Below are 57,671 nucleotides of genomic sequence, written 5' to 3'. Positions count from 1 at the left end.
ATTCTTTCTCCGCTGTTCCCTGATAAAAATCATCTTGGTCAATAGTACGGTAAAGAAGCTCAGCTTTTTGGTTGTTCAGCTTCTGGAAGTAAGGAATTCCACCTTTTTCTTCCACCCACTGTAAAACCAGATTTACCATATATACTGCAAAAGATGGCGGAGTATTGAAAATACGTTCGCTATGGGAATGGTAATTCAGGAAAGTGGGGATGTCCTTCTTTGTATTTGTTTTAAGAAAGTCTTTTCTCACGATAACTACGGTTACTCCCGATGGCCCCAGGTTTTTTTGGGCCCCGGCGTAAATCAACCCATAACGATCTACGTCAATTGGGCGGGAAATAAAATCCGAAGAAGCATCACAGATCAGCGGAGCGCCATTTGAGTCTGGCTCGCTTTGAAACTGAGTACCATAAATAGTGTTATTTGAAGTATAGTGAACATAACGAGGATTTTCAGACAGTTTCAGCTCCTTATTAGTAGGAACACGGGTAAAATCCTGTTCTTCACTGCTGAAGGGTACATGAACATTTCCGAATAGTTTTGCTTCCTTAATAGCTTTTTGGGACCAAACCCCGGTATTTATATAATCTGCCGTTTCATCTTTATGGAGAAAATTGAAAGGAATCTGCATGAATTGGGCTGTTGCTCCACCCTGCAAAAACATGATATGAAAGTCATCACCAAGTCCTAAAATTCGGTTAAGTCGTTCTTTCGCTTCCGAATCTATCTTAGTGTATTCCTTTCCACGGTGACTTTTCTCCATGATTGAAGTCCCGGTTCCGTGATAATCAAGCAGCTCATCCTGTACAATTTCTAAAACTTCCAGGGGAAGAGCCGCAGGTCCGGCGCTAAAATTGTGAACGCGTTTCATGTTTTACTTTAAATTTTTTAGTGAGTTAGAGGTCTAAAATGTATGTATAAGTAGCCCTGAACGAAGTTTGGGCTCAAACCAGGTAGATTTTGGAGGCATAAGCTGGCCAGCATCAGAGACGTCCAGCAATTCTTCAATACTAGTTGGATACAGGCTTATTCCGAGAGAAGCCTCGCCATTATCTACCAGACTCTCCAGTTCATCGGTGCCCCGGATACCTCCCACGAAATCAATATTTGGATCTGTTCGCTGGTCTTTGATGTCAAGGATAGGCGTAAGGATCTGGTTTTGTAACAAAGAAATATCAAGTTGTGAAGCAGGGTCGGTATGCTCCGAAGGTTTAAGAGTAATCCCGTACCAGTTATCATTCACATAAAAAGAAACCATTCCTTTCTTGGGCGGAACAGGTTTAGCCTTTTTCTGCACCGTGAACTTATTTTCCAGTTGCTTGAGGAAATTATCCGGAATCGAAAATACAATTCTGTTATAAGCCAAAATTTCCATTTGATCCATCGGGAAAAGCACGGCCGGAAAAAAGTTATATTCTTCGCTTCCATTATGCTCAGGATTCTGCGAAGCATATTCCTTAGCGGCTCTGGCAGCACTGGCACAACGGTGATGGCCATCAGCTACATAAAGCTTGGGGATTTTTTGAAACTCAGAAACCAGGGTCTCCGATGATTCTACCTTCCAAATGGTATGCTGAATTCCATCTTCGGTTATAAGATCATATACCGGCTCATTTTGATCTATATGATTGTTCATGAAGCTGGTGACAGAACCCGCGTCACGGAATGTAAGCATGACGGGCTCGGCATGGGCTTCCTGAGTGATGATATGTTTAGTTCGGTCGTCCTCTTTGTCGGGCCGGGTAAGTTCGTGCTTAAGGATAACATCAGTGTTGTAGTCGTCCACACTTACACATCCAAAGATTCCTGTTTGCGAGCGGCCCTTCATGATGAGCCTATAGATGTATAATGCGTCACTTTCTTCCTGCAAAAAAGCATCCGAGTTTAAAAGGGTGTGCAGATTCTCCCGTCCTTTTTCGTAGACTCTGGCATCATAGACAGAAGTTTTTTCGGGGAGATCGATTTCAGGACGGATTACATGTAAAAAGCTATTTTGCTTTCCCTTTGCAAGGTCTTTGGCTTCCTTGGTATTAATTACATCGTAAGGTACACATGCTACTTCGGGGGCGAAATCCGGCTGGGGTCTCCATGCCTTAAAAGGCTTAACAACGGCCATAAAAAAGTTTTTGATTTTGGTTATCCTTAGGGGCACTTAATGTACACAAAAATGAACTTTATTTAACTGGAAAGCCCTTAAATTTAGGGAATGAAACAACTAATTATAAAAGAGAAGGAATATGAGCGAGAATGGGAATAAACTGAATGAAGAACAACAGGAACAGCTATTATTTATGATGCTGGTTCAACAACATCAGCAAATTGCGATGATGGGTCTTGGTAAAATTCAGCACCCGGAAACGGGGGAGACGGAGATGGATCTTTCTTCAGCTAAATATGCAATCGATACGCTGGGTATGCTAAAGAAATTCACGAAGGGTAATCTTTCCAAAGAATCAGCAAGTTACCTTGAGCAAGCCCTTACTAACTTAAGATTGAATTACGCTGAAGAGTCAAAGAAAAAGAAAGACACAAACTCTGGAGAAGCTTCTGGAAAAGATGAGTGACTATAAACCAGAGCCCATTAAAGCAGCCGGTGGTGTTGTGTTAAGATTCATTGCCGATTCAATCATACCCGAAGTGCTGATGATTTATAGGAATGGGTATTGGGATTTGCCCAAAGGCAAACTAGAAGAAGGTGAGTCTATTGAAATGTGTGCTGTTCGTGAAGTAGCCGAAGAAGTAGGAAGCAGTTTGCCTGCCATTGTTTCAACTATCGGAACCAGCTACCATGAGTATCCTGAAAAAGGAAAAACAATGGGTAAAACAACCTGGTGGTACTCTATGATTTTTACCAGGCCAGAAACATTCATTCCTCAAGAAAAGGAAGGAATAGAACAGGTAGAATGGGTGTTATTACCTGAAGCCATAGAGAAGGCCGGCTTCGAAAACCTTAAAGAAATACTCAGAAGTTTAACTCAATAAAAAAAGGTGTGATCAAAAATCACACCTTTACGTTTAATCTAAATATACTGTTGACTAATTTTGTAACCGGAAATTAATAGAGAGAGCATACTGCACCCGAACAGGACGTCCTCTTTGCATGCCAGGTTCAAAGCTCGCTTCTTTAACTGCTCTCAGAGCCTCTTCATCACAGCCCCCTCCAATACCACGAACAACCTGGGCATTTTCTACATTACCCTGTTCATTCACAATAAATTGTACAGTTACACGCCCTTCGATACCTGCTTTTCTAGCCATTTCGGGGTACGTAACACTTCCCTGAAGCTTAGCCATGCCCCCTTTAAGTTTTGGCATTTGTTCAACTACCACAAAAAAGTCCTCTTCTTCCTCTTCTTCAGGCGGAGGTGGTGGCAGGTCCATAGGTGCATCCATATCAAGTTCAGCATCCATGTTAATCATTTCGTCCTCAATAATTTCATCATTGGGAACCTCAACCGGTACTGGTGGCCGCGGTGGTGGAGGTGGGGTTTCGATTTGTTTGGTTTGGATTACCTCTTCCATTTCCACGACTTCCTGTTCATCAAGAGCGATCTCCTTGGGCGGTTCGGTCTCAATATTTACTTTTACCAAGGCTATCATAAACAGAAGGGCAAAAATTGTTCCCACCTCTAATATGATGGTATATGACTTTCTTAAATTGGCTTTTGGTGATTTTCTCTCGTTTCGCATTTTTTCTCCCAGCTTTAACTAATACTTCTTACAGTATTTAAGTTTTCTATAAGTATTAAGCCTAACAAAACAACGACTTAAATCGTTTTATTAACTAACTAACAAACATTTTATTGGATTGCAAACCTGAAAAAACGAGTAGAGTCAAAAGCGGTTTTAAAATAGAAGGGGTAAATATCATTTCATAAAAAAAGGTGTGACCTGTTGATCACACCTTTTAAATGATTCAAAAATTGTATTAGAATTAATTTTCCAAGCGGAAGTTGATGGAGAGAGCATACTGTACACGTACCGGGCGACCGCGCTGCATTCCCGGAGTAAAGTTAGCCGCTTGAACAGCTTTCAGGGCTTCTTCATCGCAACCACCGCCAATTCCACGAACGACTTTTGCGTTTTCAACTTTGCCTTGTTCGTTTACAATAAACTGAACAGTAACACGCCCTTCAATACCAGCTCTTCGGGCCATTTCAGGATATCTAACACTTCCCTGAAGTTTAGCCATTCCTCCTTCCAGTTTAGGCATCTGCTCTACTACCACAAAGAAATCTTCTTCTTCCTCTTCAGCAGGAGGAGGTGGAGGCAGATCCATCGGTGCGTCCATATCAAGCTCGGCATCAAGATCGATCATTTCGTCCTCAATAATTTCATCATTGGGAACTTCAACCGGTACCGGTGGACGCGGTGGTGGTGGGGGAGTTTCAATTTGTTTGGTTTGGATTACCTCTTCCATTTCCACGACTTCCTGCTCATCAAGAGCTATTGCCTGTGGAGGTTCAGTTTCGATCGTAACCTTAACGGCAGTGATCATGAAAAGCAGTGCAATGATCAGACCTGCCTCAAGATAGACAGTGTAGGATCGTTTCAGATCTGCTTTCGGTGATTTTCTTTCATTTCTCATAATTCAAATACAATATTATCTGTTGTAACGATAAGTTGAAAAGAACGGGATTTTATACATACTCTGCAAGTAGCAGAATATTAATTTAACTCTTTAAACAAATTTTTAGTGTAGTTATTTTTTTCAGGTATCAAGAAGAATGAATTGAACGGTTTCTTTAATTCGGAAAGAGGCGACTTTACCTGCTTTTTTGCCAGGGATGTATCGTTGAATTTTGATTGCCTTTAACACGGCATCATCGCATCCACCACCAATACCGCGGAGTATTATAGGATTGAGAACCCGCCCATTTGTATTTACTTCAAATTCAACTTCTACAATGCCTTGTATTCCGAACCGACGCGCATGCTTGGGGTAGTCAATACTTTTGCGAAAGGCATCTTCTCCTCCAATCATAACAGGAAGTTGCTCAATATCTTTAAATAATTCATAGTTAACATCTGTGAAAATTTGCTGCGGTAACGGAGGAACCATAAGTCTGTCGATGATATTGAACTCGTCCATTTCGACGGGAAAAAGCTCGATGGGCTCATCGTTGGGTATTTTAACAGGAACTGTTGGAATAGGAGGAGGTTTCAAAGCAGGCTTCGTCTCAGAAACGGAAGGTGGAAGTATCAAAGCCGTTTCCTCACTTCTTACAAAAGCTATTCGCTCCTGATTTTGTTCCGGGAACCGTACATTTGTTGCTGCAATCATGATCAGCAACGCAAGGATTATCCCACCCTCAAGAATGAGAGGGTAGGTCAGTCTCAAATCAGCTGCCGGAACTTTTCGAAACATTACACTTATTCTAAATGGCATTGAAAAACAACACCTGTTAAAATAGTAAAAATGGCAAGAAAAGCTTCTCTATCGTTCTTTAGCTAGTTACTCAGTCTGAAATGTACAACCTGTTTCATTCTTACTTTTACAAGGATCCCATTTTGAATCCCGGGGGTATAATTTTGCTTTTTTATAGCCTTGAGTACTTCTTCATCACAACCACCGCCAATGCTGCGAATAATTTCAGGATTTTCAACTTCTCCTTTCTCATTTACAATAAACCTGACTTCAACTATACCTTCAATACCATTTCTCTTCGCCATTTCCGGGTAAGTGATATCTGCATATAAAGCTTTAACTCCGCCTTTCATTTTGGGCATGAATTCAACCTGATCCAGAATTTCTTGTTCTTCATCCTTGGGTTCTTCTGGCGGAAGCGCAAGTGCTGAACCGAGATCACTGAATTCAGGAAACTCGATGGCAGGTGCCTCTATAGGTTTATCATTAGGAACTTCTGCAGGAACAAGGGGAATGGGTGGAGCTGCCGGAGGTTTTTCCTGTTTTGTAATAGGCGAAAGTACGATAGGAGGCTCATCCTCTATAACAGAAAAAGATCCGTTAGACTCAGAAACCGGGAGGTGGAACTTGAAAGCTATAATGAAAATCAAAAGCGCAATAATGAGGCCTGCTTCACATAGAAGAGTATAGTTTTTGCGAAGATCGAACTTAGGTTTTGAAGAGCTCATGAAATGTGGATTAATTAAGAGTTAAATCAATTAACTAATCCGGCAAAGCAATTTTAATCACATCATGATGTGGGGTCAGCCTTGAAGTCCGGGACCTTTTTTGTGAGTAAGTAGAGCACTAAAATGGCGAGTCCGGTTCCAGAAATATCAGCTATAAAATCAAGGATTTCAGGGCTTCGGCCTGTTGGCAGCAAGTACTGAAGAACTTCCACAATCAGCCCAAATAAAGTACCAACCAGGAAAATAGGGGTTAGCTTGAATTTATCTTTCAGAAAACGAACAAGGCCATAAAAGAACGTCCAGGCTCCAAACATAATAAAGTGGACAAGCTTATCCATCCCCAAAAGCGATTTTGGAACATCATAATTGACGGGGAAAAGGGTTCCGTACAGAATAGCGCCTGTGGAAATAACCAAGAGAGTAAGATAAAGTTTGACCGATCGGGTCAGGGTTTTGCTCGGTTTTGTCATTCTTTAAATAATATCTATAGGTGCTAAAGAACCGGAATTCTCGACAAAATATTGTTGGGCTTTTTCAAAGCCGTCTAATAATCCGTGAAAGCATGCCAGCTCTGTAGATGAATACGTAAGCCAATAAGCCCCTATTTTTCCCGCTAAAACATCGCCAAATCCGGCTCGGGAAAAAATACGGGTTTCGTATCCTGTTAAATACGCATCTCCTGATTCTGTTCCAATAACCGATGGCATTCCTTTAGATAGTATAGTGATTTTTTCTTCTACTGCCTTTTTTATGGTAAGCCTGAGCCGGTCAAAGTCGTCATTTATGTCCTGATTCAACAGCGTTTTCAACTCTCCGGGATGTGGAGTAATAATCCAGTTTGAGTTGTTGGGCTTATTCCAATCATTCATTTTTGAAAGTGCAAATAAAGCATCAGCATCAACGACCAGGTCCCCTTCAAAATTTTTCAACACTTTTTGGGTGAACCGAATGGTTTCTTCTTCTCTTCCCAAACCCGGACCTATCAGTACCTTTCCCGGTTTCTCCCGGATGATATCCATAACCCGATCAAAGTGGGATTCTTTGAAATAAACATCATCGCGATCACCAACAGGTTTCTTGATGATCTGCGCCAGCTGCTTCTCATAAATTTCGAGTAATCCTTTTGGGGTAATTAAGACAACTGCACCAAGTCCAGCCGACCAGGCACTTTTTGCAGCAAGAATTCCGGCCCCGGTTAATCCCTCCGAGCCGGCAATGATATACAGTACTCCACCGTCATATTTGTGTTTTTTCCCTTTTGGCGTTGGAGAATTGGCTTCAACCCAGCTCCTGTCGATGAGTTTAGCAGTGGGTTTTTTGTATTTATTAGGAAAGGAAAGTTCGCATAAAATGATTTCCCCAGCCGTATCAAATCCCTGATTAAGGTAAAAACCGGTTTTTAAGGCGCCGAAGCTCAAGCTATAATCGGCCTGAACAGCGGTTCCCAGTATGTGTCCTGAATCAGCATGTAATCCGGTAGGGATATCTAATGCAAATACCGGAATTTCCTGTTTATTGATCCATGAGATGGCATCGGAGTAGGGGGAACGGATGTCTGAATTCAGTCCCGTTCCCAGCATGCCATCTACGATAAAATCGTAGGTGGTTGGGTTGAAATCTTCCCAATTCAGAATTTCAATTTCTTCACCTAGCTTTTGAAGCAGCTCGAAATTCTTTTGGGTGTCAGAACTTAACTCATCAGTTCCGGACAAAAAGCATATTGTGATTTGGTATCCCTGTTGAGAAAGAAGTCGTGCGATGACAAGTGCATCACCAGCATTATTGCCTTTTCCACAAAAGAAAATAACATGAGAGCCAGAAGGAATTTCAGATTGAATGAAATCAGCAGCTCTGGTTCCGGCAATTTCCATCAGCGTAAAACCATCAATCCCGAAATCAGAGATGGTTTTCTCATCCATAAACCGGGATTGCTCAGCTGAGCATAAATAATATGGATGTGGGATTTTTAGCATGTATATAATGATCCATTGTTACCAATGTTGTCATCCCGAGTGGTTAATTAAATGAATGGGGATATGGTGTATAACACGAGGGATCTCAAATCAAAAAAACAGCAAGTAATATATTTTGAGATCCTTCGCGGAAGACATTTGAATCCTAATCTATCAAATGTGCGCTCAGGATGACAACGAATATTGTGAATCTAAGTTGAAAAAATAATTAATACGAACGGGCAAACAATACCTTCTGCTTCGATGGCTTTCCGGTTACCATACATTTTCCTTCTTCGCCATCTTCCAGGGGAATCAGTCGAATGGTGGCCTTAGTATCATCTTTAATTTTTTCTTCCGTTTCCGGCGTTCCGTCCCAATGAGCCCAAACAAATCCACCTTTGTCTTCGATCACTTTCTGAAACTCCTCATAAGAATCCACTTCAGAAGTATTGTCTTCACGCCGTTTCTTAGCCTTGGCATAGAGTTCATCCTGAATGTCAGCCAGTAGCTTTTCAATACGTTCACTTAATCCCTCGCGAGATTCAATGTTTTTCTCTTTAGTATCGCGGCGGGCCAGTTCCACATTATTGTTTTCCAGATCACGGGGACCCACAGCAATTCTTAGTGGAATTCCGGCAGCTTCATGCTCGGCAAACTTGTAGCCGGGATTTTGATTGTCCCGGTCATCCACTTTAATGCGAACGCCCAGTTCCTTCAGTTCATTATAGATGGAGTTAGCATATTCGAGGACTGCTTCCCGCTGCTCATCACTCCGGTAAATAGGCACAATTACCACCTGTGTAGGAGCAAGTTTTGGAGGAAGTACCAATCCCTGATCATCAGAATGTGTCATAATCAGACCACCAATCAATCGGGTAGACACGCCCCAGCTGGTAGCCCAAACCAATTTATGTTCGCCATCTTTATCCTGAAATTTCACATCAAAAGCCTTGGCAAAATTTTGTCCCAGGAAATGAGAAGTTCCGGCTTGTAAAGCTTTTCCATCCTGCATTAGTGCTTCAATACAATAGGTTTCAACGGCACCGGCAAAACGTTCACTAGCCGTTTTCACACCTTTGATAACAGGCATAGCCATAAACTCTTCCGCAAAAGTGGCATATACGTCCAGCATCTGTCGTGTTTCTACCTCTGCTTCTTCTTTTGTAGCATGAGCCGTGTGGCCTTCCTGCCACAGGAACTCCATGGTTCGGAGGAATAAGCGGGTGCGCATTTCCCAACGTACTACATTCGCCCACTGATTTACGAGTATAGGCAGATCCCGGTAAGATTGAATCCACCCGCGGTAAGTATCCCATATAATGGTCTCTGAAGTGGGGCGCACAATCAGTTCTTCTTCAAGCTTGGATTCGGGATCCACTTCCACGCCACCGTTTACGCTTTTAAGACGGCTGTGAGTCACAACCGCACATTCTTTGGCAAAACCTTCCACGTGCTGAGCTTCTTTAGAAAGGAATGATTTGGGAATAAAAAGCGGGAAATAGGCATTTTCATGGCCGGTATCTTTAAACATCTGGTCGAGAGCGTCACGCATATTTTCCCAGAGCGCCATTCCGTTCGGGCGAATTACCATGCTTCCGCGTACGGGCGAATGTTCCGCCAGTTTAGCTTCCCGGATTACATCCAGATACCATTGTGAATAATCTTTTTCCTGTGAAGTTATTTTTTGTGCCATGAACCTTTTTAGTGTGATTTTTTACTCAGAAGCAGAAGTTAAGAAACTTAGCGTAGAGATTAAGGGGAGATAGGTGAAAAAATGTTTTACCCTTTGTTTTAGAATGCCGTATATTTGATGCCCTTTTGGATTTTCTGCCACTAAAACCCAAAAGCACTAATTTTTATTCTTTGTGTTTTAGAGATTTTGTGGCAGTCATTCATGCCGTGGTAGCTCAGATGGTTAGAGCGCACGACTCATAATCGTGAGGTCGACGGTTCAATTCCGTCCCACGGTACAAAATAATTTAAGCCTGATTCGAACAGAGTCAGGCTTTTTTTTGATGCTACACTATCTCTAAAAATAATACCGAAACCCAAACCCACCGTTTCCGGCAAAGCCAATATCCGGGGTTAAATCAAGTATAGGGGCAATTTCAACAAAAAGGTCAAAGGGAATGTTGGGAAAGAGGTAGGCAAGTCCGAGTGGAGCCCGAATACCAAATTTGGCGTCATTTGCAAAAAGTACCCGAGCACCAACACCGTGGTAAAAGTAAAGGTTTGGGTTTTTGGTGATGCCATCCTGAAAGAGCAAATTGGTATGCAGATGCAACGCTTCGTTTTGATCAGCCAGCGACCATGCAGCTCCAATATCGAAAGCACCACGGGTATTCAGATATTTCTTAACGGATACCCCGGTAGGCTCACCGATAATAACACCCACGCCAAATGAAGGGCGCTCGGCCTGGGCAAATACATCACCCGAAAAAATACAGGTTATTATAAATATGAAAATTCCCGGGAAACAAAGGCTTTTAAACATAGAATAGATGTAAGTAGAAAATTTAATTCAGAGAAGATAAATTTTGATGGCACAAAATCCATGTAATTAATTAAGCTGTAATCTATTTGACAGTTTTACCGTATGGGGATTCGATTGATGAAAAATTATTTGTTTATTTAGAGCTATAAATCAAAAAGGCGGGAATGAAAAAGTCGGAACAATATGAAATGGCACTGCTGGCTGAGAAAGCCTTGGGGAAAGCGGAGTCAAAGTATGCAGAGCTAATAGAAGAGCTGAAGCAGGAAGAGGATTTTAAACCGGGTAACCTGGCTGTTTCTGTTTACGATTCGATCCGTAACCTGTCCCGGAAAGTGGAAGCTTATCTTAAAGATCAGATTTCCATGGATAAACTTATTGATGAGTTCGTATTTGAGCATGATATTATCGAAGGGGAGATGGAAATCGAAAAAGAAGCTTCTCCAAAAATTAAGCGACTTGCCAAAAGGCTGCTTTCCAGTTATGAGGATTTTATTGTGAAGGTAGGTGGCAAAAGAAAGCTCAGAAAACTTGAAAAAGCCGAAATGCTTACTTACCCCAAAAAATCAAAGGGGAAAGCTTATCTGTTCTGGTTAGTTGGATTTTTTGGCATCCTGGGATTTCATCGCTTTTACCTGGGCCGTACAGGAACGGGTATTGGGTGGTTGCTTACGGGCGGACTTATGGGGTTTGGTGCGCTATATGATTTGTTTGCCTTGTCTAAAATGGTGGAAGAGCAAAATATGTATAATGAACTCCGGGCTGCTAAATTGAAACAGTTGGCTGGAGATTAAACAGGTTTAAGGAAGTTTTTTGACAAAAAAAAGCTGACGCCAAATCAATGGTCGTCAGCTAATATCATCTACAGACGGCTATTACCCCATTTGCACTATAAACATACATTTATGCCAGAAACCCGTCAATGGAGGGATTTACGTAATTTTTATACGTGAAAATACGTAGAGCCTGTTATTTGTCTTTGACATATTTGTCGAACCAACCAACAAATCGCTCCAAACGGTCTTTTTGGAATGTGGGCTTTCGGATGCCATGGTGCTCACCCGGGTAAACTACAAGTTGTGTTTCAAGGCCCAGCCTCTTCATTGCCTGATACATCTGTTCTGATCCCAAAATGGGTACGTTCCAGTCTTCAGCGCCACCAATCCAAAGTGTTGGTGTAGTTACCTTATCTACATCATTAAAGGGTGAAATACGTTCCCATTTTTCAGGTGTTTCCCAGGGGAGTCCAAGTTCTTTTTCCCAGGTTAATTGATAATGATCATGCCCATAGTTTGAGCGATATAATGTTTCACTGGCTCCTGAAATAGCTCCATGGAATCGATCGGATTTTGTGATTACGTAATTGGTGAGAATGCCTCCATAAGACCAGCCCCCAACACCTAATTGATTTGGATCTGCGATACCCATGTCGATAGCATAATCAACACCAGCCATTACGTCTTCAAAATCTTTATTTCCCCAGTCGGCAAATAGCACTTCCGAAAAAGCTTGGCCATAGCCAGAAGAACCTCGCGGGTTGATGAGCAGTACGGCATAACCATTAGCTGCATAAAGCTGAGGAATAAAGCTAAAACTGTGATCATATTGTGCAACAGGACCACCATGAAGCCAAAGTATAGTGGGTACCCGTGTTCCACTTTCATAATTAACCGGCTTAACTAAAAACCCTTCAACTTGTGTTCCATCAGCACTTTTGAATTGAATTTCCTGTGTTTCTGCCAGTTCTTTCTTATCGAGGAGTTCTTTGTTGAAAAAGGTCAATTGGTTGTTTTTACCTTTATTGAAAACATAAATTTCATCTGGCTGATTTAGTGTGCCCTGTAAAGTTGCAACCAAACCGTTTTTTTGATGGAAACTGCTAACGGTAAGATCACCGGAAATTACCCGTTGCAGATTTTGGCCATTAGGTTTGATGCTAGCCAATTGAGTTTCCCCACGGTCTTCCAGTAAAAATGAAATCACATTTCCATTGTCGGAATATGCCGGAGAGGAGATATTTCGATCGAGCTCTTTAGTGAGAACTTGCATGTTTCCGGATTCTCCGGCTTTTGAAACGGCTAAGTGATTGGTCGCATACCAAATAGCGCTGGTGTCAATAATAGAGATATGGGCAAGATGTTTTCCATCGGGGCTCCACGCCGGCGAGTAATCACTTCCGGGGTTACTTGTTACCCGAATGGGTTTTTCATCCTCAGAAGGATTATCTGCATCAATAATCCAGATGTCATCATTTGAGTTGCCGTCAGGGTTGTCAGTCCGATTACTTACAAAAGCGATATGCTGTCCATCGGGGCTCCACGTTGCCTGGGAATCGTCATAATCACCAAAGGTGAGTTGAACGGCAGCAGTATCTCCCGGGGTAAAGGTGTAAATGTGGTTTCTGCGCCGGTCTAAATAGCCTGCATAATCTCTTTTAAATTGAAGTCGGTCAATCACGTAAGGTTCAGGTCTTTCCGATTCTTCTTTAGCATCTTTGATAATCAATAATAATCGGCTTGCATCCGGAGACCATTCATAACCTGAGACTCCCTGCTTAATGTCTGTTAGCTGAATAGCTTCGCCTCCCAAGCGGTTGAGTGTCCAAACCTGTGTTTTTTCTTCATCACCTCTTGAGGCTAAGAAAGATAGATATTTCCCATCGGGACTCCATTTCGGACTACTTGCAGAATATCCTTCAGCGGTCATAGGGAGAGGGTCACCTCCCTTAACAGGGCTCATCCAAATTCTGGTTTCTCTTTCATCTTCCTCGTAATCTGTTTCGGTTACGGTATATGCAATCCATTTGCCATCAGGGCTGATTACAGGAGATCCAACAGATTTTAATTTGAAGTAATCTTCAATGGCGATATGCTCTGAATTAGTTTCATCCTGAGCAATTGCTGTGAAAACTCCAAGGGTAACCATCGGAAGGATTAGAAAAAGGCGGAAAATATATTTTGAAATCATAATGTCAATTTCTGATGCTGTGTTAGTAGGTAATGATGTAGTAAAGTGAACGTAGTATTTGTAAAAATAGGCTTCGGCCGAACATCACCGATAAAGTATAGGAAGAAAGGATATTAAAAAAGGGCTTGTTCATTTTCCATGGCGAAACGAACGAGAGCAGCGGTGTTCTTTAGCTTCAGTTTTTTCAGGAGATTGGTGCGGTGCTTTTCAACCGTACGGGGACTGATGTAGAGTTTAGAGGCAATTTCAGTACTGGTAAGCCCTTCGGTTAAAAGCCCCAGTATTTCACGCTCGCGGTTTGTGATGGATTTCACCGGATCCGGGCGTTTCTTCTTCTTGGCCAGCCGGATGTATTCTTCCGTCATCATTCGTGAAAATTGTTTACCAAGAAAACGCTCACCTTCAGAAACTTTTTCAGCTGCATCTATTAATTCCAAATGATGGGCTGATTTATGAATCAAACCAAAGGCACCTGAGTCTAAAAATTCGTTTAGGGTCTTTTGGTCCGTATTATCGGCGAGCAGCAGAATATTAGCGTCGGGATTTTTAGAGATTATCTTTTTTGCAATGATAATACCTTCCATTTCTGGCATGGAAAAAGACAGGATACATAGTTTTGGCTGTACACTTTCAAAAGCAGTGAGCACGAGAGCGCCATTGTCAACCTCACTGCAGATATTAAATGCACCGTGATCTCGCAAAATGGAACTGAGTCCATATCTGAAAATTTCGTTGCCGTCCGCAACAATTGTATCAATTTTAGACATTTTACCTCCCCAGGTAGAAATGGTTTTTTCTCCGACCCACACGGAGAAAGGACAAATAATGTAGGTAAAAATAGGGGAAGTTCGCCAATTTAAATTTCGAGCCGGATTCTAAAGGCGAATTTACCCGTCATTGCGAGGAGTCCAAAATGAAGAATTTAGGTTTGGGATGTGTAACGACGAAGCAATCTCCTGATAGCACTATACCAAGTTGCATAGGGACGTTTAATCTAGATTTCTTGCACTGTTTTATACTCTAATTCAAATGATTCTTCAATCAGTTCTGACTGTTTTAGAGTGTACTTATCTTTACAAATTTGCTTAAGCTTTTTCATGTCTTTGTCAGAAATATTAACTCCAGCAATGACTTCTCTAATACATTTAGGGGATACATATATCTTTCTTTCGATTGTTGGATAAGAGACTACTCTATATTCATTTTCAAATTCCCAAACAGGTGATTTATAGCTATATAATTTTTTAAAATAGTATCCCAGATAAAGAGGGCTTTTTTTCTGAATTGGTTTTATACCCTTTGGGTAGCCTGAATAATCAGCATTTCCATAAAATAAACCTGTAGGAAGTTTTTCTTTTTGGAATTGTAAATGTAAGGACTCAAATAGGTTTTTAAAGTTAAAAACTACAAGTAATCCTTTATGGCTATTTCCGTAGTGTCCCCATAGGGCATTACTTTTTGCATTTTTTGAAAATGAAAGGACTCCAACACTCTTATCAATTCCAGAATATCTTTTCTCAAAATGCTCTTTTCTAAAATTCTCTTCTTCCCAATCTTCCCAAAATTGTTTAAGAAGTTTTTTCTTCTCAAGATGTTGGTCAACAATAGAGAGGTTTTTAAGTCTTTCAGACTGCATTAAACCGATGTAGGTAAGCATCTCTCTGTCTGTAGCATCTGAATAATTTGGGGAAACCCGACAATCAAACGGATCATTTAATTCTGAAGGGGCAGGAAAGTAAATCTCTCCGTTTTCTAATAGCCTTTCCTTATTACTGTCTAGTTGACAATATTTATAAAGTAGATCGGGATCTGAAGAACTTGGTTTGTTACCAATCCAGTTTTCTTGCTTTGATGACATTAAAAAGTATTTAAGTTTCTAGAAGAATCCACAGAATAAAGAAATTAATAATGGATTTAAAAGTCCATAACACGGTACGTATCCAATTGGTGGACACCAGCTTCCTGATAGCCTCTTTGTCTTTAGCTTTCTCAAGTTTGGAATGAGCCGGAACAGAAAACAGGCCGGTAGCAACCCAGATTCCTATTACAAGATAAAATCCAACGGCATTCAGTGAAAACCAGCCGTCTATCCATGCCAATCCGAAGGAAGAGGTAATCTCAGTTACCATTAAAGGGATCACAATTTTGTCAATGCTCTTTACGTGATGCTGCTGAAAGGCTTCGAAGTTATCAGTTCCTACGAAATGAAAAGAAGGATAATGCACCAGTTGAACTATCCAGATTAATCCCGTCATAAAGAAGGAAGAAAAGGTGTTTAACAAAAAAATCAGTTCATATGACATTGGAGTAAGCGATTCGTTTACATTATGTGTATTTTCAGCGCCTCATTAACCAAAAGTTTATCACTTACGATTCATCGAAACGAATGACCCTTAAAAGAACACATACCTGCGGAGAACTTACCGCAAAAAATATTGGCGACGAAGTAATTTTAAATGGCTGGGTTGGTCCGCGCCGCGACTTGGGCGGTGTGATTTTTATTGATTTAAGAGACCGCTACGGAGTTACCCAGGTTGTTTTCACAGAAGAAGATGACCAGCTTCATGAAAAAGCAGAACAATTACGTGCAGAATATGTGATTGGAATCAAGGGTAAAGTTATTACCCGGGGTGAGGATAATATCAACCCGAAATTGCCTACAGGTGAAATTGAGATTGAAGCGACAGAATTAGTTTTCTATTCGGAAGCAGATACTCCTCCCTTTGAGATTAAGGATGACATCAAGACCAATGAAGATGTTCGCTTGAAGTATCGCTATCTGGACTTACGCAGACCTGAGGTGCAGCAAAAGTTGATGTTGCGCTCAAAGTTCTATCAGTCGGTGCGTTCTTTTTACCATGAATTGAATTTTGCAGAGGTAGAAACGCCGGTTTTGATGCGCAGTACACCAGAAGGCGCCCGCGATTACCTGGTTCCAAGCCGTGTAAATCCTGGTAAGTTTTTTGCACTTCCTCAAAGTCCGCAAACCTACAAACAGCTTTTAATGGTGTCGGGCTACGACCGCTATTTCCAGATTGTGAAGTGTTTCCGGGATGAAGATCTTCGTGCTGACCGACAGCCTGAATTCACCCAAATAGATGTGGAGATGAGTTTCGTGGATGAAGAAGTGATCTACGAAACACATGAGGCTCTTTGGAAGAAAGTTTTTAAGGATACGATTGGATATGAAGTAGAAACCCCATTTCCGCGGATGACCTACGAAGAGGCCATGAACACCTACGGCTCCGATAAACCGGACACGCGTTTTGGTCTTGAGTTCAAGGATTTTTCTGAGATTGTAAAAGACGCGGAATTCAAGGTGTTTTCCGGAACGGTTAAAGATGGGGGTGGCGTGGTTGGAATTACCGTGCCGGGACAAGGAGATATGGGGCGAGGTGCCATCGACCGGCTCACCGATCGCGTAAAAGAAGAAACCGGTGCGGGTGGATTAATCTACATCAAGATGCAGGAAGACGGTCCGCTTTGCAGCGTAGCAAAATTCCTGACGGATGAAATTGTGGAGCAGATGGTGGAGAAATCCGAAGCGAAGGAAGGAGACTTGGTGCTCATCCTTGCCGGACCAAAACCGGATGTTCTAAAACAACTTGGACAACTGCGCCTGATGATGGGCAAAGAGTTTGAACTGATTGATGAGTCGAAGTATAATTTCCTGTGGGTAACGGAATTTCCGCTTTTAGAGTGGGATGAGGAAACTCGTCGTTACCATGCCATGCACCATCCGTTTACTTCACCAAGACAAGAAGATGTGGAACTGATGGATTCTGATCCTGCAAAAGTTAAAGCCCGCGCTTATGACCTGGTCCTGAACGGAAATGAGCTGGGTGGTGGTTCTATTCGTATCCATAATCAAAAAATGCAGCGCAGAGTATTTGAGCTTTTGGGCATTTCGGAAAAAGAAGCGGAAGAGAAATTTGGTTTCTTGCTAGATGCCTTCAAATATGGAGCACCTCCACACGGCGGAATTGCTTTTGGGGTTGATCGTGCAGTGATGTTACTAACCGGAGCGAAAAGTCTTCGTGACGTAATCGCCTTCCCGAAAAACCAAAAAGCGCAAAGCATGATGGATAATTCACCTGGTGTAGTGGATGAAGATCAGCTTGACGAACTGCATATTTCAATTAAGAAAAATATTAAAGAACAAATATCGTGAAAACCGCTGGACTAGACGGCTGTAAAGCAGGCTGGATTCTCATTACGTTTGATGAGGGCGAAGAAAAATATGAAGTGCTCAGAGACCGTGAGACACTTAAAGAAGCTTTTGAAAACTATGACCGGATTTTTATCGACATGCCCATCGGTCTTGAAGATGAAGAATATACCCGGAAAGCTGACGAGCTCCTTCGTAAGAAACTGGGGGGTGAATATGCTTCCAGCGTATTCAGTCCGCCAATCCGCCCGGCACTAACTGCGCCGTCTTATGTGGAAGCGAATATGATCAGCCATGAATACACCGAGAAAAAGCTGACCTTGCAATCCTGGAACATCACTCCGAAAATTCAGATGGTGGATGAGTTACTGCGAGCCGACAAAGAATTGATCGATAAAGTGCTGGAAGCTCACCCTGAGCTGCTGTTTCAGAAGCTGAATGGAGGGATGATTTATCAAAAGAAAAACCTGAAGAAAGGAATTAAGCATCGCTTAAAGCTTATCGAAGATCGTGAACCCATTGCAGAGGATTTTTTCCGGGATATCAAGGAAGATTTCAGGCGGAATGAAGTGGAAGAAGACGATATTGTGGATGCAATGGTGCTCGCCTATTGTGCTAAAATTTCCGAAGAAGAAGGAATTAAAACCTTGCCTGAAGAATTAGAATACGATTCTGAAGGTATGCGAAAAGCCATACACTACGTGTAAACTATCCAATATCGAATGATCAACACGGAATGATCAGGGCATTTCGGAATTAGATACTTCGTGTTGGAAATTGATTATTCTTTATTCTTAAGGATTTTCTTGTACTTAACGCCGGCTTTATACACTCGGTTGATACCATTGAAAGCGGCAATTCGGTAAGCTTCACTGTAGGTTGGATAGTTCAATACGTGGTTTATAAAATACCGGATATCTCCTCCTAACGACATAACGGCTTGCCCGAGATGAATCAGGTCACTGGCGCGCTCGCCTAGAATATGGATGCCTACCAGTTTCAGTGATTCCGTTTCAAAAACCAGTTTCAGAAGTCCATCTTGCTGGTTACTGATATCGCCTTGTGTGATGTTTTTGTAATAGGCTCTTCCAACGGTTACATCCAGCCCATTGGCTTTTGCTTCTTTTTCAGTCATACCAATACTGGAGATTTCAGGAATAGAGTAAATCGCGTGTGGTATTTCGGGAGGTACATCCAGTGCCTCAATGCCAAACATCCGGCAGGAAGCGATACGCCCTTCAGAGAAAGCAGAAGATGCCATTGCCGGGAATCCTTTTACATCTCCGCCAGAGTAGATATTAGGAATAGATGATTGATTGTTATCATTGACGATTATGTATCCTTCATCGTCCACTTCCACCCCGACTTCTTCAAGTCCGATGTTATCGGTATTCGGAACTTTACCCCCAAGATAGAGCACGTGCTCGGTTTCAATTACCCGGTCGCGCTTATTTTCGTTGTCATTTCTGAGGTTGTATTTAACTTCCGTGGTATTTCTCAGAGCATTTTGCTTGATTTCAATGTTTTCGGCGTCCGAAAAGACTTCAATCTTTTGTTTATCGAGAATCTGCTGAAGCTGTTCAGAAATCTCATTATCCAGAAAGGGAAGGAACGTGTCGTTTTCATTTAAGATAGAAACACGGCTGCCCAGGTTAGAAAATGTAGTTGCATATTCGAGTGCCCGAACCCCTTCTCCAATTACAACCAAGCGGCGGGGAATATGGGTAAGACTAAGAATAGAGGTGTAGTCAAAGACCTTGTCATGGTCCAGATCGAATCCTTTTGGTTTAACGGGTTTACTTCCTGTTGAAACTAAAATGTATTCGCCCGAATACGTTTTTTTGGTTCCATCTGAAGCTTTAACTTCTACTTCATGGTCACTTTTTAGCTTGCCAAATCCACGTACTGTATCAATTTCATTCTTATCGAAATCGGCTTTAACCTTGGTGTTTTTGCTTTCCAGAATCTGATTTTTGTACATCAGAAGATCAGCCATCTGGTGATGCTGATAAGCTTTTTCTTTAGCCAGGTCTTTAAACTGGTTTTGAAAGCGTTGTATAATTCGAGCTGTTTCCCGAAGGGCTTTACTGGGGATGGTACCCGAGTTGATCCATGTTCCTCCAAAAGAATCTTCGTTGGCTTCAATGACCAACACTTTTTTATCAAATTTAGAGCTTTGCATGGCGCAGGAAAATCCCGCAGGCCCGCTTCCAATAACAATAACGTCGTAATCGTACTTCATAAATAGGCTGAGTGAGAGTGTGAGCTCAAAGATACTTCAATTTTAAGAGGATTTCAGAGTTACATTCACTCATAGTGTTAACATATCTAAAAGATAGATTGTTTAGATGGGTGCAGGAACGAATTTTAGCGGGGTATTGCTTATGTTTGGGAACGATAAATTAAAGGCGCACAACTTGTAAGCGTCCATTTAACCAGAATTTAATTTGGAGGTAAAAATGGCTTATTCTCTACCCGATCTTCCTTACGACTACGATGCATTAGAACCACACTTCGATGCTCGTACCATGGAGATCCATCACACAAAACATCACCAAGGTTATACAAATAAGGTGAATGCAGCTCTTGAAGGTCACAAATTTGCTGACCTTGATATTGAAGAAGTATTACGCAGAATTGATGAAGTACCTGCAGATAAGAAACAGGCTGTAATTAATAATGGCGGTGGGTATGCAAACCATAAACTTTTCTGGACTATCCTTTCTCCAAATGGCGGAGGAAAGCCGGAAGGTGATTTAGCTGATGCCATCAATGATACTTATGGCAGCTTAGATAAATTCAAAGAAGAGTTTTCCAATGCTGCAGGTTCGCAGTTCGGATCCGGATGGGCATGGTTGTCTGTTGACAGCAGCGGAGACCTTCACGTTCACTCAACGGCAAACCAAGACAGTCCCTTAATGAAAGGATTTACTCCTATTCTTGGACTCGATGTTTGGGAACATGCCTATTATTTGAACTATCAAAATCGTCGTCCCGACTATATTTCTGCATTTTGGAATGTAGTAAACTGGGATCAGGTAGCCGAGAATTACGAAGCTGCTAAATAAACACGATGTTTGATTAGTGATTTTTGGCGGTGAACATTCTTGTTCACCGTCATTTTTTATTTTATGGGATCACTGTTTTTGATGAGAACTATCAGAATTAGCAATTGAGCAGCTGGTAAAAATTAATGCGAGAGTTTGTATATTTAAACGAATTAAAAATCGACAAGAGGTAATGTTATGCAATTTGGATTTGGTGTAGGCCCTGATACTTCCTGGATGCGTGAAGAACTCACTCAGTTTGGAGTAGAAGAACTAAAAACGACGGAAGATGTAGACCGTGCAATGAAAGAATACAAAGGTACCATGCTTTTGGCTATCAATTCTGTTTGTGGATGCGCGGCAGGTAATGCACGTCCCGGACTTGGAATTGCACTGGAGCAATCTGATGTGAAACCAGATCATATGGTCACGGTTTTTGCGGGGCAGGATAAAGAAGCAACAGCTCATGCACGTGATTACTTTTCAGAATATCCTCCATCTTCTCCTGCTTTTGCATATTTCGTGGATGGAGAGATCAAAGCTATGATTCCCCGTCACCGGATTGAAGGCCGTACTAAAGATGAAGTTGCGGCAGATCTTAAGATGGTTTTTGAAGCTTTCTCTAAAGAGAACAGAGAGAAAGCTGAGAAAGAATAGAAAACCATTCTTATCATAAGTGTTATTTGAAAGCCGGCTTTAAAGTCGGCTTTTTTTATGTATCGACAATCTGATTACCTCAATCTTGCCGGTAAGAGGAAACAAAAACAAGGAGTTTGGCAGGTAGTAGTCTTTTTGAGAAGTATATAGTACATTTTGGAAACAAATCTACCGGCTATGAATGGCGAAATTTCCAAGAAAGCTATTATTGTAGAAGATAATCTCATTCTTTCGCTTTTATATGAGAACTATCTCAAAGAAATGGTTTTTAAAACCGTTGGGGAGATTAAAAGTGGAGAAAAGGCTGTTGAGCTTGTAAAAAAATACACGCCTGATGTAGTCATTATGGATATCATGCTGGATGGGAAAATGGATGGTGTGGAAGCTGCCACGGAAATCCGAAAGTTTTCGATGGCACCTATAGTGTTTATCACAGCCAATACAGATCCTGCTCACCTGAAAAGAGCAGAGCAGATTGAAAACTCTAAGTTTTTACGAAAGCCTATCTCTGAAGATAAACTCAAGAAAGCAGTCAATTATCTGTTGTCTAAGCCCAAGGTTTAGCCTTTATTTATTGGCTCCGAAATCGATTTCTTTCCCATCTTTAAAAATTCGGGTGCCTTCAGCACTTTTCTTTTCGCCTTCCGGTCCAAATCCATAAATAGTTGAGGCCAGTTCTTCTTCAGACCGATCTTCACCAACTTTTCTGGGCTCGTCTTTATAAAAACTATCCATATGTAAGGTTTGGGTTGGGAATGCAAATTCGACTCCTGTTTCTTTGGCGAGCTTAAGTACCTCGAGGAAGAAATTATGTCGTTGCTGTAGTTCAGTGCTCCAATCGGAGACATCAAAAAAGACGTATACCAAAACGTCCAGAGAATGAGCCCCAAAGGAGTTAAAGTGCACTTCATACATATCCTGCCGAAAATGTTTGTTGGCTTTCACAATGGCTTTAATGCCTTCAACAAAGGCCTCCATTTGTTCGGGTGTGGTGGAATAGGTCAGGTTCAAAACCGTTTTTAGTCTTCGGTATTTTCGCAAACCCAGGTTGTCGATATCGGTGTTGGCAAGGTTTGAATTGGGTACGCTCACCAATGAATTATAGAAGGTTCGAACTCGGGTAGAGCGGAAGCCTACTTCCTCCACCGTTCCTTCCACATCCCCAACTTTAATCCAATCGCCCATTTTAAAAGGACGGTCGAGCAGGATGGTGACGGATCCAAAGAAATTGGCCAGCGTTTCCCGGGCGGCTAATGCTACGGCTAAACCACCAATTCCAAGACCAGCTATCAGAGAAGCAACGTTGTACCCATTGTTCTGAAGGATAGCGATGACACCCATCACAATCACAAAAAAGCGCAGGGTTTTACGGATGAGAGGTACAAGCTGATCGTCAAGCTGAGTTTCGGTTTTCGAGGTAAGTACACTCAGGTATTGCGAAAATACATCAGCCAGATTATAAAGCAGCCAAACCACACCGACCGAAACCACGATTTCCAGGATGGCGGAAAGATAATAACTGATATTCACCGAGAACTGCAGATTGGAATAAGTAAGCAGGAAAAAGATCATCAGAAAAATAAAAGCAGCCGGTTTTTCTACACTGTCAATCAGGTCATCATCCCAGGTGAATTTCGTTTTTTGAGCTAATCGCTTCACATAATTATCGAGTATAAAGCCGAAGATTTTCATCAGAATGAGCCCCGTCAACAGCCAAATAAATACTGCGATATACTGCCAGATTTCAATACCCAGCCATTCATTGTGTGCCCATTCGGGGAGATTATCAGTAATCAGAGTTACATATCCCGAAAAAGTATCATCGTATAATTCCGGAATGCGATTGATGGTAGCTTCTGAGAATACCCACTGGTTTTGATCTGATTTAATCAGGTACACTTCGGGTAAAGATGGGAACAAAATATACTGCTGAAGTCCGGACAGGCTGTCGGTGTAGTTGGGATTGGAGGGAATCTGATTATAATCGATGAGCAGACCACGGGCATCCAGTACTTTTAAAAGTTCGCTGGCCAGTTCCAGTTTTTGTGCTTCTCCGGAATCAGAAAGCTTCATGGTTTTAATAACAAAATCCGGACTTTTATGGCCGCTCTGCTGCCAGTGCAAAAAGGTGTGAACGGCTCTTCTTGGGTTAGCCAGAAGGTCTTCGTCTCTTGGCTGTGGCTGATTCTGAAATGCAGAAAGGTCAGGGATTATGAACAGTAGAGCTGTAAGCACTAAAAAGCCGGATTTCATTCGGGCAGACATAACTCGGTTTTTTTGATTTGGAATAAGTCTCCAAATCTAAGAAATGTGGAGCTTGTTCTGAAAAGAGATAAGCAGAAATAAAAAGGCTCCGACGCAAAGCGTCAGAGCCAGGTTGTATTTTGGCGTAATAGCCAGTGAATCAGGTTCGATTAATCAGTTATGATTCATCATTTTTGTTGTTCCCTGACTTACCCCGGTCGGCCATTGTTTTGAAGGCTTCGAGGAAATCCATTGGCAGTGGGAGGAAGGCAAAAGTGGCGTTCTCCTCACTGATTTCATTCATGGTCTGTAGGAACCGCAACTGTAAGGCGGCTGGTGCAGTTTCGATCATCTTGGCAGCATCCACCAGTCGTTCTGCGGCCTGAAACTCACCTTCAGCATTAATGACTTTCGCTCGTCGGTCACGTTCGGTTTCAGCCTGCCGTGCCATGGCACGTTTCATGTTTTCCGGAAGTACCACATCACGAACCTCAACAGAAACCACTTTTATTCCCCAGGGATCGGTTTGGGTATCGATATTCTGCTGAATTTGTTTGTTAATTTTTTCCCGATTAGCGAGCAGTTCATCCAGTTCAACCTGACCAATAATACTTCGCAGCGTTGTTTGCGCCAGCATAGATGTAGCATGTATATAGCGCTCAACCTGAATAACAGCTGCTTCAGCATCCACAACCCGGAAGAAGGTGATCGCATCCACATTAACAGTTACGTTATCTTTGGTGATTACTTCCTGACGGTCTACATTGATAGTTAAAACGCGCAGGTCAACGCGCTCAACTTTATCAATGAACGGAATCAGCACGATCAGGCCCGGACCTTTTACGCTTTGGAATTTACCAAGCCTGAAGACAACGGCTCGTTCATACTCACGCAGAATTTTGAAAATCTGTGGGGCTAATAACACAAGAAAAACAACGATAGTTATTAGCCATGTGATATAGCCAGAAAAAATCTCAGTTGACTCCATGTTCAATCTCCTTATTTGGGGTGTATGATTTTACGGTAACGGTGAGTCCTTCAAAACGGACAATCTCGCACCATTCGTTAGATTCAATTTCTTCTCCTTCGGTAACAGCATTCCAATATTCACCTGAAATGAGCACCCGGCCACCTTTTTCATTTACATCATCAATCACTTTTGCTTTTTTACCAATCAGTGATTCCAATCCGGTTCGGTGTCGGGTGAATTGGGCTTTAATACCAGATGTGGCAATCCATCCAAAAAAGATAACAGTCATAATGGTAGCCGGAACCAGCCAGTACCAATCGAGCTGCATGTTTTTGGGAAATTCCTGGAAGAGCATGAGGGCACCAAGAAAAAAGGAGACGGCGCCTCCTGTCATCAGTATTCCAAAAGTGGGGGTGAACGCTTCAATCAAAAACAAAACGATAGCTAATCCGATCAATACAAAACCAGCCACGTTGATGGGCATGGTAGCAGATCCATAAAGCAGTAAAATCAGCGCAATTACTCCGGCTACACCCGGCACAATAGCTCCGGGATTGGTTACCTCGCCTACAATACCATAAATGGCGACCATGGTTAAAATCAGCATAATTTCAGGGCGCATGATGAAACTGAAAAATTGCTCTGCAAAAGTTTCACCTTCCCGGGTAATACTGGCTTTGGATGTTTGGAGAGTATCGCCTTCGATAACTAACCCATCCATTTGAATAAGCAGTTCATTTAAGTCCTGAGATACAAAATCAATTACATTCAGCTCAAGAGCTTCAGTTTCGGTGATGGCAGCGCCATCCCTAACAGCTGATTTTGCCCATTCTGCATTCCGGTCACGCTCTTTCGCGATGTTTTCGATGAAGCTTTCTGAATAGTTAAAAATCTTTTTCTGCATCACGGAGTCCTGTTGCTGTCCGCCCATAGAAACAGGTGAAGCCGCACCAATAGTGGTTATAGGTGCCATAGCTGCAACATGAGCTGCCAGCGTGATGAAAGTGCCGGCGCTTCCCGCATTGCCTCCTGATGGGGTAACATAAACAGCAATGGGCATTTCAGAGGCCAGCATTTCCTGAACAATATCTTGTGTTGAGGTAAGTAGTCCGCCAGGAGTATCAAGTTCAATGATAAGTATTTCATCACCTCGTTCACGAGCAATTTCTAATCCTCTTCGGATATAATTGGTGGTAGTTGGTCCTATAGCTCCCTGAATGGTAATGACAGTAACTGATGGCTGAGCAGTTGAATCAGACTGTGCATAGGAAGACGGAGCAAATACAGAGGTAAGAAAAACCCCCAGAATAAACAGTGATATTTTTTTGATCATGCCCATATAAACCTAATGCTAACCGTATTCTTAAGGTTCCATTTATTGTAAGCAATCGATGGAAATAAACAAAGCTTATTCGCTGCGAATGGCGTTAACCGGATTGATTAGAGCTGCTTTTATAGAATGGTAGCCTACAGTACCCAGAGCAATGATCAAAATCAAAAGACCTGACCCTAAGAATAAAAGAGGGAGCGAGCTGATGAAATCGAAGCGGTAAGAGAAATTCTCAAGCCATTTTGAGCCCAGATAGTAAGTTACTGGCCAGGCGATGATATTTGCAATGCCCACAAGAATGAGGAAATCTTTGGAAAGTAAGCCAACAATATTGATAACGGAGGCACCAAGACTTTTTCGAATTCCTATTTCTTTTTTTCTAAGCTGAGCCGAATAAGATGCAAGCCCCAGAAGGCCCAGGCATGCAATTAGAATACACAATATAGAAAAGGAATTAGAAAGAGAGCTCATGGTCGTTTCGGCTTTATAGATCTCATCTAATCGGTCATCAAGAAAGCGATACTCAAAAGGATCAATAGGATTAACTTCTTTCCATGTTTTTTCAAGGTGTTCCAAGGCCCCGGTTACATCACCTGGAGCAATTTCTACAGCAGTATGTTCTATTGAGCCCAGAATAGGTCGAGTTCCTTCTACCAGGCGAAGAATGAGGGGTTCAATTTCTTTTTTGAGGGAAGTGTAGTTGAAGTCTTCCAGCACACCGATAACACTAAAAGGCTGCCGCTCTCCACTGGGCGGGTAGTAATAAAAAATTTCCCCCAAAGCCTCCTCAGGTGTTTCAGCGTCAAGTTTTGAAAGCATTTTTCTGTTGATCATTACGGCATTTTCCGCGTCTGTGGAGAAATCTCTGGAGAAAGAACGGCCGGCTAAAATTTCCAGATCAAAAGTCTCAATTACGTCATGCGTAACGTGAAGAACCAGGTTCATTCCATCTTGGTCCTCTCCGGTACCGGCAGGCATATATCGATAATATTCTTGTTTTTCGGAACCGGGGATTTTGCCAAGCCCTGTAACTGACTCAATTTGTGCATGGGTCAGGCTCTGCTCTTTAAAAGTCTCAAATTCCCAGGCAATCAGGTTTTGTTTGGTTGGCAGCATCACTACAAAGTTTTTGTCGAAGCCCAAGTTCTTATCCTGAATATATTCGAGCTGCAGATAAATGATTGAAGTTCCAATAATCAGAATTACTGATAGGGTGAATTGGAATGTTACCAGTACTTTTCGGAATAAGGATCCACCTTTTCTTGTTGCATTTCCTTTTAGCACGGCAACAGGTTCAAAAGAAGACAGGTATAATGCAGGGTAGAGTCCGGAAATTAACCCAACAAAAGCAGTAAGTAATAAGATACCCGGGATAGTATAAATGTTATCAAAGGGGCTGAAGGTGATAGACTTAGAAGTCAGCTCATTGAAAAATGGCAAGGCAACAATCAGAATAATGATTCCAAGAGTAATAGCGAACAGGGTAACCAGGAATGATTCCCCGATAAATTGATAGAATAGTTGTTGTTTATGACCACCCAATACTTTTCTCATCCCAACTTCACGGCTGCGTTCCATCGACCGTGCGGTAGAAAGATTCATAAAGTTAATACAGGCAATTATTAGTATAAACGCAGCAACAACAAGCAAAATGTAGATATAGGCTATGGAACTGTTTACTTCCATTTCCTGCTCGCGGTTCGAGTTCAGGTAAATATCTGTGATTGGCTGGAGTTCAGGCTTTACGGACTCATCCATCGGCCATCCGGAATAGGCGCGGTAGTATTTATCTTCCAGAGTAACCAGTTGGCTATTCAATGATTCAGAGCGGATATCATTTTTCAACAGTACATAGGTCCAGATCGGATTCCATAGCCAGCTCTGGTTATACTCCGGGCTGCTTGCATAAATTTCATTCAAGCTGGTGAATGAAGCTACCAGGTCAATTTTCATATGAGACTGTTCAGGCCATGGTTCCATAACACCGGTGACGGTCATTTCTCGTATGCCTTTGTAGCTGAGTGTTTGGCCGATTGGGTTTTCATCCCCAAAATACTTTTCGGAAAGTTCTTCACTAATTACCAGGGAAAGAGGGTTTTTGAGAGCTTCGGAAGGATTTCCCTGCACAAGTTCAGCTGAAAAGACATTAAAAAAAGTAGAGTCTACGAAATAGAAATTACTCTCCCGGAACGAGACTTGATCTTCGCGGTTGAGGAAGGTGTGATTCTCTTCCTGCATATCAAAAAAGCGCACGGTTTTCTCAACAAAGTCAGGGAACTCGGCGTCTAACACCGGGCCTAATGGGAAAGGGGTTGTAGCTTGTTCTTCCGTTCGGTCTTCCGAAGTCATGGTTTGAACCACGCGGAAAATACGATCAGAGTTTTGGTGAAATTTATCGTAGCTCCATTCATTAAGCACATAAAGCACGATTAACATGCTGGTGGCTAAGCCAATAGCCAAACCCAAAATATTAATGAGAGAGTATCCTTTATTTTTAATAAGATTTCTTATCGAAACCTTAAGATAATTTTTAAACATCAGCGATTCCTATCACTTTGCCAACAGACCAAAACATCCAACTAAAGTCCCATATTTATTTTGCGAGTCAGAAGTGAAGTGAGAGTAGTCTGACTCAACGTATCATATAACTAGAGTGCCGAGGTTACAGATTGTTACAAAAAAAAGAAGGGATAAAATAACAGCCAATTTAAAAAAGCATAATATGAAGCAAAGAAATAAAGGCTTATTGGTTTTGAGTAAACCCATATAAATGTTGCAATGGAATTTAATCAAAGGGAATGTTTTAGGAAGCCCGTTTCTCAAGAAAGGGGATAATGTTATTCTCCAGAAGGTTAAATATGGGCTCTTTATAAGTCCTGCGCTGTGTAGCACCATTTAATGAGTTAGTAATAACGGCAACGCTGTTTAGCTCAGGGATCATAAATATATACTGTCCGCCAAATCCCCAGGCAAAAAATACCTTATAGCCAGCTACGGGTCGGTTCCACCACATGTATCCATAATCATAGGGATTATAATTACTCCGGGTGTAGGTTTTGAAAGAGTCTCGCACCCACTCTTTGGACACAATACGCTGGCCATTATAAGTGCCGCCATTCAGCATAAGCTGACCTATTTTCAATAAATCATCAGGCGTCATAGCCATATTGTTTCCGCCCATATAGAAACCGTTTGGGTCACGATCCCACCCTCCGATGTTGATATCCAATGGGTCAAATAAATACTCTTCTGCGAAGGCCTTTGTACTCATGCCGGTTGCCTTGGCTATGATAACTGAAAGAAGGTGAGAGGTGCCTGTGCTGTAGACCATAGTGTCTCCTGGTTCTTCCACAAAAGGCTGATCAAGTTGAAATTCGACCCAGTTATCGCTTATCACCCAGGCACCATAATTATAAAAACTAGTAGTCTCTAACCCGGATTGCATGGAAAGCAGGTTCCGGAGGGTGATACGTGCTTTTTTAGGGTTTGGGTTTTCTTCAAAGTATTCCGGAAAATAATCTCCCAGAGTTTCATCCAGTGCAATATCACCTTTATCTACAGCGATACCAGTCAGAAGAGAAATAATGCTTTTTGAGGCTGACTTTATGTTGTAGGGATAATCAGGAGAAGCATTGCGAAAAAACTCTGCACCCAGTAATTCCCCATTTTGTTGAATGAGTACGCTTCGCAGTGTATTTATTGATTCAGCTTCATCAAAAAGGTTATCTATTGAGTTCTTTTCAATAGGCTGTGCAAACAGAAAAGCATTACACAGCAAAAAATAAGATGTAAGCAAAATGACTCGCAAGGGAGATATATTCATTCTAGATTTTTAAATCGAAAGGTTACCGGAATTTTATCATCAAACGGTGAGCCGATGTGATAGAGTTCCCATTCAGAGTCATAATTCATGATTCGATCCCTAAGGATAGTGATTAAATCCTCAGAACTTCCATTTTCTGAATGCCAGTCAAAGGTTTCGACACGGAACTTCAGGTTTCGCTTTTCGCCATTAACATGAACATCGAGGTTAACAACGCTTTCTACATTTGGGACGGTAAATTGAACACGTACATTATGCATGGTTTCTCCGGTTAAAGTGAATAACGGGCAATTATACTGTCAATGGGACAAAAAAGATGCCATTTTCTGAAAAACGCACTTTAATTTGCACAGAGGGGTATCTGAGGGAGAAAAGCGTTCGGAAACAGACAGCAACTGTTCGGTTCTGGACGGTGTGAGCTATCTATTTCCAAAGTAAAATCCTTTTATCAAATCATTGTCGGGAAGGCTGGAAATGCTCTGATCTCCCATCAAAAAGGAAATAACATGCTGATACGCTTTATCAAGTTTCTCCAATTCTTTTTTCTCTACAAAAACGGTAAAGCTGTAGATGCGTTCATTTCCCTGGAATACAGTAATGCGATAGTTTTTGGTGATATCCCGGTCTAATCGAATGGAAAAAAGATGGTATTCGAACTCATGTATTTTCTTCCCTGGCTGAAGTTCTTCGGTATCTTCCTGCTTTTTTATTTGTTTTATGATGGAAGCAAAATCAGGTTCGGGCGGAAGCTCTGGTGGTACCTGATCACCGTTGAAAAGCTTTTTGATAAACTGAAGCATTGAAATGGATAACCGGTTCGAATTTGTTATAAACTTACATTAAAATAAAAGTAAAAAAGGAGTTTTTATGACTTTCTTGCCATCAGGAAACTGGTTAGACAATATCAGCAATGTTATTTATGCAGAAACTCAGCAACACGAACATCATTTTGACTTGACGGTTAACGAGATCCATAAGATAACAGGAGCCGGAACCCTTGATTTTGGAGGCAGTGAATTTAAGCCTGCAACTACCGAGAAACTAAACCCTGAAAAACAAAAGGCGGATGATGACTATGGATGGTGGAAGCTTCGGGAAGGTCCGTATAAGATCATCTTCAATGAGTCATTGAATGACCTGGATAATAAGGTTGCACTCATTTCACCACATCCTCACCTTAGAGAAGCTGGGGTGGTAGCTGATACCTATTTGATTACCACTGATAAAGAATCCGGAATTTTTTCAATCAATATCACGATTTCTGAAGCCGGCTGTAATATCAAGGAAAATGCCCGTGTCGCTGAATTAAGGGTGATTGGTAGTTAATTTTCTGCGGGTTCCTTATAAGGATTTTCTTTTACAAGAGCACCATCCTGCAGGTTTATAATCCTGTTTCCGTAGTCAGCCATTTTTTCGGAATGTGTAACCTGAATGATGGTGACCCCTTCTTCATTGAGTTTCTTAAACATCTCCATGATTTGCTCGCTTTGCTCGGAATGAAGGTTCCCGGTAGGTTCATCAGCTAAAAGCAGTTTTGGGCTTCCAATAATAGCTCGGGCGACGCCCACTACCTGTTGTTGCCCGCCGGAAAGTTGTGGAGGGAACAGATCTTTCTTAGCTACAATATTGAACCTGTCCAGAATATCAGCAACCATAGCTTTACGCTGTTTACTTTTTACTTTACGATACAACAACGGCATTTCAATATTTTCGTATACGGTTAGCTCATCGATTAGATGATAGGCTTGAAATACAAAACCAATATGCGACTTATGATAATCCGATTTTTTGCGTTCGCTCAGGTTATGAACCGGTTCACCCAAGAAAGTATATTCCCCTTCTGAAGCATCATCTAAAAAGCCAATAATATTTAGAAGGGTTGATTTTCCTGCTCCGCTGGGCCCCATTATCGTTATGAATTCCCCCTCCTCAATGTCCAGATTAATTCCTTTCAGGATGAAGGTGCGTTGAAACCGCTTGTCGATGTATTTGTCTATGTTTCTAAGTTGGATCATTTTTTTGTAATCAGTTCTCAGTGTACAGTCAGCAGTGAATAAACAGACATATGCTGTAAAATAGTCACCGTTCTTGTGTAACTGAATTTATTCACTTCTTAAACTTTCTATGGGGTTTGTTACGGCGGCTTTGATAGATTGCCAGCTAACGGTTAGCAGAGCGATTGCTAATGCAGACAGTCCTGCCAAAATGAAAATTATTGGTCCAATTTCAATGCGATAAGCAAAGTCTGCCAGCCATTGATTCATAAAATACCAAGCTATGGGAATTGCGATTAGAAGCGATAATCCAACCATTTTTAAAACTTCAATATTCAGCATTAAAATGATCTGTTTAACTCCGGCTCCCATAACTTTTCGGATACCAATTTCTTTAGTTCTTTGCTGAGTAGAATAGGTAGTAAGTCCAAATAATCCAAGGCAAGCAATAAATAGCGCGAGCAGGGTGAGGCCACCAAATACCTGTCCTAACTTTTGTTCGGCACCATACTGTCGATCTAAATCATCACTGAGGAAATAGTACCAGAAATGACTTCCCGGTGTTACGCTGTTCCATGTTTCTCTGATTTGAGCTAACGTCTGTTCTGTACTTCCGGCGCTCAACTTAATGACAGTCATATTAATGTCATTGCTGACATGAATAACAAGTGGTTCAACCGGGTTGTGGAGGGAGGCGTAATTAAAATCGTCAACTACGCCAATCACTTCTCCCTGCTTGGCAACTTCAAAAGAAGAACCATCTTCACTAAAATTATACCATGATAATTCTCTGCCTATAGGATTATCCCAGCCAAGATAATTTGCCGCAGCCTGATTGATTACAAAAGCCTGTGTAGCATCTGTTGAAATTTTCTCTTCAAAACCTCTGCCCATTGCCATTTCCATTCCTAGAGTTTCCATGAAGCCGGGGTTAACCCTAAGAGTTCGCATAGTAGGTAAAGAATCAGGAGCCATTTCGGCTGTTCGGATGGGATAGAATGGCAGGCGCTGTCCGGGTACATTATATGCCGCTGAAACCAGTTCTATTTCGGGCATCTTTTCCAGTTCTGCTTTCATAGCTTGATAATTTTCAGCTCCGGTAATAATGATTTTTTCATCACTGAAACCCAGGTCTTTCTTTTGCATGAAGTTGATTTGGGAATAAACCGTTAAGGCTGCTACAATCAAAAAGATGGAAATAGTGAATTGAAAGACTACCAACCCTTTTCGAAGGTTTCCGCCCGATGAAGAAGCTCTGTCTGTGTTTTTTAAAATACTAACGGGTCTAAATTTCGATAGGAAAAATGCAGGATAGCTGCCCGATAACGTACCTACTAAAAGGGCCAGTCCGAAAAACCCTGTAATAGCCATCCAGTTTTGTTGGTAAGGGATGGTTAGTGGGTTTCCTGTAAAATTGCTGAAAAAAGGCAGGCTGATTTCAACCAGAATTAAAGCCAAAGACAAGCCCATTAAGCTAAGAATAATCGCTTCGCCTAAAAACTGACCAATTAGCTGACTTTGTTGGGCCCCTAACGCTTTTCGCATGCCTACTTCTTTTTTCCGCATGGTGGAATAAGCGGTAGATAAGTTCATAAAGTTGATGCAGGCAACTATTAAAACAATGATTGCTATGGTTGCCAGAATTACTACATAATTGAAATCTCCGGTAGCAGCAATGTCTTTTTGAGCCTTTTCAAAATAGATGTCATTCAGGGGTTGAAGATATGGGGCAGGAAAGTTCTCTTCCGTGTATTTGTCGAATGTAGATGCAATCGCAGTTTCAACCTGATCAGGTTGAACATGTTCAGGGAGTTGAATGTAAGTATAGAATCCTGCCCAGGTCCAATTCTCCATCATACTGCCCATAAATGTTTCCAGCAATTCGATTGGAACCAAAAATTCGTAGCGGTGATGTGAATTTAATGGCACGTCTTCAAAGACGCCGGTCACTTCTAAGTCACGGCCCCACATGGTCAGGGTTTTTCCAAGAGGACTTTCTGTACTAAAATATTTCTCAGCCATCGACTCACTGATTACAATTTGATTCGAAGAAGAAAGAGCTGTTTCCTTATTTCCCAGAACCAGCGGGTGAGTAAATACATTGAAGATTTCAGGATCAGTAAAAGTGATATTTCTTTCGGCAAATTGTTTGTCCTTAGAAATGATATCTGAAGGTGACTTAATCGGCCAGAACCGTACAACATCTTGGACAATTTCTGGGTAGTCATTTTTGAGAGCAGGGGCTAAGGTAGGTGGAGTTGCTGCAATATCTCCATTAAGTACTCGGTATATTCGTTCTGAGTCAGTATGATAATCGTCATAACTCAGCTCATAATTCACCCACAAGCCAATAATGATGCAGGCTGCAAGCCCAACTCCCAAGCCCACTGTATTGATAAAAGTGTAAGATTTATTTTTTACTAGGTGACGAAATGCAATCTTGATGTAATTTCTAATCATAATATTCTAAGATGAAGCAATTAGCTATTATTTATTCACTTCTTAAGCTTTCGGTAGGATTGATTAATGTTGCTTTAACGGACTGATAGCTTACCGTAAACCATGCAACGACTAAAGTAAGCAATCCTGAAATAAGGAAAATGCCAACTCCCAATTCGATACGATAGGCAAAATCTTGCAGCCAGATATTCATGCCATACCATGCAATAGGAGAAGCAATTACAAAAGCGATGGCTACTAGTTTGGTGAATTCTTTATTCAATAAGAAAACAATATGACCTGAAGAAGCTCCCAACACTTTACGAACTCCAATTTCCTTGGTTCGCCTGATCACCATAAGTGATGCAAGTCCGAATAATCCCAGGCAGGCAATGATTATGGCAAGGGCGGATCCGAAGAATACAATTTTACTGAGCCGTTCCTCCTGCTGGTACTGATTGTCTACAGCCTGGTCTACAAAGGTATAATTAAATGGGGTTCCTGCAGCTGCCAATGTCCAGCTTTCTTCTATTTGACTCATGAGAGACGGGAGGTTTTCGGAAGTAAACCGTATGGAAATCCTGGGTGTTGGCGATGCATTAAAACCAACATTTTCAATCCCACTGAATAATATATTCGGATTAATAGTTAACGCGAGAGGCTCAACTTCTTTGTGTAGTGATTCGTAATGAAAGTTTTCAATAACGCCAATGATTTCGTGGTCTTCAAAATTAGGTCCTGGCAGGCGTTGCCCGATTGGGTTCTGCCATCCATAGTCATCAACCAGAGCCTGATTGACAAGAATGGCTCTTCTTTGGTCAGACGGATTATTAATTGAAAAATTCCTTCCCGATAAAATGTTTATTTCATAAGTATCCAGAAAGACGTGATCAACAATGTTAAAATTGAAATATCGTTTTTGCTCATTTTGATCTCTGAAATCAGCTGAAATCCACCCACCAGATTGAACCGGGGTAAATGAGGATAAACTAAATGAAGTGATTTCAGGGGTATTGGCTAATTCTGATTCCAGTCGCTCTTTAAGGCGCATACCATCTTCGATCGTTTTCATCAAAGGTGTTCCGGGGCCTGCATTCAGATCCGTCGTTAGCACTACGACCTGTTCTTTTTGATACCCAAGATCGGTAGACCGCAAATAATCCAGTTGCTTCGTAATAATCAAGGTTCCTGCTATTAAGGCTATTGAAAGCGTGAACTGAAAAACAACCATGCTTTGCCGAAACGAATTTTTATCACCTGATAAATTTAATCTGCCTTTTAGTACTTCAACGGGTTTGAACCCTGATAGTACAAGTGCCGGATAAATACCCGCTATTAAGCTGACTACAAAAGCACCAATCAGAAAGTAGATGATGAAGCTTCCGCTAAACGTAAGCTGTAATTTAGTACCTGATAACATGTTGAATTGGGGTAGCAGCAGCTCAGCGAACAAAATTCCTGTTGCTAATGCAAAGAAAGTCATTAAAAGAGCTTCTCCCCAAAATTGGAACATAATGTGTTGGCGAACGGCTCCAATTGTTTTACGGACCCCAACTTCTTTTGCCCGGGAAGTAGAGCGACTGATAGCAAGTGTAATAAAATTAACACAGGCAATGAGAAGAATAAGTAATGCAATTCCACCCAAAATATATGAGTAAACGGGGTCGCTTACATTTGCTATGCCGACGGGGATATCTGTGTTCAGATGTATATCGGTAATGGGTTGTAATCCTACGGTATAAGACAGGTCACCTTGATTAAATTCATCTCCATAGCGATTACCTAATTCAGTGATCATCATGGATTGCATCTTTTTGTCGATTTCGTCCATTTGGCTTTTCTCTCTGAGCAATACATAGGTCTCTGCCGACACGTTGAACCAATTTGTTAATGCACCGTTACTATAAATCTTTGTATCGTTAGAAAAAGGGATGAGGATATTAAACTGAATACTAGAGTTGGTTGGAGGATCTTCAGCTACGGCAACGACTGTAAAATTATTGAATGTTTCTCCAATTTGAATACTTAGAGTCTGCTGAACGGGATTCTCTTCGCCAAAAAATTGTTGGGCTATTCGTTCAGTTATTATAACTGTACCTGGATTATCTTTGAAGGAAGCTACATCTCCCCGGATAATCTCAAAGTCAAACATTTCAAAGAATGAGGGGTCTGCAATGGAAATGATTTCTGAAGTAGATTCTGTTTGATCGGGTTTCTTTACGAGATTAGAGAAACTGGCAAACCGGCTGGTTTTTTCCACTTCCGGAATGTTATTCTCAAGAGTAGAGGCCAGAATCAGTGGCGTTACGGAATTGAAGTAAATCTCATCATTTCCATAATCTTCATGGACCCACGCCCGGTATAATCGGTCGGAGCTGGAGTGAAATTCATCATAACTCCATTCATTATGAACATAGAGTCCAATAAGCAAACAGCAGGCAATTCCAACAGCCAGCCCAAATATGTTAATAAAAGAATACACCTTGTTCTTAAACAGGTTTCGAAAGGCAATTTTGAAGTAGTTTTTTAGCATGGTTTTATAATTTATTCACTTCTTAAACTTTTAATAGGGTTAGACATTGAAGCTTTTATAGACTGAGAACTCACAGTCAACAAACTAATAATCAAGACTCCCAGGCCGCCAAGCACGAAAATGCCTATTCCCAGATCAGCATGGTAGGCAAAGTTCTGTAGCCAGTTGTTCATCACAATCCAGCCAACAGGTATAGCAAGCAAAAAAGCTATAGCCACCAGTTTCATGAAGTCAGTAGTTAAAAGCATTAAAATTTGAGGAGTAGTGGCGCCAAGTACTTTGCGGATTCCAATCTCTTTTATTCGTTGCTGGGTACTGAATAAAGCCAGACCAAACAGCCCAAGGCACGCGATAAATATGGTAACTCCTCCTCCGATGGCAAACAATCTCCCGGCTCGCACATCCGCTTGGTACATTTGTTCAATCTGCTGATCCAGAAAATGGTACTCCATCGCTGAGGCTGGATCAAATTGTCCGTGAATCTTCTTAAGTTCTTCTATAGCTGCCGGTATATTAGCTTTAGCAGAAAATTTCACTGAAAAGTAATCAATTGACTGCACTGGATTAGCCCAGTACCCTATCAACAGAGGAGCTACCTGCTGATGGAGCGACTGGTAGTTAAAGTCTTCCACCACACCAACTACACGTACCGGTTCCTCAACACCGGTTAGCCGCAGGGTCTTTCCGATAGGTTCATCCAGGTTAAGAGCTTTGACAGCCGTTTGATTAAGTAATACGGTCAGGGAATCGGTCAACTTGTTGCCGGTAAAGTTCCTGCCGGAAACGAGGTTGATATTGTAGAGTTGTAGCATATCCTCATCAAAACTCATAAAGTAGGTTTGAACAGAATCTGCCGTACTGCTTTGCCCGGACCTGGTAAAGGTCTGGGTAATATTTTTCCATTCGCCCGGCACGCGTGAAGAAACGGCTACATCCTGGATATCGGTCAGTTTCGCTATTTCCTGCTTCATTGCATCAAAACGAGCGCGTGTATTGCCGCTGTTGATATCCATTACCAGCATCTGTTCTTCCTCGAAACCAAGGTCAGCCGTTCGGATATAATCGATTTGTTTGTAAGCAGCCAGTGTTCCGATAATCAAAATGATGGACAAGCTAAACTGGGCTATAACCAGCACTTTGCGAAGCGTCAGGTTTCCACCTTTAATTTCTGTATTGGTTTTTAAAACACGGATGGGTTTGATCAGAGCCAGATAGAAAGCCGGGTAACTGCCGGAGGAAATTCCAAGAAACAATCCTATACCCAACAGTACCAAGGCAATATATCCAAACGAATCGCTGGTGATACTAAAACTTTTACCAGTAAGCTGATTAAAGTAGGGAAGCAGCAATTCAATCAAGAAATATGAACCTATACATGCCAGTAAGGCAATGACAACCGATTCTGATAAGAACTGCCCAATAAGTTGTCTCTTTTCCGCACCTGCTGCCTTTCTTATGCCAATTTCTTTACCGCGCTGTACAGAAAGAGCTGTTGCCAGGTTCATATAATTGATTCCCGCAATAAGCAACAGGAAAATACCAATGGCTGAGAACACATAGATGTAAAAGATATTACCGTGAGCGCTCTCTATACCGAACTCGATTTCCTGCGAGTTGAAATAAATGTCGGTAATTGGTTGCAGGTAGAAATTACGGGCATTCTCATTAGTAGCCTGCTGACTTTCAATAAAGCCATCAAGCTTTGTTTCGAATGATACCATATTCGCCTCTTCTCCAAGGAGCAGGTAGGTATAAGCACCATAGCGGTCCCAACTGGAAAGATATTCCTGCCAGTTGATGTTTGAATTTCTTCTCGAAAAAAGCAGATCAAACTGGAGGTGTGAATTGTCTGGTACATTTTTTACAACGGCCGTAACCGTGTTATCCCCTAAATTGCTGAAGGTCAGTACTTCACCAATAGGGTTTTGATTCCCAAAAAGCTGTTGTGCTTTTTTCTCTGAAATGACCACTGAGTTTGGCTCAGATAAGGCCGTGCTTATGTCACCCTGAACCACTTCAAAATCAAATAACTCAAAAAAAGCAGGATCTGCCATCAACCAATTACGCTCCGAAAGGGCCTCTCCTTTCCATTCCATATCTACATGTCCTATAGGCTGATAGACTCTCACCAGCTTTTCAATTTCAGGGAAGTTTTCTTCCAGTGTCGAGCCGAGCACAGGTGCCGTTTGTCCGTAGTACCGGGTTCTCTGGCCCTGGCTGTCATCTATCTCTACAACACGATAGATTTGGTCTGACTTTTCATAAAAGGCATCGTATCCGAGTTCATTATCAACATATAGATAAAGTAGTGTAGCCCCGGTAATTCCTACTGCAAGCCCCAGAATGCTTATGAAGCCAAAAACTTTGTTCCGTGTAAGATTCCGAATGGCGATTTTAAAATAGTTTTTTAGCATGGTTTTATGATTTATTCACTTCTTAAGGTTTTAATCGGGTTTAAAAAAGCAGTCTTGATGCTTTGCCCGCTTACTGTAACCCAGGCAACAAGTAGTGTAGAAAGTCCCGCTATCAGATATATAAGGGGATTGATTTCAATCTTGTATGCGAAATTGGCTAACCACTTATTCATGATGAAATAGGAAAGCGGAACGGCTAACGCGATACTTATCAATATCAATCGTGTAAAGTCTTTATTGAGCAGAAGTATCAGGTTACTGACAGCTGCACCCAATACTTTTCGAATCCCTATTTCTTTTGCTCGCTGCTCACAGATGTAGGAAGCCAGTCCAAATAACCCAAGACAGGAAATGATCAGGGCAAAAATGGAGAATAAAGTAATTGTTTTTCCTAGTGCCCTTTCGTTATTGAACATTTGCCTGAACTGCTCATCCAGGAAAAAATAACTCATGGGTTCAGCGATATCATACGCACTCCAGATAGATTGAATGGCTGAAAGTAAGTCATTTGGATTCGCTTTATTAATCTTGATGGCAAGGTCACCGCCCGAAGGACTATAAATGATGGCAGTGGGCTCGATATCGTTTTGAAGGCTTTGAAAATTGAAATCATCTACGACACCGATGACGGTGAGATCGTCATTAAGCCGGGCGCCAAGCGGGTCGGTTAGTCCCAGTTCTTTAACCGCTGATGTACTCAGAATAATTGCGGAGCTGTCGCTGGCTAACTCCCGAGAGAAATTTCTACCTTCCAATAAATGAAAACCCATCACTCCTACATAGTTTTCATCACCTAAAAACACCTGCATGGAAGTAGATTCAGACATCTCCGGGGTTTTTAAATTACGAACCCAAACACCTTCCCCAATAGGAATACGACGGCTGAAACTAGCGGTTTGTACCCCGGAAAGGTTGAGTATATCCTGCCGGAATGATTCCTGTTGATTATCGAGGCTGCTGATGTTATTGACTACCAGTACATTTTCCGTTTCAAACCCGAGGTCTTTTTCCTGCAGGAATTGTATTTGCTGAAACACTACAATGGTTGAAATGATTAAGCTGATAGCAATGGTAAATTGTGTGATCACCAGTCCGTTTCTAAAACCACTTTTCCTGATTCCACCAAAATTGTTCTTAAGCATAGAAATCGGGTTGAATCCGGATAGATAAAAAGCCGGGTACATTCCCGCCAGTAATCCCAATAGCAAAGTTACGACTGTGAATACCAGAACTTGTCCGAAATTCAAAAGCAATGCATCCATAAGATGAATGCCCGTAAATTGTTCAAATAATTTCAGGAACAGTTCACCCAGGGCCAGTCCGATAAGGAAAGCGATTAAGCTGATTATGACCGATTCGGTGAGGAACTGCTTAATTAATGCTGAGCGTTTAGATCCCAGCGTTTTACGAATACCAACTTCTTTGGCCCTTCCGGAAGATCGTGCGGTTGAAATATTTATAAAGTTAATGGCCGCAAGCAGAATGATGAAAAGGGCGATGGCAGCAGAAGCATATACATTGGTCGCATTACCAGGAGTAAAAAAATCAAAGCGCAGACTGGTTTTGAGGTGTAGGTCAGTAAGCGGCTTTACCACAAAATGATAGGCACTGCTCGTTTCACTCCACTCTTCATAAGGCTGAGTCAGGTTTAGTGTAGGGTAAATTTGGGTTTCAATGAGTTTATTCAGCCTGTTTTTTAAGTCATCTTCAGTGAATCCAGGTCTCAGCAAAACATAATTGTACATGCTGGCGCTGGTCCATGAAGTGGCTTCTGGGTCTCTTTCAAGACTAAGCCATACTTTTGTGGTGAAGTGGGTTTTCAGAGAATTTTCACGTATTACTCCGGTAATTGTATGCGGAACTTCATCATCTCCAATTAATACTGATTTGCTTAGCACATCGGTAGTTCTGAACATTTTTTGGGCAACTGATTCAGATAAAACAACTTGATTTGGTTCATCAAGAGCATTTTCAGGGTTGCCTACTAAGAATTGATAAGAAAAGATATCGAAGAAATCTTTATCAGCGGAAAAGGTTCCGGGTTGTTCAATTTCCTTATCACCATATTTAATGGTAATCGGTCCCATCATATCTAAACTTGTAGATAAAGCTACTTCAGGGAATTCCTCAATAACCGAATCAAATACAGGAGGGCCTACAGCCATATCGCCGACATTAAAGAAGTTTACCCCGACCCTGTAGATCTGCTGCGATTGATCAAAATGCCGGTCATAGCTCCACTGCTGATAAACCCATGTCCCAATCACAAAAAAGCTCGCAAGGCCTAAAGCCAACCCAAAGATATTGATAGAAGCGTAGAGTTTCTGCCGGGTAAGGTTTCTGAACGCAATTTTGAAATAATTTCTAAGCATAATCATTCACTTCTTAAGGATTGAACCGGATTTGCGAGGGCAGCTTTTATAGATTGTAAACCGATTGTCAGCCATGAAACAGCAAGCACCGCTGCTGAACATAGAATAAAGACCCAAAGTGAGACGGAAGTTTGGGCAGTAAAGTTGTTTAACCAGTGGTTCATGAAAATGTAAACCAGGGGAAGGGCGAGCACCTGTGCAATGACTACCAAGAGTGTAAAATCTTTACCAAGCAGCATTACTATATCACTGATTTTTGCTCCCATTACTTTACGGATGCCAATTTCTTTCACCCGTTGCTGAATACTGTAAGAAGCAAGTCCAAGTAAGCCAAGGCAAGCAATCAATATGGCGATGAATGCAAAAACCTTAAATATACTACTGAGCTTAGCCTCAGAGCGATACATGCTATCGAACGTGGTATCCAGAAAAAAGTATTCGAAGGGTCTTTCCGGGTTGAATGCACTCCACTTTTCTTCAATATCGGCAGCCACACCCCTGATGTTATCAGAAGAAAGTTTGACCGATAAATAATCATGGTAAAAGGTTCGTTTGAAAACATGAATAACGACCGGATTTATGTCATTGTGGAGAGAGTTATACTGAAAATCTTCAACCACACCGATTACCTTTCCTTTTTTACGAACCAGGTCGGTTGTATAGAAACTAAGTGCTAATTCTTGATCCAGCGGGTTTTCAGTCCAGCCAAGTCGCCTGGCAGCTGTTTCATTGATGATGAATGCATGGTCTTCATCAGTGGAGAATGCCTCTGAGAAATCACGCCCTTTGATCAGGTTTAACCCGAGTGTTTGCAGATAATCGTGGTCAACAGTAAGCGTTTGCATCCCAACAGAATCAGCAGGGTTATCTGCAGGAGTGACCATAAAGCCATGGATTCCGGATTTTATACCTGGTAATCCTGAAGCCGCCGAAGCTGATTGAACTCCAGGTATTCGCTCGATTTCCTCTTTCAGTGTAGAGATGTTAAACTGGTTGGCAGTTTCGCGAATAGGCATAATCATAACCTGTTCTTTGTCAAAGCCAAGTTTTTTGTTCTGTATATAATCGAGCTGTTGCGTAATGATGATGGTGGCGAAAATCAGGGCAGTGGAAATACAGAACTGAAAAACGACCAATCCTTTTCGGAATGAGGTAATAGACGACTTTTCAGTGATCCGTTCTCCCTTAAGGGTTTGGATAGGTTTGAACGAAGACAGGTAGAATGCAGGATAGCTCCCTGCCAGAATACCAATTCCAATCAAAGCACCTGTAATAGGTATAATTACATCCCACGAACCTAAGTAGCTAAGGGAGAGCTCATAGCCGGTTAAGTTATTGAAATAAGGAAAAATCGCTTCAACAAGAATCAGCGAAAGCCCAAAACCTAGTACTGTCATGATAATAGCTTCACCTAAAAACTGGCCAATAAGCTGACCACGCTGAGCTCCCATTGCTTTCCGCATTCCAACTTCCATACCTCTTTTAGCAGAGCGGGCGGTAGCGAGATTCATGAAGTTGATGCACGCGATGATCAGAATGAATAATCCTATTCCGGAAAAAATGTAGATATAGGTAATATCAAAATTAGCAGATAACTCATTCTGAAGGTTGGAATACAAGTGAATTTCTGACACCGGCTGAAGGCCAAAACTACTGGCTTCAGCGTAGTCGTTTCCATAATACTTTTCTTCAAACGCGGAGAACTGTGCCTCTAGTACAGGTGCGGCCTGAGGATTGTTAAGTTGAACATAGGTATACATGGGAGGATGATATTTAACGTTGTATTCCCAGGGTCTTAGCCGGCTCAGGCTTTCAAAAGAGATTACATAGTCAAACTGGATATGCGAATTGCCGGGGGGATTTTTGACGACCCCGGTAATTTCAAAATCAAAAGTGTTTCTTGAGTCTTTGAGTCGTAACGACTTTCCTATAGGGTCATCATCCCCAAAGAATTTTGCGGCAACTTGTTCTGTGATAACCACTGTAAGTGGCTGATCAAGGGCGGTAGCAGGATCTCCTTTTTTAAATGGAAAGGAGAACATTTCAAAAAAAGCAGAGTCTGCCAAAATAATACCATCTTCCTGATAGCTGGTGTTATCAGGCCCTGTGACCAACCCCGAACTTGGATAGAGGTGTGTAATTTTTTCGATGGAAGGAAATTCTTCAGCCAAAGCAGGTGCAAGTGCTGAGTAGGTGGTAGCATAGGTGTCTGCAGTTCCGTCTGCTTGTATACTTTCGGTTACTCGATAGAGTTTGTCATAATTTGCATGAAATTTATCGTAAGAAAGTTCATGTATTACATATACAGCTATAAACAGTACGCAGCCCAATCCAACAGCTAATCCAAGAATGTTTATAACCGAATACAACCTGTTTTTGAACAGATTTCTAAGTGCGATTTTGAAGTAATTTTTTAGCATGATTTTATGATTTATTCACTTCTTAAACTCTTTACAGGGTCTGCCATAGCGGCTTTTATAGCCTGATAGGAAATAGTGCCTACAGCTATTGTGAGAGACATGAAACCAGCTAGCAGGAATGCCCACCACGGGATAGGGATGCGATAGGCGAATTCCTGCAGCCAGTTTTGCATAGCGTAATAACATATGGGGATACTTATCAGAAAGGCGATACCGACCATAGTTGTAAATTCGGAGGAAAGCAGCCAGGTTATTTGTGATACCTTTGCTCCCAACACTTTCCTGACACCGATTTCTTTACTGCGCTGCTGGATTGTATAGCTTATCAAGCCATATAAGCCCATGCAGGCTATCAGAATGGTTAAAAATGTGAATAAGGTCAGCATTCTTAAAAACCGTTGGTCGGTCTCATATAATTGATTGAGATGGTCATCTAAAAACACAAAACTAAAGGGAAAGTCAGGAACAATACTGTTCCAGCTTTCCTGAAGTGAAGCGATAGTTTGAGATAGGTTGCCGGGACGAATTCTGACAAATATTTTTTCCATGTTTGTTGGAGGAATGTACATTACCAATGGTTGTATTTGCCGGTGCAGAGAAGCAAAATGAAAATCTTTTGCAACCCCAATCACATATCCATCCATAATATCATCTACCCTTAATTCTTTGCCAATAGGGTCTTCCCAGCCAAATGCTTTCGCTGCCGATTGGTTAATCACGATACCATCGGCTGAATCTGTTGAAAATGACTGATCGAATGAACGTCCTTCTACCATATTGATGTCCATTGTCTCGAAGTAATCAAAATGTACTCCATAAATGTTCATCGGATATCCTTCGGGATCGTCTCCGGGAGGGAATATGGGAACGGTCCCATTTCTGCCATCTAATAAACCCGCACCCAGACTTGCGCTAATTACATTGGCGTTCTGAACAAGTTCCTGTTTGATGGTTGGAAATCGTCGGGTTAGCTCCTCGCCGTTCATGTGCAATACAAGCACCTGTTCTTCATTAAAGCCAAGGTCCTTTGTTTGAATAAATTGAATCTGGTTTCTGATAATCAGGCTCCCGGAAATCAGGACAATGGCGATAACAAACTGTCCGACCACTAATACTTTCCGGATAGAAAAAACGGAGGAGCTTGATTCGGTAATCCCTTTTAATGCTTTTGATGGCTGGAATTTAGAGATAATAAAAGAGGGGTAGAATCCAGCCAAGACACCAATTATAACCGCCATTCCAAAAAAGAGAGGAATCAAATAGAGATAATCTGCAGGAGTTAGATTAAGCTCTAATCCCAGGAATGAGGAAGCGGCTTGTAAAACCGGCTCAAGAAAAAGCAAAGCAATACTTGTACTACCTAATGTGAGCAGAACAGATTCGAAAATGAATTGCCATATTAAAGCTTTACGCCCAGCCCCTAATGTTTTGCGAACGCCAACTTCTTTATTTCGGCGAATAGCTTGTGCCGTTGAAAGGTTCATGTAATTAAACCCGGCAATAATCAGCAAAAAGAAGGCAATGGCTGAAAGCCCCAGAATGTAAGCCCAATTGCCAACCAACATGTCTTCCGAAGCATTTCTGAGATCAGATGACAAATAAATATCGTCCAGAGCCTGTAGATGTAATATGCGGTTTGAGCCCACTTCTTCGCCCATATTTGTAGTTAGGAAATCAGCAAACTTGGGGGCAAGTTGTTCAGGGTCAGTACGGTCTGTTAGCTTAACGTAGGTGTAAAAAGAGACCCATCCCCAGCTGTCAAGAGTAACAGGGTAGCCGCGAGGAACTTCAAAGGTGTCAAAGGAAATAATAAAGTCGAAATTCATGTGGGTATTTTCGGGAATTTCTTTGAAAACCCCGGTTACTGTTAATGGAATCTGGTTATCCAACAGCAGGGACTTACCCAATGGGTTTACATCCCCAAAATATTTTTGTGCCATCGGTTGAGTGATGATTACAGAATTGACATCTCTGAGTGCCGTTTTTGGATCCCCGATGGATAAAGGGAAATTGAAGATGCTTAAAAGCGAGGAATCGGCATAGGCAACATTGTATTCATAGAATTGCTGATCCTCATAGCTTAGAATATTGGAGTCAGGGAATCGTAGCCGAACCGCTTGTTCGATTTCAGGAAAACTTTCAACCAGGGCAGGTCCCATCGGAGGAGATGTGGTTGCAAAATGCCGGGCTCCGGGACGGTTTATTTCCTGTAAAGTGAGCCGGTATATCTGATCGGAATTATCGTGGAAAGTATCAAAGTTCAGTTCTTTTTGAACAAATAGGAAAATTACAATAGAGCAAAGCAGAGCTACACTCACCCCAAAGATGTTGATGACGGAATTTTCTTTGTTCCGGTAGAAATTTCGAATGGCTACTTTAAAGTAATTCTTCAGCATGACAGTTGAGTTTATTGAGCAGCAGCCAGTGATAAGTCGAAATGATAACCTGATCACTGAATACTGTACACTAATTATTCAACTATCATACCAAACCGAAAAAAAGTACTCTAAATGCTTTTAAAGAAAGGTTTTGATCTGCGTCATGTTCACTATTCAACACCGGGTGTGCGCTTGTGAACAGTTAATATCTCTTTTATCAGTATGGAAGCCATATGATTCCATCAGGAGAGCCTTCGGCTTCGAACAAACGGGTAATTTGAAAGTCGTCTTCTATGTTGATTTCCACAACTTCGTGTGCTCCGGGCTTGGTGATATATGCAAATTTATTGTCATCTGAAAAAGCAATGCCAAGGGGGCGATTACCGGTCTCAATCAGCTTAATTAGCGAATAGGTTGAAGCATTGAATACGGCTACGGTACCACTGCGGTTATTACAAATCCAAACCTGAGTTCCATCGGGACTAAATTTCAGCTTTACAGGAAAAGATCCGTTGCTTGGGAATGTCTTTAAGATTTCATCTTTGTTAGTGTTTATCACGGAAACGGTATTTTCAGCACGATTGGTTACCCATATTTCTTTGCCATCAGGAGTATGATCGATTCCTTCAGCCTCATTTCCCAAATGAAGAACCTTGGTAGTTTTTGTGCTTGTATTCATTATTGAAACCGATCCTGAGTCAAGGTTTGAAGCATAGATCTTTGTTTCGTCTGGTATTACGGTTAGCATGTGACTGCGATATTGGAGTGTCGAAAAACTTTCTAAAACGGTGCCTGTTTCAGTGTTCACCTTTATTACAGCTCGTTGTTCTTCTGAGGTTATCCACAGCGACTTCCCATCATTTGAAAGTTCGACCCCATGCAGGTTTTTGTGTTCTCCAAGCTCAAAATGAGCTATCAGTTTTTCATTTTTCAGATCAATTTTTGTGATTCTGTTTCCGGCATAGGAGGGTATATAGGCGAATTGGTTTTCGGGGTCTGAAGCAATTTCATGAGGGAAGCTTCCTGTTTTAATTGAGTTATATGTTTTTCCTGAACTAACATCAATGAACAGAACCTTATCTTCCCAGCGTGAAACCACGACTAATTTTTGAGCATAAATTTCTAAGCTAAATCCTAACAGAAAGCATACTGCAGCCACAGCTCCTTTCAGATTATTGTTGAAGCACATCATTTAGTGGCCTCTTCAATGAATGAAATCACTGCTGACCAATTTTCTTCGACTGAGCCTTCAACACGGTTGTCCACGAGCATCGAAGAGCCGTGAGTGCCATGCCTGGCTATATAAGTTTGATGGCCATGCTTTTCTACTAATTCAAACTGAGCTTTGGCACTTCCGATTTCTAATTCAGATTCCGGCCTTAAAACAAGAAGGGGAGTGTTCAAATTTTCAAGAAAAGGATCAGGACGACAATCCTGCATTGGTCCGCCGGAAGCTGGTGAAAAGGCTAAAACAGCAGAAACAGATTCGGTATTCTTTTTGGCAAGTTGAATAGCCAGAGATGCACTGTAGCTGCTTCCCCAAATAATAACTGGCCCTGTTTCTAGTGTTTGAACATACTCAAGTGAACTTTCGAGGTCTTGGTATGCCTCGCAATAAGTGTAGCTCGTCTTCAGTTCAGCAACAGTTCGGTTGTAGCCACCATAGATTTGCCCACCTTGTCGCTGATCAATAGTCAGAATATTATAGTTCTTTTTAAGGAGGCTGGGGATGATGGGGGTATACTCTGCTCGACCGTTAGAACCACCTTGATGAAAAAGAAGTATAATGGGGTATTCTGAACCGGTATTATAATAATCCCCATAAATTAAAACTCCGTCTTTTGTTGTAAAGGTTATTTCTTGGGGCTCCGGATTTGATGTGAGTGAAGTCAATTCAGAGGTATGTTCATAAAAACTGAGATAGGCGGTGAAAATTAATAAAGAAATAATAAAGAGCTTCATTAGCGTAAAGTAGGTTTGATGAGGGTTTACTTGCCTCAATGCTAACGATATAGAAGGAAGGAATTCGGCTGGGCATTCAGTATTGTCGCGAATACCAGCAGTTTATTCGCGAATTAGATGTATTTAAACAGTTGAGTTCAGAATGCGACTAACCTTTTGCAGATAGGAGTTGCTTACTTTAAGTTTTTTATCGTTTACTACAATGAAGGTTTTGCCTTCTTTTTTCTCTGTTCGCTTCACAAAATGCTTATTGACTATAAATTTTCGGTGAATACGGACAAAGTCATTACCAAGATCTGTTAGAATATTTTTCATTGTATCACGTCTCAGGAAAACACCTTCTGCAGTATGTAGTTTTACATAATGATCATAAGATTCTATCCAGGAAATATCTGTGATTTTCACGGTATATGTAGTAGAACCTTTAGCTGCCTGTATAAATTTTGGGGCATTTGTTTGTTGGGAAGTTTTATGCCGATAAAAGTGTACAAATAGATACAATGTGAGATGAACCTGAACAATACCTGTTAGGTATTTCCAAAAGAAGTTTTCGGAAATTAAAGATGTACTAAAGTTCAGTAAATACAGAACTACATTTGTTATTACGATGTATCCTAAGAAATTCAGAAAGCCAATTCCGACATAATAAAGTATGTTTTGAGCCTTTGGAATAGTGGTAAATTTCCCGGGTAATTTTAAAGCGATCATCAGGCAAAGGATAAATGGCACTATCATCAGAAAGTTAAAAAGGATGCTTCTGATCGGTTGATATTCCGGGAACCCCCCAAACTGAATAAATTTCTGAAAAAAAATAACTGAAGATAAAGCAATAAGAATGTACAGAGATATCCTAAGAATCTTTTGTTCTTCCCGGCTAAAAAAATTACGGTATGATTGAATAAGAGAAGTATTCATTTCGGAAATATCGGTCGGTTATTAAACTATAACTGAAACAGTACAGAATTAAAATGTACAATTCAACGAGTGATAATCCACTATTCACTTTTCAGGCTCTGGACCGGATTTACCAAAGCTGCTTTGACTGATTGCCAGCTTACCGTGAGCCATGCAATGAGTACAGCCAGGAATCCTGAAGCAGCAAATACCCACCAGTTCAACCCAGAGTTATAGGCAAAATCAGAAAGCCATTTATCCATCATCCACCATGAGACCGGAATGGCTATTGCAATGGCAACAAGTACCAGTTTGGTGAAGTCTTTGGTTAAATGAAGCACCAGGTTTTGGACGGAAGCCCCAAGTACTTTTCGTACTCCAATTTCTTTGGCTCGCTGTTCGGCTGTGAAGGCAGAAAGCCCAAATAAACCAAGGCAGGAAATGATAATAGCAAAGATGGAGAAGTATTTCGCCAAATCTCCGATACGCTGTTCACTTCTGTAAAGCGCTGCATATTGCTCATCCATAAATTCATAGGCAAAGGGATATGTAGAATTGAATTCCTTGTACTTAGCTTCTATTTGAGACAGTGTTTCCTGAATGTTGTCTGATTCAATTCGCACATAGGCGGCCCAACCAAAATCAGTTAAACGGAAAAATAAAGGCTCAACTTCATACCTGAGATTTTGGAAATTGAAGTCCTTAACGAGACCGATAATTTCAGTGTCTTCTTCCCATAACTGAATGGTTTGTCCCACCGGGTTTTCGAGCCCCATTACATTTGCTGCGGTTTCATTTATGACAATCCGAGCCGTATCGGCGCCAAATTCCTCGGAATGGGTACGACCAGCCAGAAGTTCAAATCCCATGGTTTCAATGAGTCCGTAGTCCACACTTACATTTTCGAATAAAATATTAGTATCAGGCAGTTTTCCAGGCCATTCCAAACCAGAAGTATTTGAGTTTCTTCCCATGAAAGAGGAACTGGATCGCGATGCATTTATAACACCGGGAATAGCTCTTACCTGTTCTTTAAAAGTGTCCCAATTATCGTAAACAGTTCCTTCAACCGGGAATGTGACCAGATTTTCTTTTTTATAACCCAAATTTTTGGTTTGAGTATACTGAATTTGCTGGTACACCACGATGGTTGAAATAATAAGAATCACAGAAAGGGTAAATTGAAATACTACCAACCCTTTTCGGGCAAAGGCTTCACTACCTGAAATTTTGAGATTGCCTTTCAGGGTTTTAACTGCTTCAAAAGAAGAGAGATAAAAGGCCGGATAGCTACCTGCAATAAAGCCGGTAATCAAGGCTGTACCCAGAAACATAAGCAGAAGTATAGGGTCTGTATAGCTGACGTTTATAGCTTTATCAGTCAGGTCGTTAAATACAGGCAGACTCAATTCAACCAGAAATACGGAAACCAACAATGAGAAGAAGGTGATGATCATAGACTCGCCGATAAACTGTCCAATCAACGAACCCTGACTCGCCCCGATAGATTTACGGATACCCACTTCTTTTGCTCGTTTGGTAGCCTTGGCCGTACTCAGGTTCATAAAGTTAATACAGGCAATAAGCAGAATAAAAATGGCCACGATGGTAAACAGTCGTACATAGTCTATTCTTCCTCCGGTTTGTACGCTATTTTCAAACTGACCATACAGATATAGATCAGAAAAAGGATAAACAAATAGATCTACGTTTGAGTCGTCCTCGTCTTTTTGCTTAATGAAATCCTTTATTTTTGTATTTAAAGCAACAGCATCAACACCAGGATAAAGTTTTGCGATAGTCCTGGGCCCATTATTTCCCCATCGGGTAGCCCAGTCATTATTCGCCAGCCAGTCTTCAAAAGGGAGTACATAATCAAATTGGAAAGAGGAGTTCTCGGGCAGTTTTTTAAAGACTCCAGTCACAGTGTGGAGTTCCGTTCCATTAATAGTAATGGACTCACCCACAGCGTTTTCAGTGCCAAAATATTTAACAGCAAGTTCTTTGGAAATAGCGATGCTTTTAGGGCTGTTAATGAGCTCATCACGATTTCCGTGCAACAAGTTGATATCAAGAATATGGAAGAAGTCCGGGCGGGCATAGAGCCCATTTTCCTTAAGCGATTTTTCTTCTTTTGTAAATAAATATTCAATATTCCATGTATAGGTGGCTACGTACTGGAATTCCGGAACTTCTTCCTTTAAAGCAGGAGCCAAAATTCCGGGAGTGGAGTGTGTTGTCATTATATCACCAGAGTAGGATTGGTGCTCCATCACCTGGTACATTTGATCCGCTTCAGCGTGAAAATGGTCATAGTTAAGCTCATCGAGAACCCAAAGCAAAATCAGGATACTGCATGCCATGCCAATGGATAACCCGATGACGTTAATTAGAAAAGAACTTTTGTGACGTTTGAAACTCCGAAAAGCAGTTTTTAAATAATTCTTAAACATAGACTAACCCAATTTGTAGTTATGGGTGTTAGACGATGCTTTTACAAAAACGTTACATGGTAAACGTGAATATTTTGAATTATCAAATCCAAAAGAGCCACTAATCAATTATCAAAAGCGATAAATATAAGCTGCACTTTCAAAACCCAGCCTGTTGATATATGTAATTTGAAGCTCCTCCAGAAGATGAACTTTTCCCGAGGTTAACGGGGATCTGCTCTCCGGCTTTGCTGTCTGATAATAGGGAAGGTCGAATGTTTTATTGGGAGCAGGAATAATAGTGTGGGTCCATTTGCCTTGATATTTTGAATACACGATCCATTTAGCAACATGCTCTTTCTCATTCATGGAGACCGTAATTCCAGAACTGTTTTTTATGATATCAATATCCGGAGCTTTTACCGGCCGGTGGTTGATCCAGTTCATAGGCGGAATCAGTGCTTTATTTGCATATGGGCCATTAACCAATGCTTGTCTCAGGGTATCATTTTCAATTAATCCTTTGATACTCCAGTGTATTGTGCCCGGATCTTCAGGAAGCATGCCGCGGGTTATCATTATCTGATTTATAACTTCATCGATCTGTTTTTCACCTTCGAACCGGGAAATACTCATGCCGGGCCAGATATGTCTTTCAGTAAAGTTTTGGTCTTCCCACCAGCCCAACAAAACAGGAAAGCTTTGGGGAATCTGGTTTACAGGCCAGTATAATTGCGGTGCAAAATAGTCAACCCAGCCTTTCTCCAGCCATTTTTTGGCATCAGCATAGAGTACTTCATATTGATCCATACCCTGGATAGAACCTGGATAACCCGGACGCCAAATACCAAAAGGACTCAGCCCAAACTTCACATAGGGTTTTTCTTTTTTGATTGATTTGTAAACTCGCTGAATGAAAGTATCGACCGCATCCCTTCGCCAATCACTTCTGGATAATGTTCCACCTGAATTTACATAATCCGCCCAGCTTTCATCGTCCGGAAAATCTTCTCCAAAGTTATAGGAGGGGTAAGGGTAAAAATAATCGTCAAAGTGTACTCCGTCGATATCGTAACGCTTCACAATATCCATAACAACAGCGTGAGAGTGATCCTGGGTTTCTTGCAGGCTGGGATCAAACCACCAATAACCACTTTTTAAACCTACAACTAACTCTTCTTTTGTGTTGACTACCGAATGGTCTGAAATAGGGCCGCCTCTTATATGATGGGTCCGATATGGATTTAACCAAACGTGAAGTTCCAGCCCTCTTTTGTGAGCTTGTTCAACCCAAAACTCAAGCGGGTCATAGAATGGAGTTGGAGCAACTCCCTGAGATCCAGTCAGGTAATAGGACCACGGCTCAAGCTGACTTTCGTAAAGTGCATCCGATTGTGGTCGAACCTGAAATATAACGGCGTTGAAGTTTGTCTCTGCGAGCATATCGAGCAAAGCAATGGCTTCTTCCTTTTGTTTCTCAACCGGAATACCCGGTTTACTTGGCCAGTTAATGTTTGCTACGGTAGCAACCCAGGCAGCTCTGAATTCTCTTTGAATTTCCGGATGGGGATCATTGGCTTTTTTGTGAATAGGTTTAAGCAACTGGCAGCCGGAGAAAAGAAGGGTCAGGATTAAAAGAAAGAAAGCAGTATTTTTTTGAGGCATAAACCTGTAATGAAATGCTCTAAACAATTTATTGAAACTTAAGGTACCAACTATTAGCATAGAAGTGAAGGGGATAGAACTGGACCTCGACTCAATTATTGTTTACTTAATTCATGAATAAAATCAGGTGTAGCAGGGTCTCCGCGAAAGAAGTCACGCCCCACGCCAATGCTGATTGCCCATCGATCAATCCAGGAAATTCCCCATTCTCCATAGCGGGTTACCGGAGTTTGATAAGCATCATCCTCTAATACATCCTCCTGACTGATGAACGTATATCCATATTCAATATAAAGCTCAGCCAATTCATCCAAATAGTCCGCATTTAAGAGGCTGGCATGGATAAGCAATGTCTGGGGGATATTTCTTTCAAAAAGTGTTTGCGATGATTGCTCGTAAAATTGCAGTTTTTTCTCCATGTAATCCACATAAGTGTTACCAATCTTTTCCATGAGCTGTGTATTATTTTTTGTGTAGGCATTGTGATATGCTCTGGCGAAAATATAATCTTCGTTGTCGATGGTAACTGGTGCAACGGTATAATTATTTGCGTTCAGAAAATGAGTTAATGAATCAGCATGTTCCTGTGATCTTCCTATTCGGAGATAGGGGTGCCGAAAATACCGGTACGGAAGGTTATATTTTTTAGCCAGTGGCTTGGTAATTTCTTCCCCTTTAAGAACATCCGTCGTGAAGTCCTCAAACGCAACTTGATGATAATTCGGGTGACTGAAGGTATGGTTTCCTAATTCAAAACCACGGCTCAGCCACAATTCGAGAAGCTCAACTTTTGAGGAATCTGGCTCTTCGTCTTCGTACAATTTGGTTTCATTTACATAGCCAATAGCCGGGATGTTATATTTTTCGAACGTATTCAGAAGCTTTAGCGTGATTTTTTCCAGATACTCCGGGTCTTCAATTCCATAGTGGACTACAGGAAGATCATCAACCGTAACAACCATTTTGCGTTGCTGTGCATAAGTTTCAACAGATAACAGGAAGAATAAAAAGGTGATGAATAATTTCATAGAATTTTGAATCAACTGATTATTTGAGTGTTTCTATGATGTCGGCACTAACCCAGTAAATATCTTTATTGCTGGTATAAAAAAGGTATTTGCCATCTTTAGTAACGAACGGACAAAGTTCATGTCCTTCGGTATTAATTACAGAACCCATGTTTTTTGCCTTGCTCCAGCTGCCATCTTGTTTTTTAAAGCTGATGTAAAGATCGCCTTCGCCGAGCCCGGTTTTGCGGAAAGATGAAAAAATAAGGAAGCTTTCATCCGGTGATACAAATACATCGGCTTCATACATTCGGGAATTGATTCCGGAATCTGCTGCTACAGCATTGATGAATTGTCCGGTATTGAAATCTGCTTTGTAAATATCAAAATTAAAAGATCTGTCTGGTTCAGCAGCTCTGTTTGAAGCAAAATACATGTCTCCACCAGAAGTAAAAGAAATGTAATATTCGTGAGATTCGGTATTAATGGGGGTTCCTGCATTAACCGGATCAGACCAGCCTGCTTCCTCCCGGTTTATATACCATATATCGTAATCCTTTGGATCACTTTGTTGATTTTCAGATTTGTTAGAAATGAAATAAAGCTTCGACTCATCCGGTGATAAAAAGGGATCATTGAAACTAAAGGCAGAATGGGAAATGAGAACTTCGGGTTCTGTCCACTTATCGCCATCCCAATGGGTTGTTCTAATCTCCGTTTTGCCGTCTATATCCACGCCATAAAAGAATTCGCTAGCGTCTTTTGAGAATACAGAGCCGAACTCATATTCATCGGCTTTGGAAATTAAGTCAGGAGCAAAAACCAGAGGTTCCGACCCGGGCGGGTTTTGTCCTAAATAAAGTTCAGGTGAGTTCTTTTGTGATTGGGCTTCTGCCAGACCGGTTCCGAGAGTTACTAATAGTAAACCTGCTGATAACATTTTTTTCATCAATGCAAAATTGTTCGGAGTAATGGAAGAGAAAGACGGAAATGAACCTAAGAAGATTCACTTTCATATTCTTCTCAAATCATTCACTCCTTAAACTATCCACAGGATTAGCCACAGCTGCTTTGATGGATTGCCAGCTAACGGTTAAAACAGCTACAATCATTGCGATTAGCCCCACGGTCAGAAATACAGCAATACCTATATCAATGCGATAAGCGAAGTTGGTGAGCCATTGGTCCATCACATACCAGGCAATGGGTGTACCCACCACAAAACCGATGGCCACTAATTTGAGAAAGTCAGCTGAAAGCAACGATACTATTTTTACGACTGAAGCCCCCAGCACTTTGCGGATACCAATTTCTTTGGCCCGGCGCTCAATTAAGAAGGAAGAAAGTCCAACAAGACCAAGACAAGCAATGAATATCGCCAGCCCGGAAAATGCCAGCAGCAGATTTCGGGTCTGCAGTTCAGACTGATAAAGGGCATTCAATTGCTGATCCATAAATTCAAATTCAAAAGGGCGGTGTGGGGCTATATCCTGCCAGATATTGTCAAGAGCTGCTATCGTGCCCTGAAGATTACCCGGTTCAACTTTCACCAACAGATAGTTATACATTTGCTCATGAATAAATAATGCCAGCGGTTCTACATTTTCTCTTAGAGATTGGTAGTTGAAGTCTTGCATCACACCGACAACTTCACCTTCTCTTCCTCCCAACACGTTGAATGGCTTTCCAACAGCTTCTTGAGGCGACCAGCCATGTGCTTGTGCCAATTGCTCGTTTATGAGATACACATATCCCTGCTCACGGGTGTAGGATGGGTTATCAGGAAACCCGTTTCCGGCAACTAACTCGATTCCCAAGGTTTGTGCCAAATCAGCATCTGCTGCACCTGCCGCAGTTCCAATAGGCTCCATGGTTGTATTATGAACCGACCCATAGCCGCCGAATACTTTACCCGGAATATTTGACATGTACGTGGCTGCTTTAACTCCCGGCTGGCGGAGAACTTCACTCTTTAACAGATCCTGCTTTGCCGCAAGTTCATTATCTCTGGCGGGAAGAACAATCACTTCCTCATCATCAAAACCGAGGTCTGCTGTGAGAATGAAATTTGTTTGCTGATAGATGATGACCGTGCACAAAATCAGGAATGTGGAAATAGCAAACTGAGATATAACCAACCCCTTTCGGAGTGTGCGGTCTGATCCTGTGGTGCCGAGTAATCCTTTTAAAACTCTGACTGGCTGATATGAAGAAAGAAGAAACGCAGGATAACTTCCTGCAAGTGCGGCGGTAATAACAGTTATGCCGCCCAGAAGTATCCAGGCAGAAGGATCAGTAAACAGATTAAAGCTGACTTCTTTACCCATCAGGTCGAAAAAAGGTTCCTTAAAGAATTCTACAAGGATCAGTGCTAATAAAACTGAGAAAAGAGTGAGAAGTATCGATTCTCCATAAAACTGTTTCACCAGTTGTGATTTTACCGCGCCCAGTGCTTTACGGATACCTACTTCAGCTCCTCTTCTTGAAGAGCGTGCTGTAGCCAGGTTCACATAATTTATAGTGGCAATAATCAATACCATTAGTGCGAGAAAAATGAACCCAATTACGTTTTGCATGCTGCCCATAGGAGCAATTTCAAATTCGAAATTTGAATTCAGATACAGTTCTGAAACGGGAGTAAAAACCAATTTATCAATTCGGTCTTGAACAAGGTTCTCAGTGATAAAAGAATTGGCCTTTTGTTCCAACGGCCCGGTTGAATTACTGTTATTAAGCAGCAGGTAGGTAAAAAAGTTTGCAGATCTGATCTGAGAGTCATCCAATTGAGACCAACTACTCATGGTATGAAGCGAGCCAAGGTAATCAAATGTGAAATGAGAATTGGTGGGGACGTCTTCAATAACCCCGGTTACTTCGAAATCATAGTTGGTGTTGAATATTCGTGTATTAACCGTTTCTCCAAGAACATCAGTGGATCCGAACAATTTCAGTGCTGTAGATTTGGGAAGAACTAACGACCTTGGATTATCGAGAGCAGTGTTGGGATTACCGGCAATAAAATCAAAAGTGAATATCTGAAAGAAGCTGGAATCTGCGTAGAAGAAACTCTCTTCCTGAAATTTATTCTCATTGGCAGTTATGATAGCCGGGCTATATCGTGTTGGTTCATAAATACGAACCCATTGTTCTATTTCCGGTACTATTTGTTTTAATGTAGGGGCCACCATGGAAGGAGTGACTGCAATAGGGTTTTCCTCCCCGACATCCATACTTACCCGTACAATTCGGTCTGCGTTCTGATGATACTCATCATAGCTTAGTTCATGCTGTACGTACACCAAAATTAACAGGCAACAGGCGATACCAATTGCCAGTCCGGAGATATTAATAAACGAATATCCCTTATGCTTCGATATATTTCTAAGGGCAATTTTGAAATAGTTTTTCAGCAT

46 protein-coding genes and 1 tRNA gene (1 of these 47 running past the window's edge) are annotated in these 57,671 nt (G+C 41.5%); 10 read left to right on the top strand and 37 right to left on the bottom strand.

Annotation, left to right across the window (positions count from 1 at the left end; all coding sequences use genetic code 11):
- Both serC and RIB15_RS03930 read right to left on the bottom strand, forming a co-directional pair.
- Window positions 1–871: the 5' portion of a 3-phosphoserine/phosphohydroxythreonine transaminase gene (gene serC / locus RIB15_RS03935; RefSeq protein WP_350200850.1), read on the bottom strand. It extends 209 nt beyond the left edge of the window; the window shows 871 of its 1,080 coding nt (coding positions 1–871); the start codon lies at window positions 869–871; its stop codon lies beyond the left edge, outside the window.
- Between the two features lie 33 nt (window positions 872–904).
- Window positions 905–2,116, bottom strand: a complete 1,212-nt coding sequence (locus RIB15_RS03930; protein ID WP_350200849.1) for a DUF1015 domain-containing protein — start codon at window positions 2,114–2,116, stop codon at window positions 905–907.
- 121 nt (window positions 2,117–2,237) lie between these two features.
- Between RIB15_RS03930 and RIB15_RS03925 the strand changes: the two genes are divergently transcribed.
- Window positions 2,238–2,564 (top strand): DUF1844 domain-containing protein, encoded by a 327-nt coding sequence (locus RIB15_RS03925; RefSeq protein WP_350200848.1) that lies wholly within the window; start codon window positions 2,238–2,240, stop codon window positions 2,562–2,564.
- Window positions 2,557–2,982 (top strand): NUDIX hydrolase, encoded by a 426-nt coding sequence (locus RIB15_RS03920; RefSeq protein ID WP_350200847.1) that lies wholly within the window; start codon window positions 2,557–2,559, stop codon window positions 2,980–2,982. Before RIB15_RS03925 ends, RIB15_RS03920 begins: the two co-directional genes overlap by 8 nt.
- A gap of 54 nt (window positions 2,983–3,036) precedes the next feature.
- On the opposite strand, the gene RIB15_RS03915 is transcribed toward RIB15_RS03920, so the two are convergent.
- From RIB15_RS03915 to proS, 7 genes are all read right to left on the bottom strand, one after another.
- Complete coding sequence (locus RIB15_RS03915) at window positions 3,037–3,690, bottom strand: energy transducer TonB (RefSeq protein WP_350200846.1); 654 nt, start codon at window positions 3,688–3,690, stop codon at window positions 3,037–3,039.
- 244 nt (window positions 3,691–3,934) lie between these two features.
- On the bottom strand, window positions 3,935–4,588 hold the full coding sequence (locus RIB15_RS03910; protein WP_350200845.1) for an energy transducer TonB: 654 nt from the start codon (window positions 4,586–4,588) through the stop codon (window positions 3,935–3,937).
- 123 nt (window positions 4,589–4,711) lie between these two features.
- Window positions 4,712–5,368 (bottom strand): energy transducer TonB, encoded by a 657-nt coding sequence (locus tag RIB15_RS03905; protein ID WP_350200844.1) that lies wholly within the window; start codon window positions 5,366–5,368, stop codon window positions 4,712–4,714.
- A gap of 83 nt (window positions 5,369–5,451) precedes the next feature.
- Window positions 5,452–6,096 carry an energy transducer TonB gene (locus tag RIB15_RS03900; RefSeq protein WP_350200843.1) on the bottom strand — a complete coding sequence of 215 codons (645 nt, stop codon included), beginning with the start codon at window positions 6,094–6,096 and terminating at the stop codon, window positions 5,452–5,454.
- Between the two features lie 62 nt (window positions 6,097–6,158).
- Window positions 6,159–6,566 carry a VanZ family protein gene (locus RIB15_RS03895; protein WP_350200842.1) on the bottom strand — a complete coding sequence of 136 codons (408 nt, stop codon included), beginning with the start codon at window positions 6,564–6,566 and terminating at the stop codon, window positions 6,159–6,161.
- A 3-nt stretch (window positions 6,567–6,569) separates the two neighbouring features.
- A complete protein-coding gene (locus RIB15_RS03890) occupies window positions 6,570–8,069 on the bottom strand; it encodes an NAD(P)H-hydrate epimerase (protein ID WP_350200841.1) in 1,500 nt (499 codons plus the stop codon).
- 208 nt (window positions 8,070–8,277) lie between these two features.
- A complete protein-coding gene (gene proS, locus RIB15_RS03885; RefSeq protein WP_350200840.1) occupies window positions 8,278–9,744 on the bottom strand; it encodes a proline--tRNA ligase in 1,467 nt (488 codons plus the stop codon).
- Window positions 9,745–9,947: 203 nt separating this feature from the next.
- Here proS and RIB15_RS03880 point away from each other — a divergent pair.
- Window positions 9,948–10,021, top strand: a tRNA-Met gene (locus RIB15_RS03880).
- 59 nt (window positions 10,022–10,080) lie between these two features.
- Here the strand turns inward: RIB15_RS03880 and RIB15_RS03875 are convergent.
- Window positions 10,081–10,545, bottom strand: coding sequence for a hypothetical protein (locus RIB15_RS03875; RefSeq protein WP_350200839.1), 465 nt, complete (start codon window positions 10,543–10,545; stop codon window positions 10,081–10,083).
- A 164-nt stretch (window positions 10,546–10,709) separates the two neighbouring features.
- Here RIB15_RS03875 and RIB15_RS03870 point away from each other — a divergent pair, with 164 nt between their 5' ends.
- A complete protein-coding gene (locus RIB15_RS03870; RefSeq protein ID WP_350200838.1) occupies window positions 10,710–11,336 on the top strand; it encodes a TM2 domain-containing protein in 627 nt (208 codons plus the stop codon).
- A 175-nt stretch (window positions 11,337–11,511) separates the two neighbouring features.
- Here the strand turns inward: RIB15_RS03870 and RIB15_RS03865 are convergent, their stop codons facing one another.
- The 4 genes from RIB15_RS03865 to RIB15_RS03850 all read right to left on the bottom strand — a co-directional run bounded on the left by RIB15_RS03865 (window position 11,512) and on the right by RIB15_RS03850 (window position 15,764).
- Window positions 11,512–13,509 carry a S9 family peptidase gene (locus tag RIB15_RS03865; RefSeq protein ID WP_350200837.1) on the bottom strand — a complete coding sequence of 666 codons (1,998 nt, stop codon included), beginning with the start codon at window positions 13,507–13,509 and terminating at the stop codon, window positions 11,512–11,514.
- A 113-nt stretch (window positions 13,510–13,622) separates the two neighbouring features.
- Window positions 13,623–14,276, bottom strand: a complete 654-nt coding sequence (locus RIB15_RS03860; protein WP_350200836.1) for a LuxR C-terminal-related transcriptional regulator — start codon at window positions 14,274–14,276, stop codon at window positions 13,623–13,625.
- Window positions 14,277–14,503: 227 nt separating this feature from the next.
- Entirely contained in the window at window positions 14,504–15,367 is an 864-nt protein-coding gene (locus RIB15_RS03855; RefSeq protein ID WP_350200835.1) for a DUF2971 domain-containing protein, read from the bottom strand.
- 10 nt (window positions 15,368–15,377) lie between these two features.
- Complete coding sequence (locus RIB15_RS03850) at window positions 15,378–15,764, bottom strand: hypothetical protein (protein WP_350200834.1); 387 nt, start codon at window positions 15,762–15,764, stop codon at window positions 15,378–15,380.
- Between the two features lie 131 nt (window positions 15,765–15,895).
- Between RIB15_RS03850 and aspS the strand changes: the two genes are divergently transcribed.
- The gene (gene aspS, locus RIB15_RS03845; protein WP_350200833.1) at window positions 15,896–17,680 is read left to right on the top strand and encodes an aspartate--tRNA ligase; all 1,785 of its coding nucleotides are present in this window, start codon (window positions 15,896–15,898) and stop codon (window positions 17,678–17,680) included.
- A complete protein-coding gene (locus RIB15_RS03840; protein ID WP_350200832.1) occupies window positions 17,677–18,384 on the top strand; it encodes a DUF429 domain-containing protein in 708 nt (235 codons plus the stop codon). Before aspS ends, RIB15_RS03840 begins: the two co-directional genes overlap by 4 nt.
- Before the next feature lie 74 nt (window positions 18,385–18,458).
- On the opposite strand, the gene sthA is transcribed toward RIB15_RS03840, so the two are convergent.
- On the bottom strand, window positions 18,459–19,919 hold the full coding sequence (sthA, locus tag RIB15_RS03835; protein WP_350200831.1) for a Si-specific NAD(P)(+) transhydrogenase: 1,461 nt from the start codon (window positions 19,917–19,919) through the stop codon (window positions 18,459–18,461).
- Between the two features lie 217 nt (window positions 19,920–20,136).
- Between sthA and RIB15_RS03830 the strand changes: the two genes are divergently transcribed.
- The 3 genes from RIB15_RS03830 to RIB15_RS03820 all read left to right on the top strand — a co-directional run bounded on the left by RIB15_RS03830 (window position 20,137) and on the right by RIB15_RS03820 (window position 21,945).
- Window positions 20,137–20,745, top strand: coding sequence for a superoxide dismutase (locus tag RIB15_RS03830; RefSeq protein ID WP_350200830.1), 609 nt, complete (start codon window positions 20,137–20,139; stop codon window positions 20,743–20,745).
- A gap of 177 nt (window positions 20,746–20,922) precedes the next feature.
- Window positions 20,923–21,381 carry a BrxA/BrxB family bacilliredoxin gene (locus tag RIB15_RS03825; protein WP_350200829.1) on the top strand — a complete coding sequence of 153 codons (459 nt, stop codon included), beginning with the start codon at window positions 20,923–20,925 and terminating at the stop codon, window positions 21,379–21,381.
- A gap of 156 nt (window positions 21,382–21,537) precedes the next feature.
- Window positions 21,538–21,945 carry a response regulator gene (locus tag RIB15_RS03820; RefSeq protein WP_350200828.1) on the top strand — a complete coding sequence of 136 codons (408 nt, stop codon included), beginning with the start codon at window positions 21,538–21,540 and terminating at the stop codon, window positions 21,943–21,945.
- 3 nt (window positions 21,946–21,948) lie between these two features.
- Here the strand turns inward: RIB15_RS03820 and RIB15_RS03815 are convergent, their stop codons facing one another.
- From RIB15_RS03815 to RIB15_RS03785, 7 genes are all read right to left on the bottom strand, one after another.
- Window positions 21,949–23,646: a mechanosensitive ion channel family protein gene (locus RIB15_RS03815; protein ID WP_350200827.1), complete on the bottom strand. Its 1,698-nt coding sequence runs from the start codon at window positions 23,644–23,646 to the stop codon at window positions 21,949–21,951.
- Window positions 23,647–23,803: 157 nt separating this feature from the next.
- Window positions 23,804–24,613 carry a slipin family protein gene (locus RIB15_RS03810; protein ID WP_350200826.1) on the bottom strand — a complete coding sequence of 270 codons (810 nt, stop codon included), beginning with the start codon at window positions 24,611–24,613 and terminating at the stop codon, window positions 23,804–23,806.
- Window positions 24,600–25,928, bottom strand: coding sequence for an NfeD family protein (locus RIB15_RS03805; protein ID WP_350200825.1), 1,329 nt, complete (start codon window positions 25,926–25,928; stop codon window positions 24,600–24,602). The genes RIB15_RS03810 and RIB15_RS03805 overlap by 14 nt, the downstream gene beginning before the upstream one ends.
- Window positions 25,929–26,003: 75 nt before the next feature.
- On the bottom strand, window positions 26,004–28,463 hold the full coding sequence (locus tag RIB15_RS03800) for an ABC transporter permease (RefSeq protein ID WP_350200824.1): 2,460 nt from the start codon (window positions 28,461–28,463) through the stop codon (window positions 26,004–26,006).
- Between the two features lie 265 nt (window positions 28,464–28,728).
- Entirely contained in the window at window positions 28,729–29,748 is a 1,020-nt protein-coding gene (locus RIB15_RS03795; protein ID WP_350200823.1) for a serine hydrolase domain-containing protein, read from the bottom strand.
- Entirely contained in the window at window positions 29,745–30,008 is a 264-nt protein-coding gene (locus tag RIB15_RS03790) for a hypothetical protein (RefSeq protein WP_350200822.1), read from the bottom strand. Before RIB15_RS03790 ends, RIB15_RS03795 begins: the two co-directional genes overlap by 4 nt.
- Before the next feature lie 159 nt (window positions 30,009–30,167).
- On the bottom strand, window positions 30,168–30,548 hold the full coding sequence (locus tag RIB15_RS03785; RefSeq protein ID WP_350200821.1) for a hypothetical protein: 381 nt from the start codon (window positions 30,546–30,548) through the stop codon (window positions 30,168–30,170).
- 67 nt (window positions 30,549–30,615) lie between these two features.
- Between RIB15_RS03785 and RIB15_RS03780 the strand changes: the two genes are divergently transcribed.
- Complete coding sequence (locus RIB15_RS03780; protein WP_350200820.1) at window positions 30,616–31,074, top strand: dCTP deaminase/dUTPase family protein; 459 nt, start codon at window positions 30,616–30,618, stop codon at window positions 31,072–31,074.
- Here RIB15_RS03780 and RIB15_RS03775 read toward each other — a convergent pair.
- From RIB15_RS03775 to RIB15_RS03705, 15 genes are all read right to left on the bottom strand, one after another.
- Entirely contained in the window at window positions 31,071–31,763 is a 693-nt protein-coding gene (locus tag RIB15_RS03775) for an ABC transporter ATP-binding protein (protein WP_350200819.1), read from the bottom strand. The genes RIB15_RS03780 and RIB15_RS03775 overlap by 4 nt on opposite strands.
- Before the next feature lie 87 nt (window positions 31,764–31,850).
- Window positions 31,851–34,202, bottom strand: a complete 2,352-nt coding sequence (locus RIB15_RS03770) for an ABC transporter permease (protein WP_350200818.1) — start codon at window positions 34,200–34,202, stop codon at window positions 31,851–31,853.
- A gap of 31 nt (window positions 34,203–34,233) precedes the next feature.
- Window positions 34,234–36,714, bottom strand: coding sequence for an ABC transporter permease (locus RIB15_RS03765; protein ID WP_350200817.1), 2,481 nt, complete (start codon window positions 36,712–36,714; stop codon window positions 34,234–34,236).
- A gap of 11 nt (window positions 36,715–36,725) precedes the next feature.
- On the bottom strand, window positions 36,726–39,128 hold the full coding sequence (locus tag RIB15_RS03760; protein ID WP_350200816.1) for an ABC transporter permease: 2,403 nt from the start codon (window positions 39,126–39,128) through the stop codon (window positions 36,726–36,728).
- 11 nt (window positions 39,129–39,139) lie between these two features.
- Complete coding sequence (locus RIB15_RS03755; protein WP_350200815.1) at window positions 39,140–41,500, bottom strand: ABC transporter permease; 2,361 nt, start codon at window positions 41,498–41,500, stop codon at window positions 39,140–39,142.
- 2 nt (window positions 41,501–41,502) lie between these two features.
- Entirely contained in the window at window positions 41,503–43,920 is a 2,418-nt protein-coding gene (locus RIB15_RS03750) for an ABC transporter permease (protein ID WP_350200814.1), read from the bottom strand.
- 11 nt (window positions 43,921–43,931) lie between these two features.
- A complete protein-coding gene (locus tag RIB15_RS03745; RefSeq protein ID WP_350200813.1) occupies window positions 43,932–46,316 on the bottom strand; it encodes an ABC transporter permease in 2,385 nt (794 codons plus the stop codon).
- 199 nt (window positions 46,317–46,515) lie between these two features.
- Window positions 46,516–47,490, bottom strand: a complete 975-nt coding sequence (locus RIB15_RS03740; RefSeq protein ID WP_350200812.1) for a YncE family protein — start codon at window positions 47,488–47,490, stop codon at window positions 46,516–46,518.
- Window positions 47,487–48,260 (bottom strand): alpha/beta hydrolase, encoded by a 774-nt coding sequence (locus RIB15_RS03735; protein ID WP_350200811.1) that lies wholly within the window; start codon window positions 48,258–48,260, stop codon window positions 47,487–47,489. The genes RIB15_RS03740 and RIB15_RS03735 overlap by 4 nt, the downstream gene beginning before the upstream one ends.
- A 123-nt stretch (window positions 48,261–48,383) precedes the next feature.
- The gene (locus RIB15_RS03730; RefSeq protein WP_350200810.1) at window positions 48,384–48,968 is read right to left on the bottom strand and encodes a LytR/AlgR family response regulator transcription factor; all 585 of its coding nucleotides are present in this window, start codon (window positions 48,966–48,968) and stop codon (window positions 48,384–48,386) included.
- Window positions 48,969–49,255: 287 nt separating this feature from the next.
- The gene (locus RIB15_RS03725) at window positions 49,256–51,607 is read right to left on the bottom strand and encodes an ABC transporter permease (RefSeq protein ID WP_350200809.1); all 2,352 of its coding nucleotides are present in this window, start codon (window positions 51,605–51,607) and stop codon (window positions 49,256–49,258) included.
- Window positions 51,608–51,718: 111 nt separating this feature from the next.
- The gene (locus RIB15_RS03720) at window positions 51,719–53,251 is read right to left on the bottom strand and encodes a glycoside hydrolase family 10-like protein (protein WP_350200808.1); all 1,533 of its coding nucleotides are present in this window, start codon (window positions 53,249–53,251) and stop codon (window positions 51,719–51,721) included.
- 95 nt (window positions 53,252–53,346) lie between these two features.
- The gene (locus tag RIB15_RS03715) at window positions 53,347–54,279 is read right to left on the bottom strand and encodes a polysaccharide deacetylase family protein (protein ID WP_350200807.1); all 933 of its coding nucleotides are present in this window, start codon (window positions 54,277–54,279) and stop codon (window positions 53,347–53,349) included.
- Between the two features lie 19 nt (window positions 54,280–54,298).
- Window positions 54,299–55,207 carry a hypothetical protein gene (locus RIB15_RS03710; protein WP_350200806.1) on the bottom strand — a complete coding sequence of 303 codons (909 nt, stop codon included), beginning with the start codon at window positions 55,205–55,207 and terminating at the stop codon, window positions 54,299–54,301.
- A gap of 79 nt (window positions 55,208–55,286) precedes the next feature.
- Window positions 55,287–57,671, bottom strand: a complete 2,385-nt coding sequence (locus RIB15_RS03705; protein ID WP_350200805.1) for an ABC transporter permease — start codon at window positions 57,669–57,671, stop codon at window positions 55,287–55,289.

This window comes from Gracilimonas sp. (assembly GCF_040218225.1).
Classification (GTDB): Bacteria; Bacteroidota; Rhodothermia; order Balneolales; family Balneolaceae; genus Gracilimonas.
The sequence above is the reverse complement of the archived record's forward strand: the minus strand, read 5'-3'. Positions and strand labels throughout refer to the sequence as shown.

Coding starts and splice junctions, on each gene's coding strand:
- RIB15_RS03710 (WP_350200806.1), bottom strand. CDS start 55,207: ATGAAAAAAATGTTATCAGCAGGTTTACTATTAGTAACTCTCGGAACC.
- RIB15_RS03815 (WP_350200827.1), bottom strand. CDS start 23,646: ATGTCTGCCCGAATGAAATCCGGCTTTTTAGTGCTTACAGCTCTACTG.
- RIB15_RS03715 (WP_350200807.1), bottom strand. CDS start 54,279: ATGAAATTATTCATCACCTTTTTATTCTTCCTGTTATCTGTTGAAACT.
- sthA (WP_350200831.1), bottom strand. CDS start 19,919: ATGAAGTACGATTACGACGTTATTGTTATTGGAAGCGGGCCTGCGGGA.
- RIB15_RS03800 (WP_350200824.1), bottom strand. CDS start 28,463: ATGTTTAAAAATTATCTTAAGGTTTCGATAAGAAATCTTATTAAAAAT.
- RIB15_RS03900 (WP_350200843.1), bottom strand. CDS start 6,096: ATGAGCTCTTCAAAACCTAAGTTCGATCTTCGCAAAAACTATACTCTT.
- RIB15_RS03755 (WP_350200815.1), bottom strand. CDS start 41,500: ATGCTTAGAAATTATTTCAAAATTGCGTTCAGAAACCTTACCCGGCAG.
- RIB15_RS03910 (WP_350200845.1), bottom strand. CDS start 4,588: ATGAGAAATGAAAGAAAATCACCGAAAGCAGATCTGAAACGATCCTAC.
- RIB15_RS03780 (WP_350200820.1), top strand. CDS start 30,616: ATGACTTTCTTGCCATCAGGAAACTGGTTAGACAATATCAGCAATGTT.
- RIB15_RS03705 (WP_350200805.1), bottom strand. CDS start 57,671: ATGCTGAAAAACTATTTCAAAATTGCCCTTAGAAATATATCGAAGCAT.
- RIB15_RS03890 (WP_350200841.1), bottom strand. CDS start 8,069: ATGCTAAAAATCCCACATCCATATTATTTATGCTCAGCTGAGCAATCC.
- RIB15_RS03770 (WP_350200818.1), bottom strand. CDS start 34,202: ATGATTAGAAATTACATCAAGATTGCATTTCGTCACCTAGTAAAAAAT.
- RIB15_RS03795 (WP_350200823.1), bottom strand. CDS start 29,748: ATGAATATATCTCCCTTGCGAGTCATTTTGCTTACATCTTATTTTTTG.
- RIB15_RS03785 (WP_350200821.1), bottom strand. CDS start 30,548: ATGCTTCAGTTTATCAAAAAGCTTTTCAACGGTGATCAGGTACCACCA.
- RIB15_RS03850 (WP_350200834.1), bottom strand. CDS start 15,764: ATGACGGGATTAATCTGGATAGTTCAACTGGTGCATTATCCTTCTTTT.
- RIB15_RS03915 (WP_350200846.1), bottom strand. CDS start 3,690: ATGCGAAACGAGAGAAAATCACCAAAAGCCAATTTAAGAAAGTCATAT.
- RIB15_RS03855 (WP_350200835.1), bottom strand. CDS start 15,367: ATGTCATCAAAGCAAGAAAACTGGATTGGTAACAAACCAAGTTCTTCA.
- RIB15_RS03775 (WP_350200819.1), bottom strand. CDS start 31,763: ATGATCCAACTTAGAAACATAGACAAATACATCGACAAGCGGTTTCAA.
- RIB15_RS03760 (WP_350200816.1), bottom strand. CDS start 39,128: ATGCTAAAAAACTATTTTAAAATCGCCATTCGGAATCTTACACGGAAC.
- RIB15_RS03750 (WP_350200814.1), bottom strand. CDS start 43,920: ATGCTAAAAAATTACTTCAAAATCGCACTTAGAAATCTGTTCAAAAAC.
- proS (WP_350200840.1), bottom strand. CDS start 9,744: ATGGCACAAAAAATAACTTCACAGGAAAAAGATTATTCACAATGGTAT.
- RIB15_RS03735 (WP_350200811.1), bottom strand. CDS start 48,260: ATGAAGCTCTTTATTATTTCTTTATTAATTTTCACCGCCTATCTCAGT.
- RIB15_RS03925 (WP_350200848.1), top strand. CDS start 2,238: ATGAGCGAGAATGGGAATAAACTGAATGAAGAACAACAGGAACAGCTA.
- RIB15_RS03895 (WP_350200842.1), bottom strand. CDS start 6,566: ATGACAAAACCGAGCAAAACCCTGACCCGATCGGTCAAACTTTATCTT.
- RIB15_RS03730 (WP_350200810.1), bottom strand. CDS start 48,968: ATGATCGCTTTAAAATTACCCGGGAAATTTACCACTATTCCAAAGGCT.
- RIB15_RS03865 (WP_350200837.1), bottom strand. CDS start 13,509: ATGATTTCAAAATATATTTTCCGCCTTTTTCTAATCCTTCCGATGGTT.
- RIB15_RS03870 (WP_350200838.1), top strand. CDS start 10,710: ATGAAAAAGTCGGAACAATATGAAATGGCACTGCTGGCTGAGAAAGCC.
- RIB15_RS03860 (WP_350200836.1), bottom strand. CDS start 14,276: ATGTCTAAAATTGATACAATTGTTGCGGACGGCAACGAAATTTTCAGA.
- RIB15_RS03930 (WP_350200849.1), bottom strand. CDS start 2,116: ATGGCCGTTGTTAAGCCTTTTAAGGCATGGAGACCCCAGCCGGATTTC.
- RIB15_RS03920 (WP_350200847.1), top strand. CDS start 2,557: ATGAGTGACTATAAACCAGAGCCCATTAAAGCAGCCGGTGGTGTTGTG.
- RIB15_RS03805 (WP_350200825.1), bottom strand. CDS start 25,928: ATGATCAAAAAAATATCACTGTTTATTCTGGGGGTTTTTCTTACCTCT.
- RIB15_RS03765 (WP_350200817.1), bottom strand. CDS start 36,714: ATGCTAAAAAACTACTTCAAAATTGCCTTTCGAAACCTGTTTAAGAAC.
- RIB15_RS03725 (WP_350200809.1), bottom strand. CDS start 51,607: ATGTTTAAGAATTATTTAAAAACTGCTTTTCGGAGTTTCAAACGTCAC.
- RIB15_RS03790 (WP_350200822.1), bottom strand. CDS start 30,008: ATGCATAATGTACGTGTTCAATTTACCGTCCCAAATGTAGAAAGCGTT.
- RIB15_RS03745 (WP_350200813.1), bottom strand. CDS start 46,316: ATGCTGAAGAATTACTTTAAAGTAGCCATTCGAAATTTCTACCGGAAC.
- aspS (WP_350200833.1), top strand. CDS start 15,896: ATGACCCTTAAAAGAACACATACCTGCGGAGAACTTACCGCAAAAAAT.
- RIB15_RS03905 (WP_350200844.1), bottom strand. CDS start 5,368: ATGTTTCGAAAAGTTCCGGCAGCTGATTTGAGACTGACCTACCCTCTC.
- RIB15_RS03810 (WP_350200826.1), bottom strand. CDS start 24,613: ATGGAGTCAACTGAGATTTTTTCTGGCTATATCACATGGCTAATAACT.
- RIB15_RS03825 (WP_350200829.1), top strand. CDS start 20,923: ATGCAATTTGGATTTGGTGTAGGCCCTGATACTTCCTGGATGCGTGAA.
- RIB15_RS03740 (WP_350200812.1), bottom strand. CDS start 47,490: ATGATGTGCTTCAACAATAATCTGAAAGGAGCTGTGGCTGCAGTATGC.
- RIB15_RS03720 (WP_350200808.1), bottom strand. CDS start 53,251: ATGCCTCAAAAAAATACTGCTTTCTTTCTTTTAATCCTGACCCTTCTT.
- RIB15_RS03830 (WP_350200830.1), top strand. CDS start 20,137: ATGGCTTATTCTCTACCCGATCTTCCTTACGACTACGATGCATTAGAA.
- RIB15_RS03875 (WP_350200839.1), bottom strand. CDS start 10,545: ATGTTTAAAAGCCTTTGTTTCCCGGGAATTTTCATATTTATAATAACC.